This window comes from Enterobacter sp. 168J2, from assembly GCF_034107265.1.
Lineage (GTDB): Bacteria > Pseudomonadota > Gammaproteobacteria > Enterobacterales > Enterobacteriaceae > Enterobacter > Enterobacter nematophilus.
Map to the genome: position 1 here is coordinate 1 of NZ_JAWNEB010000007.1, position 56,391 is coordinate 56,391.

59 protein-coding genes (1 of these 59 only partly in view) are annotated in these 56,391 nt (G+C 56.9%); 19 read left to right on the top strand and 40 right to left on the bottom strand.

Going from position 1 to position 56,391, the window contains the following annotated elements; genetic code table 11:
* From tuf to fkpA, 9 genes are all read right to left on the bottom strand, one after another.
* The coding region (gene tuf / locus USG84_RS17485) for an elongation factor Tu (protein ID WP_320738394.1) at nt 1-789 on the bottom strand (789 nt) is incomplete at its 3' end.
* 69 nt (nt 790-858) lie between these two features.
* The gene (gene fusA, locus USG84_RS17490) at nt 859-2,973 is read right to left on the bottom strand and encodes an elongation factor G (RefSeq protein WP_028014637.1); all 2,115 of its coding nucleotides are present in this window, start codon (nt 2,971-2,973) and stop codon (nt 859-861) included.
* A gap of 96 nt (nt 2,974-3,069) precedes the next feature.
* Entirely contained in the window at nt 3,070-3,540 is a 471-nt protein-coding gene (rpsG, locus tag USG84_RS17495; RefSeq protein WP_003861706.1) for a 30S ribosomal protein S7, read from the bottom strand.
* 96 nt (nt 3,541-3,636) lie between these two features.
* Nucleotides 3,637-4,011 carry a 30S ribosomal protein S12 gene (rpsL, locus tag USG84_RS17500; protein WP_000246815.1) on the bottom strand — a complete coding sequence of 125 codons (375 nt, stop codon included), beginning with the start codon at nt 4,009-4,011 and terminating at the stop codon, nt 3,637-3,639.
* 124 nt (nt 4,012-4,135) lie between these two features.
* Complete coding sequence (tusB, locus tag USG84_RS17505) at nt 4,136-4,423, bottom strand: sulfurtransferase complex subunit TusB (protein WP_041911943.1); 288 nt, start codon at nt 4,421-4,423, stop codon at nt 4,136-4,138.
* Nucleotides 4,424-4,430: 7 nt separating this feature from the next.
* On the bottom strand, nt 4,431-4,790 hold the full coding sequence (tusC, locus tag USG84_RS17510) for a sulfurtransferase complex subunit TusC (protein WP_151412449.1): 360 nt from the start codon (nt 4,788-4,790) through the stop codon (nt 4,431-4,433).
* The gene (tusD, locus tag USG84_RS17515) at nt 4,790-5,176 is read right to left on the bottom strand and encodes a sulfurtransferase complex subunit TusD (protein WP_028014640.1); all 387 of its coding nucleotides are present in this window, start codon (nt 5,174-5,176) and stop codon (nt 4,790-4,792) included. The genes tusC and tusD overlap by 1 nt, the downstream gene beginning before the upstream one ends.
* Nucleotides 5,176-5,898 (bottom strand): transcriptional regulator, encoded by a 723-nt coding sequence (locus USG84_RS17520; protein ID WP_014885489.1) that lies wholly within the window; start codon nt 5,896-5,898, stop codon nt 5,176-5,178. The genes tusD and USG84_RS17520 overlap by 1 nt, the downstream gene beginning before the upstream one ends.
* Nucleotides 5,899-6,064: 166 nt before the next feature.
* Nucleotides 6,065-6,886, bottom strand: coding sequence for an FKBP-type peptidyl-prolyl cis-trans isomerase (gene fkpA / locus USG84_RS17525; protein WP_023331457.1), 822 nt, complete (start codon nt 6,884-6,886; stop codon nt 6,065-6,067).
* Between the two features lie 238 nt (nt 6,887-7,124).
* Between fkpA and USG84_RS17530 the strand changes: the two genes are divergently transcribed.
* Nucleotides 7,125-7,343: a protein SlyX gene (locus USG84_RS17530; RefSeq protein WP_008503009.1), complete on the top strand. Its 219-nt coding sequence runs from the start codon at nt 7,125-7,127 to the stop codon at nt 7,341-7,343.
* Nucleotides 7,344-7,393: 50 nt separating this feature from the next.
* Here USG84_RS17530 and slyD read toward each other — a convergent pair whose 3' ends face one another.
* The 4 genes from slyD to kefG form a co-directional block, all read right to left on the bottom strand.
* On the bottom strand, nt 7,394-7,984 hold the full coding sequence (gene slyD, locus USG84_RS17535) for a peptidylprolyl isomerase (protein ID WP_003861691.1): 591 nt from the start codon (nt 7,982-7,984) through the stop codon (nt 7,394-7,396).
* Nucleotides 7,985-8,078: 94 nt separating this feature from the next.
* Complete coding sequence (locus tag USG84_RS17540) at nt 8,079-8,279, bottom strand: YheV family putative zinc ribbon protein (RefSeq protein ID WP_003861689.1); 201 nt, start codon at nt 8,277-8,279, stop codon at nt 8,079-8,081.
* Nucleotides 8,280-8,292: 13 nt separating this feature from the next.
* Entirely contained in the window at nt 8,293-10,098 is a 1,806-nt protein-coding gene (gene kefB / locus USG84_RS17545; protein WP_061096899.1) for a glutathione-regulated potassium-efflux system protein KefB, read from the bottom strand.
* Entirely contained in the window at nt 10,098-10,652 is a 555-nt protein-coding gene (kefG, locus tag USG84_RS17550) for a glutathione-regulated potassium-efflux system ancillary protein KefG (RefSeq protein WP_021242220.1), read from the bottom strand. Before kefG ends, kefB begins: the two co-directional genes overlap by 1 nt.
* Nucleotides 10,653-10,787: 135 nt before the next feature.
* Between kefG and USG84_RS17555 the strand changes: the two genes are divergently transcribed.
* Nucleotides 10,788-12,692 (top strand): ABC transporter ATP-binding protein, encoded by a 1,905-nt coding sequence (locus USG84_RS17555; protein WP_320738395.1) that lies wholly within the window; start codon nt 10,788-10,790, stop codon nt 12,690-12,692.
* 15 nt (nt 12,693-12,707) lie between these two features.
* Nucleotides 12,708-13,640 (top strand): LysR substrate-binding domain-containing protein, encoded by a 933-nt coding sequence (locus tag USG84_RS17560; protein ID WP_320738396.1) that lies wholly within the window; start codon nt 12,708-12,710, stop codon nt 13,638-13,640.
* A gap of 23 nt (nt 13,641-13,663) precedes the next feature.
* On the opposite strand, the gene mdcH is transcribed toward USG84_RS17560, so the two are convergent.
* The 8 genes from mdcH to mdcA all read right to left on the bottom strand — a co-directional run bounded on the left by mdcH (nt 13,664) and on the right by mdcA (nt 20,710).
* On the bottom strand, nt 13,664-14,560 hold the full coding sequence (gene mdcH / locus USG84_RS17565) for a malonate decarboxylase subunit epsilon (RefSeq protein WP_151412448.1): 897 nt from the start codon (nt 14,558-14,560) through the stop codon (nt 13,664-13,666).
* Nucleotides 14,560-15,177 (bottom strand): malonate decarboxylase holo-ACP synthase, encoded by a 618-nt coding sequence (locus USG84_RS17570; protein WP_320738397.1) that lies wholly within the window; start codon nt 15,175-15,177, stop codon nt 14,560-14,562. The genes mdcH and USG84_RS17570 overlap by 1 nt, the downstream gene beginning before the upstream one ends.
* 2 nt (nt 15,178-15,179) lie before the next feature.
* Complete coding sequence (locus USG84_RS17575; RefSeq protein WP_230136923.1) at nt 15,180-16,139, bottom strand: AEC family transporter; 960 nt, start codon at nt 16,137-16,139, stop codon at nt 15,180-15,182.
* A 123-nt stretch (nt 16,140-16,262) separates the two neighbouring features.
* Nucleotides 16,263-17,063, bottom strand: a complete 801-nt coding sequence (gene mdcE, locus USG84_RS17580) for a biotin-independent malonate decarboxylase subunit gamma (RefSeq protein WP_151412453.1) — start codon at nt 17,061-17,063, stop codon at nt 16,263-16,265.
* Nucleotides 17,063-17,896 (bottom strand): biotin-independent malonate decarboxylase subunit beta, encoded by an 834-nt coding sequence (locus USG84_RS17585; protein WP_151412447.1) that lies wholly within the window; start codon nt 17,894-17,896, stop codon nt 17,063-17,065. Before USG84_RS17585 ends, mdcE begins: the two co-directional genes overlap by 1 nt.
* The gene (gene mdcC / locus USG84_RS17590; protein WP_029882152.1) at nt 17,889-18,188 is read right to left on the bottom strand and encodes a malonate decarboxylase acyl carrier protein; all 300 of its coding nucleotides are present in this window, start codon (nt 18,186-18,188) and stop codon (nt 17,889-17,891) included. Before mdcC ends, USG84_RS17585 begins: the two co-directional genes overlap by 8 nt.
* A 9-nt stretch (nt 18,189-18,197) precedes the next feature.
* Nucleotides 18,198-19,055: a triphosphoribosyl-dephospho-CoA synthase gene (locus tag USG84_RS17595; protein ID WP_151412446.1), complete on the bottom strand. Its 858-nt coding sequence runs from the start codon at nt 19,053-19,055 to the stop codon at nt 18,198-18,200.
* Nucleotides 19,055-20,710 carry a malonate decarboxylase subunit alpha gene (gene mdcA, locus USG84_RS17600; RefSeq protein ID WP_013099050.1) on the bottom strand — a complete coding sequence of 552 codons (1,656 nt, stop codon included), beginning with the start codon at nt 20,708-20,710 and terminating at the stop codon, nt 19,055-19,057. Before mdcA ends, USG84_RS17595 begins: the two co-directional genes overlap by 1 nt.
* A 228-nt stretch (nt 20,711-20,938) precedes the next feature.
* On the opposite strand from mdcA, the gene USG84_RS17605 reads away from it, so the two are divergent.
* The 3 genes from USG84_RS17605 to USG84_RS17615 are packed head-to-tail and all read left to right on the top strand — an operon-like array spanning nt 20,939 to nt 23,076.
* Nucleotides 20,939-21,961: a hydrolase gene (locus USG84_RS17605; protein ID WP_320738398.1), complete on the top strand. Its 1,023-nt coding sequence runs from the start codon at nt 20,939-20,941 to the stop codon at nt 21,959-21,961.
* Nucleotides 21,958-22,176, top strand: coding sequence for a YheU family protein (locus tag USG84_RS17610; protein WP_008503016.1), 219 nt, complete (start codon nt 21,958-21,960; stop codon nt 22,174-22,176). Before USG84_RS17605 ends, USG84_RS17610 begins: the two co-directional genes overlap by 4 nt.
* A gap of 30 nt (nt 22,177-22,206) precedes the next feature.
* Nucleotides 22,207-23,076, top strand: coding sequence for a phosphoribulokinase (locus USG84_RS17615; protein WP_253543376.1), 870 nt, complete (start codon nt 22,207-22,209; stop codon nt 23,074-23,076).
* 66 nt (nt 23,077-23,142) lie between these two features.
* Here the strand turns inward: USG84_RS17615 and USG84_RS17620 are convergent, their stop codons facing one another.
* On the bottom strand, nt 23,143-23,547 hold the full coding sequence (locus USG84_RS17620) for an OsmC family protein (protein WP_151412452.1): 405 nt from the start codon (nt 23,545-23,547) through the stop codon (nt 23,143-23,145).
* A 311-nt stretch (nt 23,548-23,858) separates the two neighbouring features.
* Between USG84_RS17620 and crp the strand changes: the two genes are divergently transcribed.
* Nucleotides 23,859-24,491, top strand: coding sequence for a cAMP-activated global transcriptional regulator CRP (gene crp / locus USG84_RS17625; RefSeq protein WP_000242758.1), 633 nt, complete (start codon nt 23,859-23,861; stop codon nt 24,489-24,491).
* Between the two features lie 57 nt (nt 24,492-24,548).
* On the top strand, nt 24,549-26,636 hold the full coding sequence (locus USG84_RS17630) for a YccS/YhfK family putative transporter (RefSeq protein WP_151412451.1): 2,088 nt from the start codon (nt 24,549-24,551) through the stop codon (nt 26,634-26,636).
* Here the strand turns inward: USG84_RS17630 and argD are convergent.
* From argD to ppiA, 4 genes are all read right to left on the bottom strand, one after another.
* A complete protein-coding gene (gene argD, locus USG84_RS17635) occupies nt 26,633-27,853 on the bottom strand; it encodes a bifunctional acetylornithine/succinyldiaminopimelate transaminase (protein ID WP_320738399.1) in 1,221 nt (406 codons plus the stop codon). The genes USG84_RS17630 and argD overlap by 4 nt on opposite strands.
* A gap of 86 nt (nt 27,854-27,939) precedes the next feature.
* On the bottom strand, nt 27,940-28,503 hold the full coding sequence (gene pabA / locus USG84_RS17640) for an aminodeoxychorismate synthase component 2 (protein WP_320738400.1): 564 nt from the start codon (nt 28,501-28,503) through the stop codon (nt 27,940-27,942).
* 30 nt (nt 28,504-28,533) lie between these two features.
* On the bottom strand, nt 28,534-29,118 hold the full coding sequence (locus tag USG84_RS17645) for a putative adenosine monophosphate-protein transferase Fic (RefSeq protein ID WP_151412444.1): 585 nt from the start codon (nt 29,116-29,118) through the stop codon (nt 28,534-28,536).
* Between the two features lie 105 nt (nt 29,119-29,223).
* A complete protein-coding gene (gene ppiA, locus USG84_RS17650) occupies nt 29,224-29,796 on the bottom strand; it encodes a peptidylprolyl isomerase A (protein ID WP_014885514.1) in 573 nt (190 codons plus the stop codon).
* Nucleotides 29,797-30,074: 278 nt separating this feature from the next.
* Here ppiA and tsgA point away from each other — a divergent pair, with 278 nt between their 5' ends.
* Nucleotides 30,075-31,259, top strand: coding sequence for an MFS transporter TsgA (gene tsgA, locus USG84_RS17655; protein ID WP_061096882.1), 1,185 nt, complete (start codon nt 30,075-30,077; stop codon nt 31,257-31,259).
* 3 nt (nt 31,260-31,262) lie between these two features.
* On the opposite strand, the gene USG84_RS17660 is transcribed toward tsgA, so the two are convergent.
* On the bottom strand, nt 31,263-32,579 hold the full coding sequence (locus USG84_RS17660) for a cytosine deaminase (protein WP_151412443.1): 1,317 nt from the start codon (nt 32,577-32,579) through the stop codon (nt 31,263-31,265).
* Nucleotides 32,580-32,818: 239 nt separating this feature from the next.
* On the opposite strand from USG84_RS17660, the gene nirB reads away from it, so the two are divergent.
* From nirB to USG84_RS17680, 4 genes are all read left to right on the top strand, one after another.
* On the top strand, nt 32,819-35,362 hold the full coding sequence (gene nirB, locus USG84_RS17665; protein WP_320738401.1) for a nitrite reductase large subunit NirB: 2,544 nt from the start codon (nt 32,819-32,821) through the stop codon (nt 35,360-35,362).
* A complete protein-coding gene (gene nirD, locus USG84_RS17670; protein WP_151412442.1) occupies nt 35,359-35,685 on the top strand; it encodes a nitrite reductase small subunit NirD in 327 nt (108 codons plus the stop codon). The genes nirB and nirD overlap by 4 nt, the downstream gene beginning before the upstream one ends.
* Nucleotides 35,686-35,820: 135 nt before the next feature.
* On the top strand, nt 35,821-37,194 hold the full coding sequence (cysG, locus tag USG84_RS17675) for a siroheme synthase CysG (RefSeq protein ID WP_253543382.1): 1,374 nt from the start codon (nt 35,821-35,823) through the stop codon (nt 37,192-37,194).
* 147 nt (nt 37,195-37,341) lie between these two features.
* Nucleotides 37,342-37,512, top strand: a complete 171-nt coding sequence (locus tag USG84_RS17680) for a YhfL family protein (protein ID WP_008503029.1) — start codon at nt 37,342-37,344, stop codon at nt 37,510-37,512.
* A gap of 144 nt (nt 37,513-37,656) precedes the next feature.
* Here the strand turns inward: USG84_RS17680 and trpS are convergent, their stop codons facing one another.
* The 12 genes from trpS to USG84_RS17740 form a co-directional block, all read right to left on the bottom strand.
* Complete coding sequence (trpS, locus tag USG84_RS17685; protein ID WP_151412441.1) at nt 37,657-38,661, bottom strand: tryptophan--tRNA ligase; 1,005 nt, start codon at nt 38,659-38,661, stop codon at nt 37,657-37,659.
* Nucleotides 38,654-39,415, bottom strand: coding sequence for a phosphoglycolate phosphatase (gene gph, locus USG84_RS17690; RefSeq protein WP_061096876.1), 762 nt, complete (start codon nt 39,413-39,415; stop codon nt 38,654-38,656). Before gph ends, trpS begins: the two co-directional genes overlap by 8 nt.
* Nucleotides 39,408-40,085, bottom strand: coding sequence for a ribulose-phosphate 3-epimerase (rpe, locus tag USG84_RS17695; protein ID WP_023333698.1), 678 nt, complete (start codon nt 40,083-40,085; stop codon nt 39,408-39,410). Before rpe ends, gph begins: the two co-directional genes overlap by 8 nt.
* 41 nt (nt 40,086-40,126) lie before the next feature.
* Nucleotides 40,127-40,939 (bottom strand): adenine-specific DNA-methyltransferase, encoded by an 813-nt coding sequence (gene dam / locus USG84_RS17700; RefSeq protein ID WP_061096875.1) that lies wholly within the window; start codon nt 40,937-40,939, stop codon nt 40,127-40,129.
* 67 nt (nt 40,940-41,006) lie between these two features.
* Nucleotides 41,007-42,299: a cell division protein DamX gene (damX, locus tag USG84_RS17705; protein WP_151412440.1), complete on the bottom strand. Its 1,293-nt coding sequence runs from the start codon at nt 42,297-42,299 to the stop codon at nt 41,007-41,009.
* Nucleotides 42,300-42,391: 92 nt separating this feature from the next.
* On the bottom strand, nt 42,392-43,480 hold the full coding sequence (gene aroB / locus USG84_RS17710) for a 3-dehydroquinate synthase (protein WP_061096873.1): 1,089 nt from the start codon (nt 43,478-43,480) through the stop codon (nt 42,392-42,394).
* A gap of 57 nt (nt 43,481-43,537) precedes the next feature.
* The gene (aroK, locus tag USG84_RS17715; protein WP_003861630.1) at nt 43,538-44,059 is read right to left on the bottom strand and encodes a shikimate kinase AroK; all 522 of its coding nucleotides are present in this window, start codon (nt 44,057-44,059) and stop codon (nt 43,538-43,540) included.
* Between the two features lie 286 nt (nt 44,060-44,345).
* Entirely contained in the window at nt 44,346-45,584 is a 1,239-nt protein-coding gene (gene hofQ / locus USG84_RS17720) for a DNA uptake porin HofQ (RefSeq protein WP_151412439.1), read from the bottom strand.
* Entirely contained in the window at nt 45,496-45,900 is a 405-nt protein-coding gene (locus USG84_RS17725) for a HofP DNA utilization family protein (RefSeq protein WP_253543383.1), read from the bottom strand. Before USG84_RS17725 ends, hofQ begins: the two co-directional genes overlap by 89 nt.
* Entirely contained in the window at nt 45,890-46,345 is a 456-nt protein-coding gene (locus USG84_RS17730; protein ID WP_151412438.1) for a HofO, read from the bottom strand. Before USG84_RS17730 ends, USG84_RS17725 begins: the two co-directional genes overlap by 11 nt.
* Nucleotides 46,346-46,348: 3 nt before the next feature.
* Complete coding sequence (locus tag USG84_RS17735) at nt 46,349-46,843, bottom strand: PilN domain-containing protein (RefSeq protein WP_151412437.1); 495 nt, start codon at nt 46,841-46,843, stop codon at nt 46,349-46,351.
* Nucleotides 46,840-47,616, bottom strand: coding sequence for a DNA utilization protein HofM (locus USG84_RS17740; protein WP_253543385.1), 777 nt, complete (start codon nt 47,614-47,616; stop codon nt 46,840-46,842). Before USG84_RS17740 ends, USG84_RS17735 begins: the two co-directional genes overlap by 4 nt.
* A 120-nt stretch (nt 47,617-47,736) precedes the next feature.
* Here USG84_RS17740 and mrcA point away from each other — a divergent pair, with 120 nt between their 5' ends.
* A complete protein-coding gene (mrcA, locus tag USG84_RS17745; RefSeq protein WP_253543386.1) occupies nt 47,737-50,289 on the top strand; it encodes a peptidoglycan glycosyltransferase/peptidoglycan DD-transpeptidase MrcA in 2,553 nt (850 codons plus the stop codon).
* An 88-nt stretch (nt 50,290-50,377) separates the two neighbouring features.
* On the opposite strand, the gene nudE is transcribed toward mrcA, so the two are convergent.
* Nucleotides 50,378-50,938 carry an ADP compounds hydrolase NudE gene (gene nudE, locus USG84_RS17750; protein ID WP_151412435.1) on the bottom strand — a complete coding sequence of 187 codons (561 nt, stop codon included), beginning with the start codon at nt 50,936-50,938 and terminating at the stop codon, nt 50,378-50,380.
* 322 nt (nt 50,939-51,260) lie between these two features.
* Here nudE and USG84_RS17755 point away from each other — a divergent pair, with 322 nt between their 5' ends.
* From USG84_RS17755 to pckA, 5 genes are all read left to right on the top strand, one after another.
* A complete protein-coding gene (locus USG84_RS17755) occupies nt 51,261-53,396 on the top strand; it encodes an intracellular growth attenuator family protein (RefSeq protein ID WP_320738402.1) in 2,136 nt (711 codons plus the stop codon).
* A gap of 67 nt (nt 53,397-53,463) precedes the next feature.
* On the top strand, nt 53,464-54,147 hold the full coding sequence (gene yrfG / locus USG84_RS17760; protein WP_151412434.1) for a GMP/IMP nucleotidase: 684 nt from the start codon (nt 53,464-53,466) through the stop codon (nt 54,145-54,147).
* Nucleotides 54,144-54,545: a ribosome-associated heat shock protein Hsp15 gene (hslR, locus tag USG84_RS17765; protein WP_028014669.1), complete on the top strand. Its 402-nt coding sequence runs from the start codon at nt 54,144-54,146 to the stop codon at nt 54,543-54,545. Before yrfG ends, hslR begins: the two co-directional genes overlap by 4 nt.
* An 18-nt stretch (nt 54,546-54,563) precedes the next feature.
* Nucleotides 54,564-55,448: an Hsp33 family molecular chaperone HslO gene (gene hslO / locus USG84_RS17770; protein WP_161495995.1), complete on the top strand. Its 885-nt coding sequence runs from the start codon at nt 54,564-54,566 to the stop codon at nt 55,446-55,448.
* Between the two features lie 392 nt (nt 55,449-55,840).
* Nucleotides 55,841-56,391 carry the 5' portion of a phosphoenolpyruvate carboxykinase (ATP) gene (pckA, locus tag USG84_RS17775; RefSeq protein ID WP_045259359.1) on the top strand. The gene runs 1,069 nt beyond the window's last position, so 551 of the gene's 1,620 nt are visible here — the first part of the coding sequence; the start codon lies at nt 55,841-55,843; its stop codon lies off the right edge, out of view.

The following is a 56,391-nucleotide window of genomic DNA, read 5'->3' on the forward strand; positions in this document are numbered from 1 at the left end:
GCGGAACATTTCAACGCCAGTACAGGTAGACTTCGCAGTCTCTTTGATACCAACGATTTCAACTTCTTCACCAACTTTGATGATACCGCGCTCTACACGACCGGTAACAACTGTACCACGACCGGAGATGGAGAATACGTCTTCGATTGGCAGCAGGAATGGCTTGTCAATCGCACGCTCTGGTTCTGGGATGTAAGAATCCAGGTAGCCAGCCAGTTCGATGATTTTCGCTTCCCACTCTGCTTCGCCTTCCAGCGCTTTCAGCGCGGAACCACGAACGATAGGAGTGTCGTCGCCCGGGAAATCGTACTGAGACAGCAGTTCACGAACTTCCATCTCTACCAGTTCCAGCAGCTCTTCGTCATCAACCATGTCGCATTTGTTCAGGAACACGATGATGAAAGGAACGCCTACCTGACGACCCAGCAGGATGTGCTCACGAGTCTGAGGCATTGGGCCGTCAGTCGCAGCAACAACCAGGATCGCGCCGTCCATCTGCGCAGCACCGGTGATCATGTTTTTAACATAGTCGGCGTGGCCTGGGCAGTCTACGTGTGCGTAGTGGCGAGTCGGGGTGTCATATTCAACGTGAGAGGTGTTGATGGTGATACCACGAGCTTTTTCTTCTGGCGCGTTATCGATCTGGTCGAATGCACGAGCAGAACCACCGTAGGTTTTAGCCAGAACGGTAGTGATTGCAGCGGTCAGGGTAGTTTTACCATGGTCAACGTGGCCGATAGTACCAACGTTGACGTGCGGTTTTGTACGTTCAAATTTTTCTTTAGACACGGCTATATTCCTTACTATAGTGCTCTCCCCGCTGGAGAGAGCACGGGACTTAGGTTTTAATCCTGTGGATTACTTACCACGGGCTTCAATAACGGCCTGAGCAACGTTGTTAGGCGCATCATCATACTTCAGGAATTCCATGGTGTATGATGCACGACCTTTGGTCAGAGAACGCAGCTGAGTTGCATATCCGAACATTTCAGACAGCGGAACTTCAGCGTGGATCTTAACGCCAGTTACTTCGGATTCCTGACCACGCAGCATACCGCGACGACGGCTCAAGTCACCGATAACGTCACCGGTGTTCTCTTCAGGAGTTTCTACTTCAACCTTCATGATTGGCTCAAGCAGAACTGGTTTTGCTTTCTTAAAGCCTTCTTTAAAGGCAATAGACGCAGCCAGTTTAAACGCCAGTTCAGAGGAGTCAACGTCGTGGTAAGAACCGAAGTGCAGACGGATACCCATGTCAACAACCGGATAGCCAGCCAGAGGGCCCGCTTTCAGCTGTTCCTGGATGCCTTTATCAACGGCTGGGATGTATTCGCCAGGAATTACACCACCTTTGATGTCGTTGATGAACTCGTAACCTTTCGGGTTAGAGCCCGGCTCCAGTGGGTACATGTCGATCACAACGTGACCGTACTGACCGCGACCACCAGACTGCTTAGCGTGTTTACCTTCAACATCGGTAACTTTCGCGCGAATCGCTTCGCGGTAAGCAACCTGAGGTTTACCCACGTTCGCTTCAACGTTGAATTCACGCTTCATACGGTCAACGATGATGTCCAGGTGCAGTTCACCCATACCAGCGATGATGGTCTGGTTAGATTCTTCATCAGTCCATACGCGGAATGATGGGTCTTCTTTCGCCAGACGGCCCAGAGCCAGACCCATTTTTTCCTGGTCAGCTTTGGTTTTTGGTTCAACCGCGATGGAGATTACCGGCTCAGGGAATTCCATACGCTCCAGAATGATCGGGTGATCCGGGTCACACAGGGTGTCACCAGTGGTCACGTCTTTCAGACCGATAGCTGCAGCGATGTCGCCCGCACGAACTTCTTTGATCTCTTCACGTTTGTTAGCGTGCATCTGTACGATACGGCCAAAACGTTCACGCGCCGCTTTCACGGAGTTCAGGATGGTGTCACCGGAGTTAACCACACCAGAGTAAACGCGGAAGAAGGTCAGGTTACCCACGAATGGGTCGGTAGCAATTTTGAACGCCAGTGCAGAGAACGGCTCGTCATCACTTGCGTGACGCTCAGCCGGAGTATCTTTACCGTCGTCCAGGATGCCGTTGATCGCAGGAACGTCAACCGGGGATGGCAGGTAGTCAACTACCGCATCCAGCATCGCCTGAACACCTTTGTTCTTGAACGCAGAACCACAGGTTACCAGGATGATTTCGTTGTTCAGAACGCGCTGACGCAGAGCTTTTTTGATCTCTTCTTCAGACAGTTCTTCACCACCCAGGTATTTCTCCATCAGCTCTTCAGAAGCTTCAGCAGCGGATTCGATCAGGTTCTGGTGCCATTCGTCAGCCAGGTCCTGCATCTCAGCCGGGATATCTTCGTATTCGAAGGTAACGCCCTGGTCTGCATCGTTCCAGTTGATGGCTTTCATTTTCACCAGGTCGATAACGCCGGTGAAGCCTTCTTCAGCACCAATTGCCAGCTGCAGCGGAACAGGGTTCGCGCCCAGACGGGTTTTGATCTGGCCAACAACTTTCAGGAAGTTAGCACCCATACGGTCCATTTTGTTAACGAACGCGATGCGTGGAACTTTATATTTGTTCGCCTGACGCCATACGGTTTCAGACTGTGGCTGAACACCACCAACTGCGCAATAAACCATTACCGCGCCGTCAAGAACACGCATGGAACGTTCTACTTCGATGGTGAAGTCAACGTGGCCCGGGGTGTCGATGATGTTTACGCGATGCGGTTCGTACTGCTTAGCCATACCTGACCAGAATGCAGTAGTCGCTGCGGAGGTGATGGTAATACCACGCTCCTGCTCCTGTTCCATCCAGTCCATGGTGGCTGCGCCGTCATGAACTTCACCGATTTTATGGTTTACACCGGTGTAGAACAGAATACGTTCGGTAGTAGTGGTCTTACCGGCGTCGATGTGCGCACTGATACCGATGTTACGGTAGCGTGCGATGGGTGTTGTACGAGCCATTTGATTCCTCGTTTGTTTCTTTAGGCGTTCAGTTAAGTTACCCAGAGCGGGCGGCTTCTCTGAAGCGCCCGCCTGGTGACTAATACTCCGAAGGGATTACCAACGGTAGTGTGCGAACGCCTTGTTGGCTTCTGCCATACGGTGAACGTCTTCACGTTTCTTAACTGCAGTACCTTTGTTTTCTGCAGCATCAGAAAGTTCGTTCGCCAGACGCAGAGCCATGGATTTATCACCGCGTTTACGAGCAGCTTCAACGATCCAACGCATTGCCAGGGCATTACGACGAACCGGACGAACTTCAACTGGAACCTGATAAGTAGAACCACCAACGCGGCGGGACTTAACTTCTACAGTTGGGCGAACGTTGTCGAGAGCGACTTCGAAAGCTTCCAGTTCATTTTTACCAGAACGCTGAGCCAGGGTCTCCAGCGCGCTGTATACGATTGCTTCTGCAGTAGATTTTTTACCATCTACCATCAGGATATTTACAAATTTTGCCAGCAGTTCTGATCCGAACTTCGGATCTGGAAGAATTTTACGCTGACCAATGACGCGACGACGTGGCATGGGAATACTCCGTTGTTAATTCAGGATTGTCCAAAACTCTACGAGTTTAGTTTGACATTAAGATAAATCAGTTTGGCCTTACTTAACGGAGAACCATTAAGCCTTAGGACGCTTCACGCCGTACTTGGAGCGAGCCTGCTTACGGTCTTTAACACCTGAGCAGTCCAGCGCACCACGAACGGTGTGGTAACGAACACCCGGAAGGTCTTTAACACGACCGCCACGGATCAGGATCACGGAGTGCTCCTGCAGGTTGTGACCTTCACCACCGATGTAGGAAGTCACTTCGAAACCGTTAGTCAAACGCACACGGCATACTTTACGCAGTGCGGAGTTTGGTTTTTTAGGAGTGGTGGTATATACACGAGTACATACGCCACGTTTCTGCGGGCAGGCTTCCAGCGCAGGCACGTTGCTTTTTGCAACTTTGCGTGCACGTGGTTTGCGTACCAGCTGGTTAACTGTTGCCATTAAATAGCTCCTGGTTTTAGCTTTTGCTTCGTAAACACGTAATAAAACGACCTCATACAATATGAGGACGCGAAATTTTAGGGCTACGTCGAAAAGGTGTCAAGAAATATACAGCGATCTCAAATCACCAGTTCATTTGACTGGCGTGCGTCACAGTAAGATTGACGAAATCAGTATAGCCAACCACGTCAATTTTGGCTGAAATTTGACCAGAAAGACCCCGCGCATCCAGATCGTCCTTCAGCGCAGAGACAGTTATGGGGGCATTCGTGAGAATTTCAACGAAACGGCCGCCTTCAAGCGCCGCGAGCACGCCATCCTGAATCAGCAGCAGATCGTCACCTTCGCGCAGCATGCTCAACAGCGTGTCGATATCACATTGCCATGGTGAATGGCTGAGAATATGGAGCATGGAAGCCTCAGAAAGTCAGAATGGTGTCGTAGTGGGATAGTTGTTCACGCATTGCTGCGGCAGGTAAGGTCGTCACATCCAGCACAAAAGGCGTCTTATCGCTTAAACCGCGGGCCGTTAAAGAGTCGGCACAGACATAGCAGCTTTCAATATCGTAAAGCGGCAGCACTTTGAAGGTGGCGATGTAGTCGCGCGCCAGAATGGCCTGCGGCTGTTGGCCCGCCAGAAGCTGAAGCACGCCGTCCCCCAGAAAGAAGACGCCGATATCTTCTGTTAATGCCGATGTCGCGAGCAGCGCATCCAGTCCTTCGCGGCCAGAGGCACTGCCGTGCGGCGCAGAAGTAAAAATAAATGCCACACGCTTCATCAGAATTGCACCACTCTGTCGCAGGTTAACGCCGCCTGAGCCAATGCGCCCAGACCACTCAATGAAAAACCAGGCTGCAGGTTAGCGCCCGATAACCCCAGGCGTTCGGCTTCGGCTGCATCCGTCACGCCGCGACGCAGTGCCGCCGCCACGCAGATATGCAGCTCTACGCCCTGCTTTTCATTTAACGCCTGCCAGGCGCGGACCAGGTCAAACTCGTCGCTCGCCGGCGACGTAAACTGGTTCGCGTTATACACCCCTTCCCGATAGAAAAAGACGCTCGCCAGTTCGTGTCCGGCCGCCAGCAGCGCATGCGCAAACTGCAGCGCGCTGCTGGCCTGCTGAGTTCCATACGCCGGGCCCGTCACCATTAGCGCAAAACGCATTACTTATCCTGCCCCACGAAATCGCCGCTTTTGAACTGACGGATGTAGAGGTAAACCGTATGCTTGGAGATGTTCAGACGATCGGCCACCTGGTTGATGGCATCTTTAATGTCGAAAATCCCTTTCTCGTAGAGATTAAGTACGATCTGGCGATTCTTGGCGTTGTTCGATACGTTGCGGTCGGCATTGACCTCTTCAATAGTGAACTCAAGCGTCTGCGTGACGAGATCTTCAACGGAGGAGGCAAAGTTAACAGAAGAGCCAACGTCTGGCGTTTCTGGTGGAATAAAGGTGCTCATGATCTGCGAGAATGGCACATCAAGGTTCATGTTGATGCACAGCAGTCCAATCACACGATGCTCGCGGTTTCGAATCGCGATGGTTTCTGATTTCATCAGCACGCCGCTTTTGGCGCGGGTGAAATAACATTTTGAGACGCTGCTGTCCGCGCCGGTCATGTCATGCAACATACGCAATGCAAGGTCGGTAATTGGCGAACCAATTTTACGGCCGGTATGCTCACCATTAGCAATGCGGATGGCGGAACACTTCAGATCTTGCAGGGAGTGCAATACGATTTCGCAGTGGGAACCAATGAGCATCGCTAACCCGTCCACTACCGCTTCATAGGATTTCAGAATATCGAAGTCGGTCTGGTCAAAAGGACGTTGATCCAGCAAATCAAGTTCACTGGTTTCGTTGGTTAAAAGCGACCTGGACATGAAAAAAACACTCCTTTTCAGGAGCCTGTCGTTAGGTTTTCAGGGCAGGCTCATTATCTACACGGACAACTAAATTAATACAGCGTGCCTAACGCTTTCCAGTGTTAATTATATCTGCCCCACAATAAAAAAACCGCCGCCTTAAAAGGCGGCGGTTTGCATCACATTACTTCTTAGCGTCTGTCGCAGCTTTCTGATCTGCCTGCGCTTCCGGTTTCGCATCCGCTTTCGGCGCTGGTTTGATGTCCAGCAGCTCTACGTCGAAGACCAGCGTGGAGTTAGCCGGGATACCCGGAACGCCAGTTTTGCCATAGGCCAGATCCGGTGGGATAACCAGCTTGATTTTGCCGCCTTTCTTGATGTTTTTCAGGCCTTCAGTCCAGCCAGGGATTACACCGTCAAGACGGAAGGAAAGAGGTTCACCACGGGTGTAAGAGTTGTCGAACTCTTTACCGTCGATCAGCGTACCTTTGTAGTTCACTACAACAGTGTCGCTGTCTTTAGGCGCATCACCGGTACCTTCTTTCTCAACTTTGTACACCAGGCCAGTAGAGGAGGTTTTCACACCCTTCTCTTTAGCAAAGGTATCGCGGTAGGCTTTGCCTTTCGCTTCGTTGTCTTTAGCGTCCGCTTCCATCTTGGTCTGAGCGGCACCCTTCACGCGCGCTTCGAACGCCTGCAGAGTCTGTTCGATTTCCTGGTCAGAAAGTTTGCTCTTATCAGCAAAGGCGTCCTGAACACCCGCGATCAGCTGGGCTTTATCCAGTTTGATGCCCAATTTCTCTTGTTCTTTCAGAGAGTTTTCCATGTAGCGGCCCAGAGATGCGCCCAGTGCGTAGGCGGATTTCTGGTCGTCATTTTTGAACGCCGCTTTGCTGTCTGCAGTGGCAGCAGGCTTCGCAGCAGTATCAGCAGCGAATGACAGCGGCGCGTTCAGTGCAACAGCCATCGTCGTCGCCAGCAGCGTTACTTTAAACAGTGATTTCATCCATATCTCCAGGGCCTGGGGACTCTCACCCCAGCGTTAAACGTAAATGAGTGACGTACTATAAAACGTTGCGGAAGAAATCTACAGACAGACACTTCCAATTCTCGCCACTTTTCAGACTATTTTTGTTTAAATAAGTTTCTTGCCAACGGGATAGAGACTGCACTTCAGGATAAACTCAGTTAAACTGCGCCGCCGCTGGGCCAATATGGCGTATCAGATATAAACGAGGTGAATGATGAAGGACACAACGATAGAAGCGAGAATGGCTGAGCTGGAAAGCCGCCTGGCTTTTCAGGACATCACCATCGAAGAGCTTAACCAGACCGTGACCGCGCACGAACTCGAAATGGCGAAACTGCGGGATCATATGCGCCTGCTGACGGAAAAACTGAAGGCGACGCAGCCGTCAAACATTGCCTCACAGTCAGAAGAGACGCCACCACCTCATTATTGAGGCGTAAAAAAGCGGGATTATCCCGCTTTTTTATTTTCCGCATGACGGAATTAGTGGCAACCGCAGCCGCCGTTGCCGCAACCACCTTTACCGTGGCCGTGGTCATGACCATGGTCGTGGCCGTGACCACCGCAGCAGCCGTCGTGGCCGTGATCGTGATCGTGGTCGTGACCGTGCGCACCGTGAACGTGGCCATGAGCCAGCTCTTCTTCGGTCGCTTCGCGGATCGCAACAACTTCTACGTTGAACTTCAGGTTCTGGCCAGCCAGCATGTGGTTGCCGTCAACCACAACGTGGTCGTCTTCAACTTCAGTGATTTCAACAGGAACCGGACCCTGGTCAGTTTCAGCCAGGAAGCGCATGCCAACCTGCAGCTCGTCAACGCCCATGAATACGTCTTTAGGAACACGCTGAACCAGGTTGTCGTCATACTGACCGTAAGCGTCGTTCGCGCCTACAGCAACGTCGAATTTATCGCCAACTTCATGACCTTCCAGCGCAGTTTCCAGGCCGGAAATCAGGGAACCGTGACCATGCAGGTAGTCCAGCGGCGCACTCACCGGAGACTCATCAACCAACACACCGTCTTCTGTACGTACCTGATAGGCCAGGCTGACCACCAGGTCTTTTGCTACTTTCATGATATCTCCTGAGCGTGGGAAAATTGCTGGCGCAGATTGTAGCGGAAATCTGCACCCGTGTACCCTTAAGCTTAAAAAAACTCAGAGCATATCGCTAGTCTGGATGAAAAATGCCGATCACTTGCTCTTCTTTGCGAACGTGATCGCGTGCTTCTTTGTCGGCCTCACGCATCTGGTGACCGCACTTAACACACTCAACTATATCAATATTATTTTCGCGCCACATGGCCAGCGTATCTTGAGCCTGGCAAGACGGGCACTTTGCACCCGCGATAAAGCGTTTACGTACAGCCATCTTTCGTTACCCTTTATTCAAATTCATCCCAGCCGTCGAGCTGGCGTCGTTCCTGTTGCATCTCTCGCTGGAAGATCTCCTCCAGCTCGCGCCGCGCTTCCCGCACGCGGGAGATCTGCGCCGTATCGGTGTGTACCGGCATCAGCTCGCGCAGCATTCGCATATCCAGCCGGCGGAAGTGCATCTGGGCGCGCTGCGCCTGGTGAGGATGCATCCCCAGGGAGATTAACGCCTTACGCCCCAACTCCAGCGCGCTGGAGAACGTTTCGCGGGAGAAGTGTTTCACACCTGCCTGCAACAATTCGTGAGCTTCAACACGTCCCCGGGCACGCGCCAGAATATGCAGGTGCGGGAAGTGCTGCTGACACAGCTCCACCAGCTTCATCGTGTCTTCCGGATCGTTGCAGGTGATGACGATAGACTCCGCGGCTTCCGCCCCGGCCGAGCGCAGAAGCTCAAGCTGGGTGGCATCGCCGTAATAGACCTTGTAGCCATATTTGCGCATCAGGTTGACCGCGCTGATATCGCGCTCCAGCACCGTAATGCGCATTTTGTTCGCCATCAACAGGCGGCCAATCACCTGCCCGAAGCGGCCGAAGCCCACGACAATCACCTGCGGCTTATCATCTTCCACCCACGGCGCTTCATCTTCATCGTCTGCCGGATTCAGGCGGCGCGACAGGAGCTTATCCACCATCTTCATCAGCAGCGGCGTGGTCATCATCGACAGCGTGACCGTCACCAGCAGCAGTGCCATCTGGTCATCTTTAAACAGCTTCTGGGAGGAGGCGGTGGAGAACAGCACAAACGCAAACTCGCCTCCCTGGCTCAACACGCTGGCAAACTGCATGCGTTCCGAACTGCGCAACCCGTAGATACGCGCCATGACGTACAGCACCAGCGTTTTCACCGCCACCAGGATCGCAACACTCACCACAACCCAGAGCAGATGGGTATAAAGCACGCCAAGATTGAGCGCCATTCCCACCGAAATAAAGAACAGGCCTAACAGCAGCCCTTTGAAGGGATCGATAGCAATTTCCAGCTCGTGCCGATATTCACTCTCCGCCAGCAGCACGCCGGCAATAAAGGTGCCCAGTGCCATCGACAGCCCCAGCGCGTCCATAAACAGCGCGGAGCCGAGCACCAGCAGCAGCGTCGCGGCGGTAAACACCTCGCGCACGCCCGAGGCGGCAATAAAGCGAAACACCGGACGTAACAGGAAACGTCCGCCAATCAGCATGCCCGCGAAGGCCAGCACCTTCATGGAAATTTTTGCCCAGTCGAAGTGATCGTCGCCCGAGCCCGCCAGCAGCGGCACCAGCGCCAGCGCCGGGATCACCGCTAAATCCTGGAACAGCAGTACCGAAAAGCCCAGCTGTCCGGCCTCATTGCGGTTCATCCCCTTGTCGCGCATCAGCTGCAGCGCCATCGCCGTCGACGACATTGCGAGACCAATCCCACCAATCACAGCCGCCTGCCAGGAAAAGTTGGTCAGCATTAACAGGCCTGCCAGAATCGCGGCGCTAAACAGCACCTGCGCGGCGCCCACGCCAAAGATAGAGCGTCGAAGCTGCCACAGCTTCGAGGGGTTCAGTTCGAGGCCGATGATGAACATCAGAAACACCACGCCGAGCTCCGAGAAGTGGAGAATTTCATCCACGTCACTGATGAAACCCAGTCCCCATGGGCCAATGGCAATCCCCGCGAGCAAATACCCCAGCACCGCCCCGATGCCGATACGGGCGGCAAGCGGCACCGCGACAACGGCGGCAAATAAAAACAGCACCCCGGCGAGGAGTAAATTCGATCCTTCCATTAACGACCCCCTGCCGGAATCGGTGATGCCAGCCATTCACCGTAGGCTCTGGCGTGGCTTGCCAGCTCTTTCGGATCCTGACGTCGTGCCCAGTAAACGATAATCGGGCTCATCCAGTGCATGCGGCACATGGCCGCCGTCAGCTCGAAAGGCCGCAGGATGTCGCTCATCGGATAGCGGTTCAGCCCGTCGTGACGGTAAGCGCTTTCGGGTTCACCGGTGGTAATCACGCTGCGCCAGTACTTTCCCGCCAGCTGGTTGCCCCCCACCCCGCTGGAGAAGCCCCGGCTCAGCACGCGGTCCAGCCACTCTTTGAGCAGTGCCGGGCAGCTATAGGTATAAAGCGGATGCTGGAACACGATAACGTCATGCTGACGCAGCAGTTCCTGCTCATAAGGAATATCAATAAAGAAATCAGGATAGTGCGCGTAGAGATCGTGCACCGTTACGTTACTGAGCTGTGTGGCCGGCTTAAGCAGCACCCGGTTCGCCACCGAGTCCTGAGATTCCGGATGGGCATACAGCAGCAGCACTTTTGCTGTCTGAGACATCATTCCCCTCCCGGTCTTGTTTCTGTTTTTGTGTATCGTCGTTGTTTTGGGCTACCATGGCGGCCCGGTGCGGAAAATGGCCCACACCTTACATTATCATAATGACAAATTAACATAGTCGGAACATACGGCGCTTCTATGATTGTTTTCTCCTCGTTACAAATTCGTCGCGGCGTGCGCGTCCTGCTGGATAACGCCACTGCTACCATCAACCCGGGCCAGAAAGTGGGTCTGGTCGGCAAAAACGGCTGCGGTAAATCCACCCTGCTGGCGCTGCTGAAAAACGAGATTAGCGCGGATGGCGGTAACTTTACCTTCCCGGGGAACTGGCAGCTTGCGTGGGTAAATCAGGAGACGCCAGCCCTGAGCGAACCGGCGCTCGACTATGTTATCGACGGCGATCGCGAATACCGCAAGCTCGAAGCGGAGCTCAATGCGGCCAACGAGCGCAACGACGGTCACGCCATCGCTACCGTTCACGGTAAGCTGGACGCCATCGACGCGTGGACCATTCGCTCCCGCGCCTCCAGCCTGCTGCACGGCCTGGGCTTCAGTAATGAACAGCTTGAACGCCCGGTCAGCGATTTCTCCGGCGGCTGGCGCATGCGCCTCAACCTGGCGCAGGCGCTGATCTGCCGCTCAGACCTGCTCCTGCTCGATGAACCGACCAACCACCTCGATCTCGATGCGGTTATTTGGCTGGAGAAGTGGCTCAAGAGCTATCAGGGCACTCTGATTCTCATCTCCCACGACCGCGACTTCCTCGACCCGGTGGTGGATAAAATCATTCATATCGAACAGCAAACCATGTTCGAGTACACCGGCAACTACAGCTCCTTCGAGCGCCAGCGCGCGACGCGCCTTGCCCAGCAGCAGTCCATGTACGAAAGCCAGCAGCAGCGCGTGGCGCACCTGCAGAGCTTCGTGGATCGCTTTAAGGCCAAGGCGTCAAAAGCCAAGCAGGCCCAGAGCCGCATCAAGATGCTGGAACGCATGGAGATGATTGCCCCGGCACACGTGGATAACCCGTTCCACTTCAGCTTCCGCGCGCCGGAAAGCCTGCCGAACCCGCTTCTGAAGATGGAAAAGGTCAGCGCTGGCTATGGGGATCGCATCATCCTCGACTCCATCAAGCTTAACCTGGTGCCGGGTTCGCGCATTGGCCTGCTGGGGCGCAACGGCGCCGGTAAATCGACGCTAATCAAGCTGCTTGCGGGCGAGCTTAACCCAATCAGCGGTGAAATCGGCCTGGCGAAGGGCATCAAGCTGGGCTATTTCGCCCAGCATCAGCTGGAATTTTTACGCGCGGATGAATCCCCAATTCAGCACCTCGCGCGTCTTGCACCGCAGGAAATGGAGCAGAAGCTGCGCGACTATCTCGGCGGCTTCGGCTTCCAGGGCGATAAGGTGACTGAAAACACCGAGCGTTTCTCCGGCGGCGAAAAGGCCCGTCTGGTGCTGGCGCTGATCGTCTGGCAGCGCCCTAACCTGCTGCTGCTCGATGAACCGACCAACCACCTGGATCTCGACATGCGCCAGGCGCTGACCGAAGCGCTAATTGAGTTCGAAGGCGCGCTGGTGGTGGTTTCGCACGACCGCCACCTGATCCGCTCCACCACGGACGATCTCTACCTGGTACACGGCGGTAAAGTCGAACCGTTCGACGGCGACCTGGAAGACTACCAGCAGTGGCTGACGGACGTACAGAAACAGGAAAACCAGCCTGAAGAGTCAGCCAAAGACAACGCCAACAGCGCGCAGTCACGTAAAGACCAGAAGCGTCGCGAAGCGGAACTGCGCACCCAGACCCAGCCGCTGCGTAAAGAGATTGCCCGTCTTGAAAAAGAGATGGAAAAGCTCAACGCCACGCTTGCCGCCGTTGAAGAGAAGCTCGGCGATAGCGGTCTGTACGATCAGAGCCGTAAAGCCGAGCTGACGGACTGCCTGCAAACCCAGGCGAAGACCAAATCCAGCCTCGAAGAGTGCGAAATGGCGTGGCTGGACGCCCAGGAACAGCTGGAAGCGATGCTGCAGGCAGACTAACACGCCGGGAGGGTTATGGGTTTCGATATCACGAGCGAAATTACATTCCGCAAGCTCAGCATCTTCATGACGTTTATGGAGAAGGGCAATATCGCGCGTACCGCCGAAACGCTGGGGCTGAGCGGCGTCAGCGTACACCGGGCGTTGCATACCTTGGAAGAGAACGTCCGCTGCCCCCTCTTTACCCACAAAGGGCGTAACCTGGTTGCCCTTCCCTCGGCGTGGACGCTGCTGGAGTATTGCCAGGAAGTTATGCAGGTGATGGAGCGCGGGCTGGAAGAATCCCGCAAAGTCGCCGGTATTGGTCAGGGACGGTTGCGCGTCGGCACGCTCTACTCGCTGACGCTGGAAACCGTGCCGCGCCTGATTATGGGCATGAAGCTGCGTCGTCCGGATCTGGAGATGGATCTAACCATGGGCTCCAACGATACGTTGCTGCACATGCTCGATGACGGTACGCTGGACGCGATCCTCATCTCGATTTCCGAAAGCGACATCGACCGCAACAGCCTTGAAGTCCTGCCCCTGTTTCATGATGACATTTTCCTGGCCGCTCCGGCCTCTGCCACGCTGAATACCGGCGGGCTGGCGGATTTACGCGATTACAAAGATCAGAAATTTGTCTCACTGGCAGAAGGGTTCGCCACCTATGCGGGGTTCCAGGAAGCATTTCATATCGCCGGATTTGAACCGGAAATTGTCACCCGCGTGAATGACATTTTCTCAATGCTAAGCCTGGTTCAGGCTGGCGTGGGCTTTACGCTGATGCCGGGCAGGATGAAGAAGGTATATGAAAATTCCGTGCAGCTGTTAAAGCTGGCACAGCCGTACCAGATGCAGCAGCTGATCGCGATTGTCTTTGCCCGCAACCGCGAGCAGGACCCGAGCCTGCGGGCATTAGCCGCCGAGGGGCGGATGTATGCGCGCAGCCTGCAGGAGGATGCCTGACGTAGCGCCACCGGGCTAAAAATTCACGCACGAAGCCTTTCTGCCAGATGCACCGCCACGTCCACGCCGCTGCGCTCCAGCGAAATTGTCTCCCCTTCCCACGCCGCCTGACGCGTCAGGCAGGTCAGAACGCCGCCGGGCGGCATCTCGATCGCCAGCCGGGCTTCACGTTCGTTCGCGGCTATCACTGCCTCCTGCCAGCGCACGGTGCGCGCCATATTCATTGCCAGATCGTCAGCGATTTTTTCCGGCTGCCAGAGCACGCGGCGGGTACTGCCGCTCAGGTACGCACAGCGTGGACGAGCCAGCGTGACGGACTCAAATGCCGCCGCCAGCTTTTGTGCCGGTTCCGCCAGCAGTTCACAGTGGGATGGTACGCTGACAGCCAGCCTTTGCGCTTTGCTCGCACCTTTTTCCAGGGCGCGTTTTGCCACCAGTGCCATCCCTTCATCGGATCCGGCAATGACGATCTGCGTTTCGGCATTCAGGTTTGCAATATACGTTCCGCTACCCTCGACTAGCTGTTCCACCTGCGACAGGGTTAAGCCCATGATGGCCGTCAGGCCGTAACCGTGCGGCCAGGCCTGTTCCATCAGGTCGCCGCGCAGCGCCACAAGCTTAAGCGCGTCCGTAAATTCCAGCGCCCCTGCCACCACCGCTGCGGGGTAAGCGCCAATCGATAAACCGCTGACGATGTCAGGTGACACGCCACATCGCTCCAGCTCGCGCGCCCAGGCGACACCAGCGATGAGCAGAGAAAGCTGCACCGCACGGGTATGGGTTAACGAGGCGGCACTGTCCAGCGTATCAACTTCGGCGCCCAGCACCTCACGCGCCTGAGCCAGTTCCGTTCCCGGCAGGTTTTGCAGCATACCTTCATGCTGCGTGCCCTGACCCGGAAAGGTAAACAGTATTTTCATCACTCCTCCCTGCGCCATGGGTCTGCCACCAGGCGTGGCCCACGGCGGGTTTTCAGCAGCGTTTTACCGTCGCGCAGCCACTCCGCCAGCGCGAATCCGCCTTCAGGCGTATCCACCTGCGTATCAGCCCGGCACAGCGTACCATTCAACTGCAACTGCCAGGCGGCAAACGCGTCAGGTGATATCGGCTGCGGGGCGCGGATCAGCAGATCGAGATCGCTGTCGGCATGGATCACCGGAATGCCGGTCGCCAGCGCGTAGCCGGTGCTGCCGGTTATGCCCCACGTCCACGGCCACGACTGCTGCGCAAGCTGCAGCGCCACCTGAACCGGTGGCTGGGTGACAAACGGCGAACGCAGCAGTTCGGCGGTGGCGCACAGGTCTTCAGGAGACACCACGCGGCGTACGTTTTCCGTCTTCACCCATCCGGCCGCCCGCTGGTCGCGGCGCAGTCCGCGCACGCCAACGGGGATTCGGCCATCGTTATCAACATCACGCCGCACCACCACCGGCAGGCCGGTATGCCAGGCGGCATCCACCCAGGATTCGGTAATCCCTTCCAGCGCGTCGCGCGAGGTAAGCCAGATGAGGTCGTGGGGGCGTAATGTTGTGGTCATGATTACATTCCTGAAGTCAGCGAAATAAACAGCGGCAGCGACAGGATACACAGTACGGAGCTTAACAGCAGTACCGCTTCTGCATCCGGCGACTGCACGCCAAAGCGGTTACCGAACACCACGCCGAAGAAGCCCGCAGAAAGCGCAATCATCAGGATGGCGGTGATCGCCACGGAGCCGTGCAGACCGAAGATTAAAACGATACCCCAGGCAATGGCTGGCTGGATCAGCAGCTTGGCGATGGTGGAGGTGATCACCATGGTGTTGATCTGCAGCTTACGGGCAGAGAGGATCACCCCGGTCAGGAACAGCGCCGCAGCGGTGGCGGACAGCCCCAACGGTTTAATCGCAGCGAGGACCAGCTCAGGCATTTTGATGCCGATGGCGGATAAAATCACACCCAGCAGCGGCCCCATCACGATCGGTTTTTTAATCGAACGCCACATCAGCACCGGCAGCATAGAGAGGGTTGAGCCGGAGGTATTGCCCTCAGCGCGCGCTTTTTCCCGCTCCAGAATCAGCAGACAGAACGGCGTCATCAGCACGGAACCGCAGGCAATAGAGACCGCTACGGACAGAGACGTGGAAGATCCCTCACCCAGCACGCTGCCCAGAATCGGCAGACCAAGCGCCGCATAGTTTGGCAGCGCGACGGTGAGCGTCAGCACGGCCGCATCCTGCGGGGATTTTTTAAAGACCTTCGTGGCAAGAAAATAGATGGCTGCGTAGGTGATCCACATCGCCAGGGTCAGCACCAGGATCAGCGGCGACTGCGCCACGATGCCGGTCCACGGGGTTTGCACGGTCGCGCTGAACAGCGCGGCAGGCAGCGCAAAATCCATGACGAAGATATTGAGCAGGGAAACATTTTTGTTATCGACCATCTTTGCCTTACCGGCCCAGAATCCCAGCAGCATGATGACGAAAATCGGTGCGAGAGCATGAACAATTACGTAAGTCATAAATCACCTGTGATTAAAAAGAAGTAGCACTGGCGCGATGATTATTATTTTCAGGATGCAGGTTCCCGCACGGGCATAACGGATATGCCCGTGAGGTTGTGCATCTGGCAGGTCTCTTTTTACTTACCAGCTGGCGCGCATACGTTCGCGTACGAGCGCCGAGCTGCGGCGATTGTCAGCACCCAGACGGCTTTTTAGCGTCGGGTCCTGGCGAGCGTCACTGATGGCCTGTTGCAGGGTGGTTTTCACCAGCGTCAGGTCGCTATCGGATGGGGCATCCGGGTTGCTGATATCCAGCAGGCTGGAGAGCAGCCCCAGCGTGGCGTAGTTGTTAATGTCATACGCCATAGGCGGAATAGTGGCAGCCAGTTTTTCCAGCGCCTCCACGCTGCGCAGGGTGATCCGCGCGGCAGACTCTTTCCCCATGGCGTGGATGAGCACGCCTTTATCGTTAAAGGCAATCAGACGGTTGGCCTGGTAGCCATGCGCCAGAAACGCGCCGGACATGGCTTTACCAACAATCAGGCCAATCACCGGATGACCCGCCAGGCGCGCGTTGGCGTAGGCGGCCGCGGCTCCCGCCAGCGCCTGGTGGATACCAAACGCCTCTTCGCGACGGCCATAGGCCTGGCTTGGGACGTCGATCACCGCCACAATCGGGCGCTTAACGGTTTTATCAGCATCTGCCGCGACGGTTTCGCTGACCACTTTCGCCAGCGTCCAGCCTTCCAGCAGGCCGACTTCCCCTTTCGCCGCGCGCGGGAAGTGGTTGTTGGCATCCGGCACCACGGCGACAAAACGCACCGTTTCACCGTTCAGCTCACCGTCTGCCGCCTGCACGGACGGGCAAAGCCCCTCAATACGTTTGGCGTTCGGCGCGAAGGTTTCCAGCCAGCGTTCGCCACGGCTCATTGCGTTACTCATCATTTCACCTCCCGGGCAAAAAGCGCGTTAATCTGTTCGGCATCGGCCTGTTTGCGGGTGTCGAAATTGGTCAGACGGTTCAGGTAATCGTCATAGTTATCGGTGCGATGCTTCGCCGGTACGCCTTTGGCGATGGCCTCGTTCATCGCGGCTTTCACCGCATTCACGCCGTCGCCGACCAGCGCGTCCACCAGCCCGCTCTGATAACGCACCTCGCCGCCGGTCATGCTCCAGATAAACGGACGGTCGCGGGAGTCGTACTCGTCAATGCCCGCTTCCTGCTCAATTACCTGAGGGCCGTTTAGCCCCAGACGCGCTTCGCGGGTCACAATCAGGTAGCTGCACAGCGCTGCCGCAATGGACATCCCGCCGAAGCAGCCCACGGTTCCGGCCACGATCCCGATAACGGGCGTGTAGCGACGCAGGTCAACGATCGCCGCGTGGATATCGGCAATCGCCGCCAGGCCGAGGTTGGCTTCCTGCAAGCGCACGCCGCCGGTTTCGAGACACAGCACCGCCTGAGTCGGAATGCCGTTGCGGTTATCTTCCGCCGCCAGCTCAAGCGCCGCCGCCATTTTCGCGCCGGAAACCTCGCCCATGCTGCCGCCCTGGAACGCGCCTTCAATTGCCACGACTACCGCAGGCTGGCCGTTGATGGTCCCTTTCGCGACCACCATGCCGTCATCGGCCTGAGGAACAATGCCCTGTGGCCCCAACCACGGAGAGATAATGCCTTCAAACGGATCCAGCAGTTCGCGGTAGCTGCCCTCGTCGAGCAGCGCCTGCGCACGCTGGCGCGCTTTTAATTCGATAAAGCTGCTGTCATCACGCATGGCTCACCCCTTCAAAAACCTGTTCGATACGAATGCGCGCCACGCCCGGCGTCGCGCCAAAGTCGTGGATGGTCAGTTTGCCTGCGGGCAGGCTGCTGACGGTCTCCAGGCGGCTGAACAACGCCTCCCAGCGCCCACGGCTGTTATCGACTGAAGTAGTGATATCAATGGTTAGCGTCTGTCCCGGTTCGGCGGTGAAGAGCACCTCCATATCCCCGGATCCAACTACCCCTGCCAGCGCCCGGCCGCTTAACGTGCGGCTGGCTGGCATGGTCAATGTGATTTTTTCCATAACATCCTCTTAATGCTTTGAATAGGGCGTTTCGACACGGTCAAGAAACAGCGTAGCGGCAAGCAGGTCGGCGGCGCCGCCCGGTGAGGCATTGAGCGTCAGCATCTGGCGATCTAACCGCGCCAGCGCCTGCTGCCCCGCGAGCGTTGCGCATCCTCCGGCGTTCAGTACCGCCCGGGCGCCGTTCTGCATGGCGTCCAGCCCCTCCATTCCGGCGCGCGACAGCACGCAGGTATCGGTGAGCGAGGTCATGATTGCCATCAGCGCGTCGAGTCTGGCGTTCGTTTCGCTGCTGCCGTTGAGACGGCTGAGGCGAAGCTGCGGCAGCGCGCGCTGCATAACGTGCGGAAACGCCTGCTGAGCCTCTTCCCGTGCGCCCGGCACGCGGTAGCGGTGCGTGGCGCGTAACCCCTTACTGAACACCTTCGGCGCCGCGTCGTCCGGGAGTTTCGCCAGCTGCGCGGCGGTGTTAGCGACGGTTTGCGCGCGGGCGTCGCCGCCCAGCATCGCCACCGCGCTCACCAGCAGCCCCAGCGCCCAGATTGCGCCACGGTGCGTATTCACGCCGTCGGTAGCGATCATCATCTGCCGTTCGCCTTCGCGGCCAAGGCGGCCAACGGTTTGCCTGAGGGCAATATCCGCCGGACGCCGCCAGCTCTGCTGCGCCAGCGCCTGAAAGGTGGGGGTCAGGCTGTGCGCGGAGCGCTCCATCAACGCAAGGGATAAATCGTGGTGCGCGCCGTTCCCCCGGCTGTCCACCAGACCGGGTTTCGGGCTTAAACGCGCTTCGTCAATCAGACACTGCGTGGCGGTTCGCGCCAGCCATTCGGCACCGCCTTCAACCTGAATCTGGGGCAGAAGTGTCATTACCAGCTCCGGAATTTCGCAGGTGGGTTGTATAGACCACCGGACCACTCAACGAGGTCAGCCACGCTGCCCGCCGCCAGCAGAGAGCGGGTGGCATCGGTACGGCGAATACCCATGTCTTCCGGGTACACGACCTTGCCGCTCTGGCGCAGTTCCGCCACGCGTCTGGCGTCCACGCCCAGACCGATATCGGTAATACCCGCCACGGCCGCGACCATGGCACGACGCTCTTCCAGATCTTTTGCCCGGTAAAGGTAGGCAATCCCCTCTTCCGTCAGCACGTGGGTGACGTCATCGCCGTAAATCATCACCGGTGCCAGCGGCATGCCGGAGGCTTTCGCCACGTCTACGGCATCGAGTTTTTCCACGAAGGTCGGCTTCACGCCTGCCTGGAAGGTTTCCACCATCTGCACGACCAGCTTTTTACCGCGCTGCATCGGATCTGGTTCGGTGATCATATTCAGCCAGGCCGGGGTGGCGTGGCGACGACCGTGCGGATCGTGGCCCATGTTCGGCGCGCCGCCGAAGCCGGAGAGGCGACCGCGAGTCACCGTTGAGGAGTTGGCGTAACCATCCACCTGCAGGGTTGAGCCGATAAACATATCCACGGCGTACTGGCCCGCCAGCTGGCAGAAGGCGCGATTGGAGCGCATGGAGCCGTCAGCACCGGTGAAGAACACGTCCGGACGGGCGCGGATGTACTCTTCCATCCCCAGCTCGCCGCCGAAGCAGTGCACGCTCTCCACCCAGCCGCTTTCAATTGCCGGGATCAGCGTCGGGTGCGGGTTCAGCGTCCAGTGTTTACAGATTTTGCCCTTCAGGCCGAGCTGTTCGCCGTAGGTGGGCAGCAGCAGCTCGATTGCCGCGGTGTTAAAACCAATGCCGTGGTTCAGGGACTGCACCTGATGTTCAGCGTAGATGCCTTTGATGGCCATCATCGCCATCAGGATGTGTTCCTGTTTGATCAGGCGCGGGTCGCGGGTAAACAGCGGTTCGATAAAGAACGGCTTGTCGGCCACCACCACGTAGTCAATCCAGGAGCCTGGGATATCGACGCGCGGCAGGTCGCACTCGTCGTCCACCAGCTCGTTTACCTGTGCGATGACGATCCCATCGTGGAACGCGGCGGCCTCCACCAGCGCCGGGGTATCTTCGGTGCTCGCCCCGGTGTAGAGATTGCCTTTACGGTCTGCTTTAAACCCGGCAATCAGCGCCACGTTTGGTGAAAGGTCGACGTAGAGACGTGAATACAGTTCGATATAGGTATGAATGGCGCCGATTTCGAGTTGACCATCCTCCAGCAGCTGGGAGATTCGCAGGCTCTGCGTGCCGGAGAAGGAGAAGTCCAGCTTACGGGCAATGCCCTTCTCAAAGATATCCAGATGTTCACTGCGGCCAACGCTTGGCATGATCATGTGCAGGTCATGCACGATTTGCGGGTTCACTTCGGCCAGCGAGCGGGAAAGAAAATCCGCCTGCTTCTGGTTGTTGCCTTCCAGAACGACCTTATCGCCTGGTGCGATCAGTTTTTCCAGCATGGCGACAAGGTCGCCGGTTGGCAGAACCTTGCCCTGCACCGGTACGGAGGCCAGACGACGCGCTTTTTCGCTGCGTCGGGTGTTCCATTGCCGGGTGGGTATTTGCCCAGATAACATTATTAACCTCCTGATTCAGCACATCATTTTGATTTGCTTAACGCTGAATAAAGTCTGCACCCTGGCGGAAAAGGCATCAATTAAGCGTAGAGAGGAATCATTAGCCTGAGAGTAATAATCAAGGTAAATATTTGTGATCGGGATCAGTTCATGGTTCGGAAAACCAGGCTAAACGGGGTACAATTCGGAAGGTATAGTAAATTTCTGACAAGAATCAGCATCGCCCTTATGACCCAAATCATTCCCTCAGACTTCGACCTCACCGCCGAAGACAGCACTGATTTCGTGCCCATGCGCGGCGTGGCCAATTGCCACCTGCAGACCATGCTGCCGCGCCTGATCCGCCGTAAGGTGCAGTTCACTCCGCACTGGCAGCGGCTGGATTTGCCGGACGGTGATTTTCTGGATCTCGCCTGGAGCGAAGATCCCGAACAGGCGCGCCATAAGCCCCGCCTGGTGGTGTTTCACGGTCTGGAAGGCAGTCTGCACAGCCCGTATGCACATGGGTTAATCCAGGCGGCAAAAGCGCGCGGCTGGCTTGGCGTGGTGATGCACTTTCGAGGATGCAGCGGCGAGCCGAATCGCCAGAAACGCATTTATCACTCGGGTGAAACCGAAGATGGCACCTGGTTCTTGCACTGGCTGCGGGATAATTTCGGCACCGTGCCGACGGCGGCGGTGGGCTATTCGCTCGGCGGAAATATGCTGGCCTGCCTGCTGGCCAAAGAGAGCGAAAGCGTACCGCTGAATGCCGCCGTCATTGTCTCCGCACCGTTTATGCTGGAGCAGTGCAGCTACCACATGGAAAAAGGCTTTTCTCGCGTCTATCAGCGCTATCTGCTCAACCTGCTGAAAGCCAACGCGGCGCGCAAGCTGAAGGCCTATCCGGATACCCTTCCGGTAAGCCTGGGCCAGCTGAAAAAGGTGCGCCGCATCCGCGAGTTTGACGATCTGATCACCGCCAAAATTCACGGCTTCGCCGATGCTATCGACTATTACCGACAGTGCAGCGCCATGCCGCTGCTCAGCAAAATCACGCAGCCGACGCTGATTATTCACGCTAAAGATGACCCGTTTATGGATCACCACTCTATTCCCGCGCAGGAATTCCTGCCTGACAACGTTCACTACCAGCTGACCGAACATGGCGGCCACGTGGGGTTTATCGGCGGCACGCTGCGCAGGCCGAAAATGTGGCTGGAAGCGCGAATTCCTGACTGGCTTACTCCTTATCTGGACGGTGCAAAATGATCATTCCCTGGCAGGATCTGGCTCCCGAAACGCTCGATAATCTGATTGAAAGCTTTGTATTACGCGAAGGCACCGATTATGGTGAACAAGAGCGTTCGCTTGAGCAAAAGGTCAACGATGTAAAACGCCAGCTGAAAAGCGGCGACGTGGTGCTGGTGTGGTCAGAACTGCATGAGACGGTCAATATCATGCCCCGCAACGCGTTTCACGGCTGATCTTCCAACCTTTTCAGTCAGGGAGTTGCTATGTCTGCCAGACATCCCATTATTGCCGTTACGGGCTCGAGTGGTGCGGGAACCACCACCACCAGCCTCGCTTTTCGCAAGATTTTCGCCCAGCTGAATCTCCGTTCGGCGGAGGTCGAAGGCGACAGCTTTCACCGCTATACGCGGCCTGAGATGGACATGGCGATCCGCAAGGCGCGCGATCTGGGTAAACACATCAGCTACTTCGGCCCGGAAGCCAATGATTTCGGCCTGCTGGAGCAAACCTTCCGCGAATACGGGCAGAGCGGTACCGGGCAGTCCCGTAAGTATCTGCACACCTACGACGAAGCCGTACCCTGGAACCAGGTGCCGGGCACCTTTACCCCCTGGCAACCGCTGCCGGAACCCACCGACGTGCTGTTTTATGAAGGACTGCACGGCGGCGTGGTCACGCCTCAGCACGACGTGGCACGCCATGTGGATCTGCTGGTCGGTGTGGTGCCGATCGTAAACCTGGAGTGGATCCAGAAGCTGACGCGTGACATGAGCGAGCGCGGCCATTCGCGCGAGGCGGTGATGGACTCGGTGGTGCGCTCCATGGAAGACTACATCAACTACCTCACGCCGCAGTTTTCCCGAACCCACATTAACTTCCAGCGCGTGCCGACGGTGGACACCTCCAATCCGTTCGCGGCGAAAAGCATCCCGTCGCTGGATGAGAGCTTTGTGGTGATCCACTTCCGCAATCTTGACGGCATTGATTACCCCTGGCTGCTGGCGATGCTGCAGGGCTCGTTTATTTCGCACATGAATACGTTAGTGGTGCCGGGCGGAAAAATGGGGCTGGCGATGGAGCTCATCATGACGCCGCTGGTTCAGCGGTTGATGGAAGGGAAGCAGATTCCGTAAACATGTTCCCTCTCCCCGTGGGAGAGGGTTAGGGTGAGGGCATCAACACGCACGATGCCCCATGAATCACGCCTCGATCACTTCATACGAATGGGTGATTTTTACCGCTTTCTCCAGCATTAACGCCACAGAGCAGTACTTCTCCGCAGACAGGTCCACCGCGCGTGAAACCGCCGCGTCTTTCAGCGCTTTCCCGGAAACAACAAAGTGCAGATTAATGTGGGTGAACAGGCGCGGCGCCTCTTCGCGACGTTCTGAGGTGAGTTTAACCTCGCAATCCGTCACGTCATGACGACCTTTTTGCAGAATCGACACCACGTCGATCGCGCTGCATCCACCTGCCGCCATCAGCACCATTTCCATTGGGCTCGGCGCTTTATCGCCGGAATTACCATCCATCAAAATCTGGTGTCCTGACGCGGACTCGCCCAGGAACGTTAAACCTTCAACCCACTTCACGCGCGCTTGCATATTCATTAACTCCAACGTTGCATTTTTGGTGACAGATTACGCGTGCGTTACATTTCTCGCAATGGAAGGCGACCTGCATCATGCTGAAGCGAGACACCAGGAGACACGCGGCGAAAGCTATGCTAAAACACTCAGGATGCTACAGTAATACATTGACGTTACACATGTATGCAGAGGACATCAAACTTTACTGGCTGCGAAACGTTACGACAGCCGACTTCCCAGGGTATGGGTAAGAATTCGATTGCAACCCCAGAGTCCGGATGCATCTGATGACTCTGGTGACAGCTTATAACAGAGGATAACAGCGCATGGTGCTTGGCAAACCGCAAACAGACCCGACTCTCGAATGGTTCTTGTCTCATTGCCACATTCATAAGTACCCATCGAAGAGCACGCTGATTCACCAGGGTGAAAAAGCGGAAACGTTGTATTACATCGTCAAAGGCTCGGTGGCAGTGCTGATCAAAGATGAGGAAGGCAAAGAGATGATCCTTTCTTATCTGAACCAGGGCGATTTTATCGGTGAACTGGGCCTGTTTGAAGAAGGCCAGGAACGTAGCGCCTGGGTTCGTGCAAAGACAGCATGTGAAGTGGCTGAAATTTCTTATAAGAAATTCCGTCAGCTGATTCAGGTAAACCCTGACATCCTGATGCGTCTTTCTTCCCAGATGGCGCGCCGTCTGCAGGTGACGTCAGAGAAAGTGGGTAACCTCGCCTTCCTGGACGTGACCGGCCGCATCGCGCAGACCCTGCTGAACCTGGCGAAACAGCCAGACGCGATGACCCACCCGGACGGCATGCAAATTAAAATTACCCGTCAGGAAATTGGTCAGATCGTCGGTTGCTCCCGCGAAACCGTGGGCCGTATCCTGAAAATGCTGGAAGATCAAAACCTGATCTCCGCCCACGGTAAAACCATCGTGGTTTACGGAACCCGTTAATCCTGCTCAAACGGCGTGCCATCGCGAGGTGTCACGCCGTTTTTGTCTCTTTTCCCCATGTGGCGCAGGCTGATCTATCACCCGGAAGTTAACTACGCACTGCGACAAACGCTGGTGTTGTGTCTTCCCGTGGCCGTGGGCCTGATCCTGGGACATCTTCAGCAGGGCCTGCTGTTTTCCCTCGTCCCCGCCTGCTGCAACATTGCCGGTCTGGACACGCCCCATAAACGCTTTTTCAAACGTCTGATAATTGGCGGTTCGCTGTTTGCAGGCTGTAGCCTCGCGGTGCAGCTTCTGCTGGCTCGCGATATTCCCCTGCCGCTGATCCTGACCGTGCTGGCGATGACCCTCGGCGTCACGGCCGAAATCAGTTCGCTCCATGCCCGCCTGCTCCCCGCGTCACTCATTGCGGCCATCTTCACCCTGAGCCTCGCCGGGAATATGCCCGTGTGGGAGCCGCTGCTGATCTACGCCCTCGGCACGCTGTGGTACGGGCTGTTTAACTGGTTCTGGTTCTGGCTGTGGCGGGAGCAGCCGCTGCGCGAATCGCTGAGCCTGCTCTACGTGCAGCTTGCGGATTACTGCGAAGCCAAATACACCCTGCTCACCCAGCATACCGATCCGGAAAAATCCTTACCGCCGCTGCTGACGCGCCAGCAAAAGGTGGTGGATCTGATAAGCCAGTGCTATCAGCAGCTGCATATGCTCGCCGCCAACAAGAACCACGAATATAAACGGCTGCTGCGCACCTTCCAGGTGGGGCTGGATCTTCAGGAGCATATCTCCGTAAGCCTTCACCACCCGCAGGAGGTGCAAAAGCTGGTTGAGCGAAGCCATGCCGAAGCGGTGATCCGCTGGAACGCGCAGACCGTCTCCGGGCGCCTGCGGGTGCTGGCCGATGATATTCTCTACCACCGCTATCCCACGCGCTTTAACATGGACAAACAGCTCGGCGCGCTGGAGAAAATTGCCCGCCAGCACCCGGATAATCCGGTCGGCCAGTTCGCCGCCTGGCACTTCAGCCGCATCGCCCGCGTGCTGCGCACCCAGCGCCCGCTTTATCCCCGTGACCTGATGGCGGATAAACAAAAACGTCTGCCGCTGCTGCCGGCGCTGAGAAGCTATCTGTCTCTGAAATCTTCCGCCCTGCGCAACGCCGCAAGGATTAGCGTCATGCTCAGTATCGCCAGCCTGATGGGCATGGCGCTCCACCTGCCGAAACCGTACTGGATCTTAATGACCGTGCTGTTTGTTACCCAGAACGGCTATGGCGCCACCCGGGTGCGCATTCTGCACCGGGCAGGCGGCACAATGGCGGGGCTGATCATTGCGGGCGTGACGCTGCACTTCCACGTGCCCGAGGGCTATACCCTGGCGGGCATGCTGGCGATCACCCTGGTAAGCTATCTCATCATTCGCAAAAACTACGGCTGGGCAATGGTGGGCTTTACGGTGACGGCGGTATACACCCTGCAGCTGCTTACGCTTAACGGCGAACAGTTCATCGTTGCCCGCCTGATCGACACGCTGATTGGCTGCCTGATCGCCTTTGGCGGGATGGTCTGGCTGTGGCCGCAGTGGCAGAGCGGGCTGCTGAGGCAGAACGCCCACGACGCGCTGGAAGCCGATCAGCAGGCCATTCGTCTGATCCTGAGCGACGATCCGCAGCCTTCCCCGCTTGCTTACGAACGTATGAAGGTCAACCAGGCGCATAACGCCCTGTTCAACTCGCTGAATCAGGCGATGCAGGAGCCGGGCTTTAATTCACACTATCTTGCAGACATGAAGCTGTGGGTGACGCACAGCCAGTTTATCGTCGAGCACATTAACGCAATGACGACGCTGGCGCGCGAGCACACGATGCTGACGCCGGATCTGGCGCAGCGCTATTTACAGTCCTGTGAAATTGCCCTGCAGAGGTGTCAGCAGCGTCTGGAGTATGACGCGCCGGGCGAGTCGGGCGACTCGAACATTCTGGAAGCACCGGAGACGCTGACCCACGGGCCGATGAGCACCCTGGAGCAGCATTTGCAGCGCGTGCTGGGGCATCTGAACACCATGCACACCATTTCGTCGGTGGCATGGCGTCAGCGCCCGCATCACGGCATCTGGTTAACGCGGCGGTTAAAGCGCACCGAGTATTAGCCTTTTACGATCTTCTCGACCGCTGCGGCAAAGCGGGCTAACCCGTCTTCAATATCTTTCTCTTCCACCACCAGCGACGGCGCGAAGCGCATCACGTCCGGCCCCGCGTTGAGCACCATGACGCCTTCATGCGCGGCAGCGTGCAGGAAATCGCGCGCGCGGCCTTTGTACTGCGGCTTCAGCTCGGCACCAATCAGCAGCCCCATGCCGCGGATCTCGCTGAAGACGTCGTACTTATCGTTAATCTGCTGGAGATGCTTCACAAACAGCTCGCGCTTCGCGCTAACGCCGTTTAGCACCTCAGGGGTGTTGATAATGTCGAACGCAGCACCTGCCACGGCGCTCGCCAGCGGGTTACCGCCGTAGGTGGAGCCGTGAGACCCGACGTGGAACGCGGAGGCAATCTCCTGCGTCGTCAGTACCGCACTCACCGGGAAACCGCCGCCGAGCGCTTTGGCGCTGGTCAGAATATCCGGCGTCACGCCGTAGTGCATGTAGGCAAACAGCTCTCCGGTACGCCCCATCCCGCACTGCACTTCATCAAACACCAGCAGCGCCTGATGCTCGTCGCACAGTTCGCGCAGCCCTTTCAGGAATTCCGGGGTCGCTGCGGTCACGCCGCCTTCACCCTGGATCGGCTCCACCACGACCGCGCAGGTGTGGTCGTCCATCACCGCTTTCACCGCGTGCAGATCGTTAAACGGCACGTGGACGATATCGGCCGGTTTCGGACCGAAGCCGTCGGAATACTTCGGCTGGCCGCCAACGGAGACGGTAAAGAAGGAGCGTCCGTGGAAGGCGTTGTGGAAGGCGATGATTTTAGTTTTGTACGGGCTATGGCGCGTGGTGGCGTAGTAGCGCGCCAGCTTGAAGGCGGTTTCGTTCGCCTCGGTGCCGGAGTTCATAAACAGCACGCGCTCGGCAAAGGTAGCATCAATGATCTTACGGCCCAGGCGCAGCGCCGGTTCGTTGGTGAATACGTTGCTGGTGTGCCACAGGGTTTCGCCCTGGGTTTTCAGCGCCTCCACCAGCGCAGGATGGCAGTGACCCAGCGCCGTGACCGCAATACCGCCCGCGAAATCCACGTACTCTTTGCCCTGCTGATCCCAGACGCGGCTGCCTTTCCCCTTCACCGGGATAAACTCAGCCGGTGCATAAATCGGCAGAATTACTTCATCGAATGTCGCGCGGGTAATTGCTGGTTGTTCAGTTGCCATGTCATGCCCATCCATTTTATGTCACATTGATTGTGAAAATATAATCACAAAATATGCATAAAAAATCACAGCAAGGCAACAGATATTCAGCGATTGAGGAAATTTGCCAGCAGGGCGTGCCCCTGCTCGCTGAGGATACTTTCAGGGTGGAACTGCACCCCTTCGAGATCCCACTCGCGGTGGCGAATCCCCATGATCTCCTGCGTATCGCTCCAGGCGGTCACCTCAAAGCAGTCGGGCAGCGTCGGCGGGTCAATCACCAGCGAATGGTAGCGCGTCACGATTAACGGATTATTAAGCCCCGTAAATACCCCGGTGCCGGTGTGGGTGACCGGCGAGGTTTTACCGTGCATCACTTTCGCGGCACGCACGATGGTGGCCCCAAACGCCTGGGCAATGGCCTGATGGCCGAGACAGACGCCCAGGATCGGCAGCCTGCCGGCATAGTGGTGAATAACGTCCAGAGAAATGCCCGATTCCGACGGCGTACACGGCCCCGGCGAAATGACGATTTTCTGCGGAGCCAGCGTCTCGATATCGGCCAGGCTGAGTTCGTCGTTGCGGCGGACAACCACCTCTGCACCCAGTTCACAAAAGTACTGGTAAAGGTTCCAGGTGAAGGAATCGTAGTTATCAATCAGCAGAATCATGGCGGCTCCCGAAAAAAATGCCGCCCTATTCTACTCAGATTCCCGCGCTTCGCTCACTACTTTGGCAAAGATAGCGCTCAGCGCGCTCAAATCCCCCATGGCGCCGCTTCGGTTCGCCGCCACCCACTGCTCGGGATCGATATCCCGCCAGTCCAGCGCGTAATTCGCGTGGATGGCCAGTTGCTCAAAGAAGACGCGCTGAGCAATGCCGTTACCGCGCATAAAGGGATGCAGCATGTTGATTTCACAGTAGTAATGGCTCACTTTTTCAACAAACGCCGCCTTCTCCAGTCCCACAAGATACTTATCGCTTTCCAGCGCCGCCATCAGTTCGTTACCCATCGTCTCGATGTACTCAAAATGGCAGAAGGGAATGTCACCCTTAAAAATATCGTCGGTACGGAATTCGCCTGCCTGCTTCATCTCTCTGTGATACAGATGGCGGTGAATGAGGCACAGATGCGGCAGCCCGGGTGCTGAAGGCCCAAGCTCCAGCGTCTCAATGCCGGGCTCTGAAGGACCATTACCTTTTTCAAGGAGACAACTGGCCTGAAAATTGACGTTACGCTGCTGCTCCCAGAGACGGGATTTTTGCTTATCGGTGAGTTTTTTCACTTAACGCCTCCCTGAATAGTCCGTTTGCCACAAGTATAAGCAGCAAAACGCGCTTTCGCAGGGAGGGGTCACAACACGGGCGAGGATCGCCCGTGTCAAAGAGGCTTATGGCAGAACTTTCGCGGAGAGGATCACGACAGGTTTAGACGGTACATTCTGGTACGGGCCGACGTCATGGGTCGGTACCTGGGAAATCTTGTCCGCCACGTCCATCCCTTTCACGATTTTACCGAAGACCGCATAGCCGAAGTCGCGCTGGCCGTGGTCGAGGAAGGCGTTATCCGCCACGTTGAGGAAGAACTGGCTGGTAGCGCTGTCTTTATCCGCCGTGCGCGCCATGGAGATGGTGCCGCGCTTGTTCAGCAGGCCATTGTCCGCTTCGTTTTTGATTGGCGGGTTAGGCTGTTTCTGCTGCATCTGCTCGTTGAAGCCGCCGCCCTGAATCATGAAGCCTGGGATCACGCGGTGGAAGGTGGTGTTGTTATAGAAACCACTGTTCACATAGTCGAGGAAGTTTTTCACAGAAACCGGAGCTTTCTGGCTATTCAGTTCCAGCTCAATGTTCCCGGCAGAGGTGGTCAGCAGAACGTGAGGGTCCCCTTTGGCTGCCAGCGCAGCAGGGGAAACGGCAGAAAGAGCAAACACAGCTGCGACAGCCGCCAGTGTTGATTTGAGCATGAGAATTCCTTAACAAAGCGCAGTATAAAAAGCGAATGGCTTGATTCTAAAGAGCAGTATGAACCGAGACCAGCCTTTTACCTAATTTTACGAAATTGAAACAATTATTACTGCGCAAACGATTGGTTATACGACCATTTAATGTGATTTAGATCACACTAAAGCCTGCAATGCCATAATCATTTCCCTTAAAAGATAGGAATAGATCACTTTAGCGACTAAAATCTGCCCGCTCTCAGCGCCCCCTCGGCGCTTTTCTTTTTCTGAACAGGCCAGACATGACTAACAGCAATCGCATCAAGCTCACATGGATCAGCTTTTTCTCCTACGCCCTGACCGGCGCGTTGGTGATCGTCACCGGGATGGTGATGGGAAATATCGCAGACTACTTCCAGCTGCCCGTTTCCAGCATGAGCAATACCTTCACCTTCCTCAACGCGGGGATCCTGATCTCTATCTTCCTGAATGCCTGGCTGATGGAAATCGTCCCGCTGAAAACCCAGCTGCGCTTTGGCTTTGTGCTGATGGTTGCCGCCGTGGCAGGCCTGATGCTGAGCCACAGCATCGCGCTATTCTCCGCCGCCATGTTCGTGCTTGGTCTGGTCAGCGGGATCACGATGTCGATCGGTACGTTCCTGATTACCCATATGTATGAAGGCCGCCAGCGCGGCGCGCGCCTGCTGTTTACCGACTCCTTCTTCAGCATGGCCGGGATGATTTTCCCGATGGTCGCCGCCGTTCTGCTGGCGCGCAGCATTGAGTGGTACTGGGTATACGCCTGCATCGGCCTCGTCTACGTGGCGATCTTTATCCTGACCTTCGGCTGTGAGTTCCCGGTGCTGGGCAAAAAAGCACAGGCTACCGCAGAGCCCGTCGCGAAAGAGAAATGGGGCATCGGCGTGCTGTTCCTCTCCATTGCCGCCCTGTGCTACATCCTCGGCCAGCTGGGCTTTATCTCCTGGGTTCCGGAATACGCCAAAGGTCTGGGCATGAGCCTGAACGACGCGGGTAAGCTGGTGAGCGATTTCTGGATGTCTTACATGTTCGGCATGTGGGCGTTTAGCTTCATCCTGCGCTTCTTCGACCTGCAGCGTATTCTGACCGTGCTCGCAGGCCTGGCGACCGTGCTGATGTACCTGTTCATCAACGGTTCACCGGAGCATATGCCGTGGTTCATTCTGACCCTGGGCTTCTTCTCCAGCGCGATTTACACCTCGATCATCACCCTGGGCTCCCTGCAGACCAAAGTGGCTTCGCCGAAGCTGGTTAACTTCGTGCTGACCTGCGGCACCATCGGCACCATGCTCACCTTCGTGGTGACGGGCCCGATCGTTGCCCACAGCGGCCCGCTGGCGGCGCTGCACACCGCTAACGGTCTGTATGCCGTGGTGTTCATCATGTGCTTCATCCTGGGCTTTGTGACCCGCCACCGCCAGCACAACGCGGCAGCAGCGTCTCACTAACTCCTACGCCCCTTTGCGCTCGCCAGAGGGGCTGTTTCTGGCAAAGCTCACCTCTTCTCCCCCAACGTCCGTCTGGATCCACGTCTGCGCCAGCTGCGTGGTAGCAATCACCCGCCCCTGACGAATCGACCAGCGCACCGGTACCTGACAGCGCACCGCTTCAAACCCGCTCTCCGCAGGCAGAATAATCAGATTCGCCGGATTTCCCGTCTCAATACCGTAATCGCTCAGGCCAAAGGTTCGGGCGCTGTTATGGGTGATCAGATTCAGGCCGCTGTCGATTTGCGGATAGCCCATCATCTGGCACACGTGCAGCCCCATGTGCAGCACCTGCAGCATGTTGCCGGTGCCGAGCGGGTACCACGGGTCGAAAACGTCGTCATGGCCGAAGCAGACGTTAATGCCTGCCTCCTGCAGCTCTTTCACCCGGGTGATGCCGCGGCGCTTCGGATAGTCGTCAAAACGCCCCTGCAGGTGGATATTCACCAGCGGGTTAGCCACGAAGTTAATCCCGGACATCTTCAGCAGGCGGAAGAGCCGCGAGGTGTAAGCGCCGTTGTACGAGTGCATGGCGGTGGTGTGGCTGGCGGTCACGCGCGGGCCGATGCCGGCCTCATAGGCCAGCGCTGCCACCGTCTCGACAAAGCGCGACTGCTCGTCGTCAATTTCATCGCAGTGGATATCCAGCGGGCGGTCATATTTCTTCGCCAGATCGAAAGCGATATGCAGCGACTGCACGCCATACTCGCGGGTGAATTCGAAGTGCGGGATCGCCCCCACCACGTCAGCCCCCAGTCTTAACGCCTCTTCCAGCAGCGCCGCGCCGTTCGGGTAAGAGAGAATGCCCTCCTGCGGGAACGCGACGATTTGCAGCGTCACCCACGGGGCAACCTCCTGCTTCACCTCCAGCATCGCCTTGAGGGCGGTGAGCGTCGGGTCGGAGACATCAACGTGGGTGCGGACAAACTGAATGCCGTTGGCAATTTGCCACTTTAGCGTTTTCCAGGCACGCGCTTTCACATCTTCATGGCTGAGCAACGCTTTACGCTCGGCCCAGCGCTCAATGCCCTCAAACAGCGTGCCGGACTGGTTCCAGTTAGGCTCGCCCGCCGTCTGGGTGGTATCAAGATGGATATGCGGCTCGATAAACGGCGGAATAGCCAGTCCGCCGTGCGCATTTAACACTTCATAACTCTCGGTGTGGATGTCGTTCATCGGGGTGATATCACCAAATCGCCCGTTCTCAATGGCGACTTGCCACAGTCCTTCCCGGCCCGGTAAGCGAACGTTCTGAACAAGCCAAAGCGGTGTTGTAGACATTTCATTTCCCCTGATAAACGCAACTGTTGTTTATGCGTATTTTTGTTTAAAAATACGCCTTTGTTTGTACACAAAATCGACGACACCGAAAAGCCTGAGATTTCCATAACTTATAAAAATCCTGACAAATCAGCCGCATACCCCCTAAGGAGTAGGCGAAGACGTATTTGATTTACATCAATAAGCGCCCCTGCTGAATCGTTAAGGTAGGCAGTAATAGAAAAGAAATCGAGGCAATAATGAGCAAAGTCAGACTCGCTATCATCGGTAACGGCATGGTCGGCCACCGCTTTATTGAGGATCTTCTCGATAAGGCCGACGCTGAGCAGTTCGATATTACCGTGTTCTGTGAAGAACCCCGCAAGGCGTACGACCGTGTGCACTTGTCTTCCTACTTCTCCCATCATACCGCCGAAGAGCTCTCTCTGGTGCGTGAAGGTTTCTACGAGAAGCATGGCGTAAAAGTGCTGGTGGGCGAACGCGCCATCACCATTAACCGTCAGGAAAAAGTGATCCACTCCAGCGCCGGGCGTACGGTTTTTTACGACAAGCTGATCATGGCGACGGGCTCATATCCGTGGATCCCGCCCATTAAAGGCTCGGAGACGCAGGATTGCTTCGTTTATCGCACGATTGAAGACCTCAACGCCATCGAATCCTGCGCGCGCCGAAGCAAACGCGGCGCGGTGGTCGGCGGCGGCCTGCTGGGTCTGGAAGCGGCTGGCGCGCTCAAAAACCTCGGGGTTGAAACCCACGTCATCGAATTTGCGCCGATGCTGATGGCCGAACAGCTGGACCACATGGGTGGCGACCAGTTGCGCCGTAAAATCGAAAGCATGGGCGTGAAGGTTCACACCAGCAAGAACACCAAAGAGATCGTGCAGGAAGGCACCGAAGCGCGCAAAACCATGCGCTTTGCCGACGGCAGCGAGCTGGAAGTGGACTTCATCGTCTTCTCCACCGGGATCCGCCCGCGCGACAAGCTGGCGACCCAGTGCGGTCTGGCGGTAGCGCAGCGCGGCGGGATCATGATTAACGACTCTTGCCAGACCTCCGACCCGGATATCTACGCCATCGGCGAATGCGCCAGCTGGAATAACCGCGTATACGGTCTGGTCGCGCCGGGTTACAAAATGGCGCAGGTCGCCGTGGACCATATCCTCGGCAGCGAAAACGCCTTCACCGGCGCAGACATGAGCGCCAAGCTGAAGCTGCTGGGCGTGGACGTGGGCGGTATCGGCGATGCGCACGGCCGCACCCCGAATTCCCGCAGCTACGTTTACCTCGACGAAAGCAAAGAGGTCTACAAACGCCTCATCGTCAGCCAGGACAACAAAACCCTGCTGGGTGCGGTGCTGGTGGGCGACACCAGCGACTTCGGTAACCTGCTCCAGCTGGTGCTGAACGCCATTGAGCTGCCGGAAAACCCGGACGCGCTGATCCTCCCGGCTCACGCCTCCAGCGGCAAGCCGTCTATCGGCGTGGATAAACTGCCGGACAGCGCGCAGATTTGCTCCTGCTTCGACGTCACCAAAGGCATGCTGATCTCCGCCATCAACAAAGGCTGCCACACCGTTGCGGCGCTGAAAGCGGAAACCAAAGCCGGTACCGGCTGCGGCGGCTGTATTCCGCTGGTGACGCAGGTACTGAACGCCGAGCTGGCGAAACAGGGCATCGAAGTGAACAACAACCTGTGCGAGCATTTCGCGTATTCTCGCCAGGAGCTGTACCACCTGATCCGCGTGGAGGGCATTAAGTCCTTCGACGAACTGCTGGCGAAGCACGGCCAGGGCTACGGCTGCGAAGTCTGTAAACCGACCGTCGGCTCCCTGCTGGCCTCCTGCTGGAACGAGTACGTGCTCAAACCAGAACACACGCCGCTGCAGGACACCAACGATAACTTCCTGGCGAACATCCAGAAAGACGGTACATACTCCGTCATTCCGCGTTCCGCCGGGGGCGAAATCACCCCGGAAGGGCTGGTCGCCGTGGGCCGTATCGCCCGTGAATTTAACCTGTACACCAAAATCACCGGCTCCCAGCGTATCGGCCTGTTTGGCGCGCAGAAGGATGACCTGCCGGAAATCTGGCGTCAGCTGATTGAAGCGGGCTTCGAAACCGGCCACGCGTATGCCAAAGCGCTGCGCATGGCGAAAACCTGCGTGGGCAGCACCTGGTGCCGCTACGGCGTGGGCGACAGCGTGGGCTTCGGCGTGGAGCTGGAAAACCGCTACAAGGGCATCCGAACCCCGCACAAAATGAAGTTCGGCGTCTCCGGCTGTACCCGCGAATGTGCAGAAGCGCAGGGTAAAGACGTGGGGATCATCGCTACCGAGAAAGGCTGGAACCTGTACGTGTGCGGCAACGGCGGGATGAAACCACGCCACGCGGACCTGCTGGCGGCGGATCTCGATCGCGACACGCTGATCCAGTATCTCGACCGCTTTATGATGTTCTACATCCGTACCGCCGATAAGCTGACCCGTACCGCCTCCTGGCTCGATAACCTGGAAGGCGGCATCGACTACCTGAAAGCGGTGATCATCGACGACAAGCTGGGCCTGAACGAGCATCTGGAAGCCGAGATGGCTCGCCTGCGCGAGGCGGTGATCTGCGAGTGGACTGAAACCGTCAACACCCCTGCGGCGCAGACGCGCTTCAAACACTTTATCAACAGCACCCAGCGCGACCCGAACGTGCAGGTAGTGCCAGAACGCGAGCAGCATCGCCCGGCAACACCGTATGAACGCATTCCAGTGACGCTGGTGGAGGAAAACGCATGAGCCAGTGGGTAAACATCTGCGAGATTAACGACATTCTGCCCGCCACCGGCGTCTGTGCGCTGCTGGGCAACGAGCAGGTCGCCATTTTCCGCCCTCGCCACGATGAACAGGTCTTTGCCATCAGCAATATCGACCCGTTCTTCGAGGCCAGCGTGCTCTCCCGCGGACTGATCGCCGAGCACCAGGGCGAGCTGTGGGTCGCCAGCCCGCTGAAAAAACAGCGTTTCCGTTTAAGCGACGGGCGCTGCATGGAAGATGAAAGCTTCTCCGTGAAGCACTACGACGTCCGCGTGAAGGACGGCAAGGTGCAGCTCAAAGCGTAACCCCCCGCCTTTTCAATAGGAAAGGCTTATGACCCCTTATGGGTAACGGCAGGAAAAACCGTATGTTCTGTACGATTCCTGCTGTTATCCTGACGTCAATTCTTACCCCCTCCTTGAATGCTGTGAGGTAACGTCGTGGACCACCTGCCGATTTTCTGTCAATTACGCCATCGCGACTGCCTGCTTGTGGGCGGCGGCGATGTGGCTGAACGCAAAGCGCGCCTGCTGCTGGAAGCCGGAGCCCGACTGACCGTCAACGCCCTCGCCTTCGCTCCGCAGTTTGAGGTCTGGGCTCAGGAAGGGATGCTCACGCTGGTGCAGGGGGCGTTTGATGAGTCCCTGCTGGATACCTGTTGGCTGACGATTGCCGCTACGGATGACGATGAAGTGAACCAGCGCGTCAGCGACGCCTGTGAAGCGCGCCGGATCTTCTGCAACGTGGTGGATGCGCCGAAAGAGGCCAGCTTTATCATGCCGTCGATTATCGACCGTTCACCGCTGATGATTGCGGTGTCGTCCGGCGGCCGCTCGCCCGTGCTTGCCCGCCTGCTGCGGGAAAAACTGGAAGCTATTTTGCCGCAGCACCTTGGTCAGATAGCGCATTACGCCGGGCAGCTCCGCTCCCGCGTGAAGCAAACCTTCTCAACCGTGGGCGAGCGGCGTCGCTTCTGGGAGAAATTCTTCGTTAACGACAGGCTGGCGCAGTCGCTGGCGAATCAGGACGCGAAAGCGGTGGAAGAGACGACCGAGCAGTTGCTGAACGAGCCGCTGGATCACCGTGGTGAAGTGGTGCTGGTCGGGGCCGGGCCGGGAGATGCGGGTTTACTAACCCTGAAAGGGCTTCAGCAGATCCAGCAGGCGGATATCGTGGTTTACGACCGTCTGGTCTCCGATGACATCATGAATCTGGTGCGCCGCGACGCCGACCGCGTATTCGTGGGCAAACGTGCGGGCTACCACTGCGTGCCGCAGGAGGAGATTAACCAGATCCTGCTGCGCGAAGCGCAAAAGGGAAAACGCGTGGTGCGCCTTAAGGGTGGCGATCCGTTTATCTTTGGCCGCGGCGGCGAGGAGCTGGAAACCCTGTGCAATGCCGGCATTCCGTTCTCCGTGGTGCCGGGCATTACGGCGGCGTCCGGCTGTTCGGCCTACTCTGGCATTCCGTTGACCCATCGCGACTACGCCCAGAGCGTGCGTCTGGTCACGGGCCACCTGAAAACCGGCAGCGAGCTGGACTGGCATAACCTGGCCGCTGAAAAGCAGACGCTGGTGTTCTACATGGGGCTGAACCAGGCCGCCACCATCCAGGCGAAATTGCTGGAGCACGGCATGGAGGCGGATATGCCCGTTGCGCTGGTGGAAAACGGTACGTCAATCAAGCAGCGCGTGGTGAATGGCGCGCTGACGCAGCTCGGTGAGCTGGCGCAGCAGGTTGAAAGTCCGGCGCTGATTATTGTTGGTCGCGTGGTTGAACTGCGCGATAAGCTGAACTGGTTCTCGAATCACTAACGCATATTCTCCCTTCTTCGAGTAGTCCTTAAGCGGACTACTCCCCTCTTATTACTATCGATAACATACCGCCCGCATAGTGGAACTTTTCCATTTATTCCCTCGTGTTACACCTAATTTTTGTTTTTTTTTAGACAAGGAATGCGTATGTTCAAACTGGCAAAAGCCGCCGTTCTGGTTGGCCTGTTATCGACTCTGACCGCCTGCACCGGTCACGTTCAAAATACTAAAAATAACTGCAGCTACGATTACCTGCTGCATCCGGCGATCTCCATTTCGAAGATCATCGGCGGTTGCGGCCCGGCGGCGCAGCAGTAAGCGTTTTTCAGGCGTAAAAAAACCGGGGATTCCCCGGTTTTTTTGTTTAGAAAAGTGCGGCGTGATGCCCTCACCCTGGCCCTCTCCCACGGGGAGAGGGTACAAACCCTAAAAACGGTAACGTCGTTACCGTTTTGCTTTTACCTACGGTTTACCCACAAACCCAATCGCTTCGTACACCGCTTTCAGGGTTTCGCGCGCGCGCGCGCTGGCTTTTTCCGCGCCGTCTTTCATCACCTTCTGCAGGAAGGCTTCGTCGTTACGGTAGCGGTTGTAGCGCTCCTGCAGCTCGGTCAGCATGCCGGAAACGGCCTCTGCCACTTCACCTTTCAGGTGGCCGTACATCTTGCCTTCGAAGTGTTTTTCCAGCTCGGGAATGCTCTGGCCGGTTACGCCGGAGAGAATATCCAGCAGGTTGGAGACGCCCGCTTTATTCTGCACGTCGTAGCGCACCACTGGCGGCTCGTCGGAGTCGGTGACCGCGCGCTTGAGCTTTTTCACCACCGATTTCGGATCTTCCAGCAGGCCGATAACGTTGTTGCGGTTATCGTCAGACTTGGACATCTTCTTGGTCGGCTCCAGCAGCGACATGACGCGCGCGCCGGATTTCGGAATAAACGGCTCTGGCACTTTGAATACGTCGCCGTAAAGCGCGTTAAAGCGCTGGGCGATATCGCGGCTCAGCTCGAGGTGCTGCTTCTGGTCTTCACCCACCGGCACCTGGTTGGTCTGGTACAGCAGGATGTCGGCCGCCATCAGCACCGGATAGTCGAACAGACCGGCGTTGATGTTTTCAGAGTAGCGGGCAGACTTATCCTTGAACTGGGTCATGCGGCTCAGCTCGCCGAAATAGGTATAGCAGTTCAGCGCCCAGCCCAGCTGCGCGTGCTCCGGCACATGGGACTGAACGAAAATGGTGCTCTTCTCTGGATCGATACCGCAGGCCAGATACAGCGCCAGCGTATCGAGGGTGGCTTTGCGCAGCTTCTCAGGATCCTGACGCGCGGTGATAGCATGCAAATCTACGATGCAGTAAATGCAATGGTAATCATCCTGCATGCTGACCCACTGACGCAACGCACCCATGTAGTTACCAATGGTCAATTCACCTGAAGGCTGTGCGCCACTAAAAACGATGGGCTTAGTCATTATTCAATTCCTGATGTTCACTGTGCGAAAGCCCGAGTGCGGGCAACAAATCTTTGAAGTGGTCGAACACAACATCCGGCTCACTCAGCGTAATGGCCTCACCGTAGTTGTAGCCATAGGTTAAACCGACGGAAGGACACCCAGCCGCTCGGGCAGCCAGAATATCATTACGCGAATCCCCGACAAAGAGCAGCTCCGCAGGCGTTAAGGATAATTTTCCTGCCACCAGCAACAGCGGCTCCGGATGCGGCTTTTTGTTCTGCACGTCATCCCCGCCTACGATCACGGAGAAATATTTCGCGATATCCAGCGCCTCCAGCAGCGGCGCAACAAACGGCGTCGGCTTGTTGGTCACCAGCCCCAGCGGGATGCCTTTCGCGTGCAGCGCGCTCAGGGTTTCCTGGACGTCCGGGAAAAGGAAGCTCCCCTCCTCGACGGTCTCTTCGTAGAAACGATCGAACAGCTTGCGCAGAATACGCAGCTGCTCATCCTGCGGGATATCGGCGTGATCGACGCTCGGTTTACCCTGCGCGGAACGCTGCGACGCGCGTTCCTGACGAGCCCACGTCAACGCGCGCTCCATCAGGACATCGGCACCGTTGCCAATCCACGTAATAACACGATCTTCGCCCGCAACGGGCAGTTCCAGTGCATACAGCGCCTGATCGACGGCGCTCGTTAAGCCCGGCGCGCTGTCCACCAGCGTGCCGTCGAGGTCGAATGCCACACCCCGAATTGCCTGCAATTTATCCATGACTTACCTTCGCCAGCTCTCGGCGCATTTCATCAATGACTTTTTTGTAATCCGGTTGGTCGAAAATTGCCGAACCTGCAACGAACATATCCGCGCCCGCTGCCGCAATTTCGCCAATGTTATTCACTTTCACACCGCCGTCCACTTCCAGACGAATATCGTAGCCAGACTCGTCAATGCGACGGCGCACTTCGCGCAGCTTATCCAGCGTGTGAGGGATGAACGACTGCCCGCCAAAGCCCGGGTTAACGGACATCAGCAAAATCACGTCCAGCTTGTCCATCACGTAATCGAGATAGCTCAGCGGGGTAGCCGGGTTAAATACCAGCCCCGCTTTACAGCCGTTCTCTTTGATCAGCTGCAGCGTGCGGTCAACGTGCTCGGAGGCTTCCGGATGGAAGGTGATGATGCTGGCACCCGCTGCGGCGAAGTCTGGCACGATGCGGTCGACAGGCTTCACCATCAGATGAACGTCGATCGGTGCGGTAATGCCGTAGTTACGCAGCGCCTTGAGCACCATCGGACCGATGGTCAGATTGGGAACGTAGTGGTTATCCATAACGTCGAAATGGACGACATCTGCGCCAGCTGCGAGAGCTTCCGCCGTGTCTTCACCCAGGCGGGCAAAATCGGCCGACAGAATTGAGGGGGCAATCAAAAACTGTTTCATCCGCATCTCCTTGAAATGTGTTTACCGGCGGGCAAAACGGCTCAGGGGCGATAAAGAGCCAGGAGTTCGTCCACCTTTTTACGTGTGCCGCCGTTGCTGCTAATGCTACGCCGCACCTTAACCTGAAAATGCTTCGCGGCTTTGTACCATTCGCGCGTATCAGGGGTATCGTGATTTGAAATTAACACCGGAATTCTTTTGCTGACCAGCTTTTCCGCCATCTCCGCCAGACGGGCCTGTTCGGCCGGGCTGAAGCTGTTGGTGTGGTAGGCGGTGAAGTTCGCCGTCGCAGACAGCGGCGCGTAAGGCGGATCGCAGTAAACCACCGAGTTTACGCCTGCCAGCTCCATGCACTCTTCATAGGAGAGACAGTGGAATTCTGCATTCTGCGCTTTTTCAGCAAAGTGATACAGCTCGTCCTGCGGGAAGTACGGGCGCTTATAACGACCAAACGGCACGTTAAATTCGCCGCGCAGATTATACCGGCACAGGCCGTTGTAGCCATGACGGTTGAGATAAAGGAACAGCAGCGCGCGGCGGAACGGATCCTGGCTCTGATTAAACTCCGCGCGGAACTGATAGTAGACGTCAGGGCTGTTGTTCTCAGGCGTAAACAGCTTGCGCGCCTCTTCCACATACTCATCGGTACGTAGCTTAACGATGTTATAGAGGCTGATAAGGTCGCTGTTGATATCCGCCAGGATATAACGAGAAAAATCGGTGTTCAGGAACACCGATCCCGCGCCCACGAAGGGCTCGATAAGACACTCGCCTTTTGGCAGGTGCTTTTTAATATCATCGAGCAGGGGGTATTTCCCCCCTGCCCATTTCAGAAAAGCGCGATTTTTTTTCATGCTGACTAACTGATTACACCTTCTCCGGCTGTGGAGAAAGCTCCGACAGCATCCTGCGCTTTAAACATTACTTCAGATCGGCCTGCACCTGATGAATCGGCTTCGCCCAAGGGTTTTTCGCCTGAACGTCTGCTGGCAGTGTCGCCACGGCGCGCTTCGCTTCATCTTTAGAAGCATACACACCGCTCACCAGCACGTACCACGGCTGACCGTTACGGGTCGTCTGATACACCACGTAGTTTTTCAGATTCGATTTCTTCGCCCAGCCGTTGAGGTTGTCATAGTTAGACGAACTGCTCAACTGCAGCGTGTAGTTGCTGGACGGCGCAGATTTCAGCGAACCGACGTTGCCAGCAGTTTTACCTGCGGCAGCACTGGAAGCCGTCGCCGTTGCGGCAGGCGCAGCGGTGGCAGCAGGTGCCGTTGTGGTTGCCGTCGCTTTTGGCGCAGTCTGCGTGACCGGCGCTTTGGCAGGCTCGCTCACGGCAGTCGTTTCAGTGCGTTTCGGCTGTGCTTTCACTTCAGGCGCTTTGACTACGGCCTGAGGTTTAGTTTCACGCTTAGGCTCAATGACCGCCTGCTTACGTTCAGGACGCGTCGCAGTTTGCGCCTGGCGCGGCTTGGTTTCCGTTGCTGCAGTCTGCGGCTGCGCGGTAGCACCGTGGATCGGCGCGACGGTTGCAGGTTCAGTTGGCAGCGTAGAGTTAACCAGGACGTTATCAACCTGCTGCTGGTTTTGCGGCTGCATCAGCGCATTGTTCAGGTCTCCCTGAACTTCAACACGCTGCTGGCCTTCAGGCGTGACAGGGGCCTGGCCCTGAGCAGGCGTTGACGAAACGGGCGGCAGAGAAACGTCCTGCGGCGTCGTTGTGTTGCTGGCAGTCTGCTCAGCGGAAGTGGTACCCGGCGCTGGCTGTGCACCATTCGCCTGATCCGTCGCATCATTACCGGAGAGGTTGATGCTCTTCTCTGCGGAGGCGGTTTGTTCGGTTGAGTTGGTGGACGGTGCTTTCAGCGCGGAGCCAATGCCGACAATCAGCAGCACAAGCACCAGAACGCCAAGCCCCATCATGATGTACTGGCGGGAGGCCGGTTTCTGCGCAGCGGCTTTTTTACGTTTACGCGGGCGACGCTCTACAGGCTGTTCGTCCATTGAATCTTCTTCGGACTCATAATCCTCTTCTTCTCGCTCATCACGCGCGTTGCGGCTGCGCGAAGGGCGACGATCGTCTGCATCCAGATCAACATCGTCAAAGTTGATCTGCGGCTCGTTATCACGTTCTGAAGATTGACGAGAACGACCAGTACGACGATCGCTGGGATCGGGTTTCAGCTCGTCTTCTGGTTTGAATTCATCCATTTAACACCCCACTCAAAGGCTTATGCCTACGTCTTTGCATTTCGCCTGAAGCTAAACGACCACCGGTAACAGTGGCCTGACCTTTCTAGTTGTTACGCCTGCTGGCAATCAGCAATAGCGCCAAGAACCACATCATGCGACACTCCGCCGCGCACTTCACTCTTCCCTATTGCAAGCGGGAGTACAAGACGCATCTCACCTGCCAATACTTTTTTATCGCGCATCATGTGGGGTAAATACGCCTGCGCCGACATCTCCTGCGGCCCGGTTACCGGCAAACCTGCACGTTCAAGTAGCGCAATGATACGTGCCGTCTCTTCCGGTTTAAACTGCCCAAGACGTTCAGAGGTGCGGGCTGCCATGACCATTCCAGCCGCGACGGCTTCACCGTGCAGCCAGTTGCCATAACCCATTTCGGCTTCAATGGCGTGGCCAAACGTATGCCCAAGATTCAGTAAAGCACGTAAGCCCGTTTCACGCTCGTCTGCCGCGACAACTTCTGCTTTCAGTTCACAACAACGACGAATGCAGTATGCCAGTTTCGCCTCATCCAGGCTCAGCAACGCATCCATATTCTCTTCAAGCCAGTTAAAGAACTCGCCATCCAGAATAATGCCGTATTTGATCACTTCAGCCAGGCCAGAGGCCAGCTCGCGCTTCGGCAGGGTTTTCAGACAGTCGAGATCCACCACCACCGACGCAGGCTGGTAGAACGCGCCAATCATGTTTTTGCCGAGGGGATGGTTGACTGCCGTTTTGCCGCCGACAGAGGAGTCGACCTGAGACAGCAACGTGGTCGGGATTTGAATAAAACGAACGCCACGCTGATAGCTTGCGGCCGCAAAGCCGGTCAGATCGCCCACAACACCGCCGCCCAGGGCAAGCAGTGTTGTATCGCGACCGTGCGGTTTTTGCAGCAATGCGGTAAAGACGGTATCGAGTACCGTCAGGCTTTTATACTGCTCGCCATCGGGCAGAATCACACTGTCGACTTTTACGCCTGCCTGCTCAAGCAGGTGACGCACGCGGTCGAGATAAAGCGGAGCCAGCGTCTCATTGGTGACCAGCATCGCCTGATCACCCGCTTTTAGTGGTAAAAAGGAAGCTGGGTCGTTAAACAAACCAGCCGCGATGGTGATAGGGTAACTACGATCCCCGAGAGTAACTGTAATCCTCTCCATGACGCGACATCCACCTTTAATGCTTTTACCCGCAGGCGAGTGTATATAAAGCCAGAATCAGTTGCTTTCCAGCATATGAATAATCTGGTTTGCAACCACTTTAGCGCTCTGATCGTCAGTACGAATGGTCACATCGGCAATCTCTTCATACAGCGGATTGCGTTCGTCGGCCAACGCTTCCAGAACTTCGCGTGGTGGCGTTTCAACCTGCAGCAGCGGGCGCTTTTTATCGCGCTGCGTACGTGCCAGCTGTTTCTCAATGGTCGTCTCAAGATAGACCACTACGCCACGGGCGGAGAGACGGTTGCGGGTTTCGCGAGATTTCACAGAGCCGCCGCCTGTCGCCAGTACGATGCCCTGTTTTTCCGTGAGTTCGTTGATCACTTTTTCTTCTCGGTCACGGAAACCTTCTTCGCCTTCTACATCGAAAACCCAGCCCACATCAGCTCCGGTTCGTTTCTCAATCTCTTGATCAGAATCGTAAAATTCCATATTGAGTTGTTGAGCTAACTGACGCCCAATAGTGCTTTTGCCGGCACCCATAGGCCCAACCAGAAAGATATTGCGTTTCTCTGCCATTTTATCGGTACTACTAAGACTATTCGTTAATGGTAATCCCCGCTTCGCAGACACCCGGCGTAGCAGGACATGAACTGAAACCTCATATGCAATAGAGCGAGAGTCAGACTAAAAATTATCTCAATACTCCGGCTTGTTTGGCAACTGATTAAATCACCGCGCCGGACGCATAAGGTAATAAGACGTAAGTCCAACTCAAATCGGTACTCCTTGTATGCTAATTCATGCCCCACGTCAAACATCTGCAACAAACTGAATGCAAAATCATTGCGGGGATCGTTACCCGTTAGTGAATACCGACCAGACGTGGCGTAATAAACACCACTAACTCACGCCGTTCATTATCCTTTCCATCGTGGCGAAACAGCTGCCCAAGCCAGGGGATGCTCCCAAGCCCCGGCACGCTATCACTGCCGGTTTTGTTCTTTTGCGAGAAAATTCCGCCCAGCGCCAGCGTTTCTCCACTTTTTACCTCCACCTGGGTTTCTATCTCCTGCTTGTCGATGGCAAGCGTTTCGCCATCGGCCTGCTGCAGCACCTGTCCCGGCATGTTTTCACTAATGTGAAGCTTCAGGCGCACGCGCCCACCGGGCAATACTACCGGCGTGACCTCCATTCCGAGTACCGCCTCTTTGAACTCCACCGAGGTCGCCCCGCTTTCACCGCTTGAAACCTGATACGGGATCTCGCTTCCCTGCTTAATGCTGGCCGGTTGCATGTGCGAGGCCAGCAGCCGCGGGCTGGCGATAATATCGACCTGCTGTTTTTGCTCCAGCGCAGATAGTTCCAGATCCAGCAGCCTGCCGTTAATTCGCCCGATATTAAACCCCACATGCGTGGTAGCACTGGCCACGGAAAGATCGCTGCCAAGCGTCGTGAGCTCTCCAACCTTGCCCGCCTCAGCGGCCTCGGCAAGATTCCACTTCACCCCCAGCTCACGCAGGCTTTTTTCATTAATGGTGACAATGTGCGCCGCCAGCTCAACCTGCTCGACGGGAATATCCATCTGAGCCGCCCACTGCTGCAGCGTCTCCAGCACCGCCTGGCTATCCCTGACCAGCAGACGGTTAGTGCGTTTGTCGAGAGATAAACTCCCTTTTGGGCTCAGGAGTTTTTCAGCCGCTTTTTGCAGTTCTCCGGCATCCGCATAAGAAAATGGGATGCTGTGCGAGACCAGCGGTGCATCAAGCTGTCGACGCGCTCGCTCCTGCTCTAAACGTTCCCGCTGTTCACGCTGCCAGGCCGCGGTATGAACATAATAAATACCGCCCTCCTCGCGTAAAACGAGCCCAGCGCTGGTAACAACCGTCTGTAACGCCTGCCGCCAGGGGACGCGCGTCAGGTTAAGCGAGAGCGTGCCGCTGACATCCGGCGATACCACCAGATTACGGTTCTCCTGCGCAGCCAGCGCCTGTAGCACATGAACCACCGGCACGTCATCCACCACCAGCGTGACCGGCTTTGGCGCGGCGGCCCACAGCGGGCTGCTGAACGCCAGCAGCAACAGCACTATCCTTAACCTCATTTTTATCCTTTCCTTCTCGTTGCCACACCCATTCTTCGGGATCGCATGCGTCACCCACATCAACAACCAGTTCCGTTTCATTGATAGCCGTTATTCGCCAGCCCGCCGGGAAACGATCCTGCGCTTTCAGGCGATGCCAGCGCCGTTGCCCATCCTGCAAAATGCCAACGCGCTGCTGCCCTCCCACCATTCCGCGGTAGTGCCACTGTGCCAGCTCGGCTGTGGCGCAGGGGTCGTCCGGCGGGCGAAACGGATCGCGCATGCCTGTCAACAACAGCGCCGAGCAAACCAGCAGGTATTTCGCGCTATTTCGCATGTTCCAGCTCCAGCCGCAGGCGTAACGCCGTACTTTGTGGCGAAAGCGTAAAAGCAGCGACCCGCACATCCCGCTGCGCCAGCCGGGAAAACAGAGGCGGGATCGCCTGCCACTGCGCCTCCAGCGCCAGTTCACCGCCGTTTTGCAACGGCTTCCAGTGAAGAAGCCTTGTGCCCTCCCCCTGAAAATCGAGCGGTGAAAAGGGCTTTAGCTCCAGTGCCGTCCGGGTTTGCGGGCTAAACGGCGCCTGGCTGGCGGTGGGCCACAGCGACGCGTTAGTCCGCGCCGCCTGGCTCAACTGCTGATGCCGCTCCGCGCACTGCTGCTCTACTGGCCGGAGCAATACACCCCATGCTGCCAGCACCATCAGGAGAATACCCAGCCCCCCGCAGACCAGCCGACACCAGGGACGACTTTCACACCAGCGTTCTAACAAGGTCTCCACGCATTACCCCTCGCTTTTCAAGTGCAGAGTGAACATCCAGCGCCCCTGGCTATCCTGCCGGAGTTCCCCCTCAGACCCGGGCGTAAAGCCGTCTATGTGCTTTAGCCCATTACGCAAGGCTGAAAGCGCCGGCAGGGTGGTGGCATATCCGATTAACATCAGAGCAGGAGGCTGATAACGCAGCTCTGTGAGCCATACCTGCGCAGGCATGGCGCCAGCAAGCGACTCCAGCACCGGTTGCCATGCGCGGCGCGGCGGCGTGCCCGCGGGGTTCTGCGCCTCTGCGGTGGGTCGCTGGCGAGACACAAGGCCACGCTGTACGGACTGCGTACCCGCCAGTTGCGTTTGCAGCGCGCGCAGCGTTATCAGATGGTTCATCCTCATGCTAAAAACGGCCACCAGCACGAGCAGCGATATGCCGACAAACGCGCCGCCCCAGAAACGCAGGCATCGCGCGCGCCGCTGCTGACGCCAGGGCAAGAAGTTGGTCATGTTCATTCAGGCACCTCGCTCATGGCCAGCGCCAGCGCAACGGTATAGTCGGCCCCGAATTCGGGAAGAGGCGCATGCCAGCGCTGCAGCGTTTCCCATGGGGTCCGTTCGTCATTAAAGAGCGTGATGTCGTTCTGGTTGAGGGCCAGCAGCGCCGCCAGCTCGGTGACGTTTTCTGCTTCAGCGGTATAACGACGCCCCCACTGATGGCGCATGGCCCACAGCCATTGATGCGCATCCCGCCAGGCGACGCACTGCGTCGGCGCTACCGCAGCCAGCAGGTTCGCCAGCGCGCTGGCATCCGGGGTGATGGTCGCCAGCCGCAAGCGTAGCGTTTTCGCCAGGGCCAGAAGCGTTTCAACCTCTTTGTTTTGTGCGGCCGTCACGTGAAACGCATTGCTGAAGGTGTCCTGGGTGTAGTCGAAACAGAGGGACTCTGCAGACATCTCCAGTTCGCGCGAAAGCGCGGCCCCCATCCACGAGAGCTGCTCGCTGTCGCGCAATGCAAGTGCCGGGCGGGGCAACGTTTTTTGCAGAGTCCGTGCAGCAGGAAAGGAGAGGAATACCCGGTGGTAGTGCGGTAGCGCTTTTCGCCAGCCGCGTAAGGCATCGGCCAGCGCTTCTGGCTGACAAATTTTGCCGTCACGAATGATGCCTTCGGCCAGAGAAATGGCCCACCAGCGGCGTAAGTACCAACCGCCTCTCTCCCGGACCAGTGCCGTAATCAGCACCTTATCCTGTTGAATATGAACGCCCGTTTGCCATGTTTTGAAAGCCATGCTTCACGATCTCCTTATCGCCCGTCGCCTTGACGGCTATATCAATGAATCAGGCTTGCCTTTATACTACCGCGCGATTGTTTAGAAACTGCCCAAGTGAAACCAAATGGGAAATCTCCGGTGAAGTTCGTAAAGTATTTATTCATCCTTGCAGTCTGTTGCATTCTGCTGGGAGCAGGCTCGATTTACGGTTTGTACAAATATATTGAGCCACAGCTACCTGATGTCGCCACGCTCCGCGATGTGCGTCTCCAGATCCCGATGCAGGTCTATAGCGCCGATGGCGAGCTGATGGCGCAGTATGGCGAGAAGCGTCGTATCCCGCTGACCTTAAACCAAATTCCCCCCGTGATGGTGAAAGCTTTTATCGCCACGGAGGACAGCCGTTTCTACGAGCACCACGGTGTCGATCCGGTGGGGATTTTCCGTGCCGCAAGCATTGCGCTGTTCTCCGGTCATGCCTCCCAGGGGGCGAGCACCATTACGCAGCAGCTGGCGCGTAACTTCTTCCTCAGCCCTGAAAAGACGCTGACGCGTAAGATCAAAGAGGTGTTCCTGGCGATCCGCATTGAGCAGCTGCTGAGCAAGGACGAGATCCTTGAGCTGTACCTCAATAAAATTTACCTGGGCTACCGTGCCTATGGCGTGGGGGCAGCCGCGCAGGTGTACTTCGGTAAGCCTGTTGAGCAGCTCACCTTAAGCGAAATGGCAACCATTGCCGGTCTGCCAAAAGCGCCGTCCACGTTTAACCCGCTTTATTCGCTCGATCGCGCCACTTCACGTCGTAACGTCGTCCTGTCACGTATGCTGAGCGAAGGCTATATCAGCCAGAGCGAGTACGACCAGGCGCGTAACGACGTTATTGACGCCAATTATCATGCCCCTGAGATTGCCTTCTCTGCCCCTTATCTGACCGAAATGGTGCGCCAGGAGATGGTGAGCCGTTATGGCGACAAGGCCTATGAAGATGGCTATCGCGTGTACACCACCGTTACCCGCAAAGTGCAGCAGGCGGCTCAGGACGCGGTGCGCAATAACGTGATGGACTACGATATGCGTCACGGCTATCGCGGACCGTCGAACGTGCTCTGGAAAGTGGGCGAAAGCGCGTGGGATAGCAAAAAAATCACCAGCACGCTGAAGGCGCTGCCAACCTATGGTCCACTCCTTCCTGCCGTGGTGACGCAGGCCGATCCTCAGGAAGCCGTTGCGACGCTGGCGGACGGCACGTCCGTCTCCCTGCACATGGACGGTATTCGCTGGGCGCGTCCATACCGTTCGGACACCCTGCAGGGGCCAACGCCGCGCAAAGTGACCGACGTGGTTCAGACCGGGCAGCAGATTTGGGTGCGCAAGGTGGGCGATGCCTGGTGGCTGGCGCAGGTACCGGATGTGAACTCGGCTCTGGTGTCCATCAACCCGCAGAACGGGGCGGTAATGGCGCTGGTCGGCGGGTTCGATTTCAACCAGAGCAAATTCAACCGCGCCACGCAGGCGCTGCGTCAGGTCGGTTCCAACATCAAACCGTTCCTCTACACGGCAGCGATGGATAAGGGACTGACCCTTGCCAGCATCCTTAACGACGTGCCGATCTCCCGCTGGGATGCCGGTGCCGGTTCCGACTGGCAGCCGAAGAACTCTCCTGCGGAGTATGCCGGTCCTATTCGTCTTCGTCAGGGTCTTGGGCAGTCGAAAAACGTGGTGATGGTGCGTGCCATGCGCGCGATGGGCGTCGACTATGCGGCAGAGTACCTGCAGCGCTTCGGCTTCCCGGCGCAGAACATCGTTCGCACCGAGTCGCTGGCGTTAGGTTCAGCCTCCTTTACGCCGCTTCAGGTCGCGCGCGGGTACTCGGTGATGGCTAACGGCGGCTTCCTGGTTGACCCGTACTTCATCAGTAAAATCGAGAACGACCAGGGCGGCGTGCTGTTTGAAGCGAAGCCGAAAATTGCCTGCCCAGAGTGTGATATTCCGGTCATTTACGGCAATACGCCGAAATCCGAGGTGCTCGAAAACAAGGACATGGAAGACCCTGCCGTTTCTCAGGAGCAGCCAAATATCGTCTTGCCGCAGCCGCAGCTGGAGCAGGCCAACCAGTCGCTGGTGGCGCAAACCGGCGCGCAGGAGTACGCCCCGCACGTGATCAACACGCCGCTGGCGTTCCTGATCAAGAGCGCGCTGAACACCAACATCTTCGGTGAACCGGGCTGGCAGGGTACCGGCTGGCGAGCAGGGCGCGACCTGCAGCGCCACGATATCGGCGGTAAAACCGGGACAACCAACAGCTCGAAGGATGCATGGTTCTCCGGCTACGGGCCGGGCGTGGTGACGTCAGTCTGGATCGGTTTCGACGATCATCGCCGTGATTTAGGCCGTACCACGGCATCCGGCGCGATTAAAGATCAGATTTCCGGCTATGAAGGCGGTGCCAAAAGCGCGCAGCCGGCCTGGGATGCCTACATGAAATCCGTTCTTGAAGGCGTACCGGAGCAGCCGCTGACGCCGCCACCGGGCGTGGTGACGGTCAATATTGACCGCAGCACCGGCCAGCTTGCTAACGGCGGTAATAGCCGTGCCGAGTATTTCATCGAAGGTACACAGCCAACCACACAGGCGGTGCACGAGGTGGGTACAGAGATTATTGATAACGGCGAGACGCACGAGCTGTTCTGACAACAAAGCAAAACGGCAACCTCGGGTTGCCGTTTTTGTGTTTGCTCCCTCTCCCGTGGGAGAGGGTTGGGGTGAGGGCATCAGGCCACTACAATCTCCCCTGCCCCTTCAACCACTCGCGAACCAGGAACAGCGCGCTCACGTTGCGAGCCTCGTTAAAGTCAGGGTCTTCCAGCAGATCCATGAGATGCGCCAGCGGCCAGCGAACCTGCGGCAGCGGCTCTGGTTCATCTCCCTCCAGCGATTCAGGATAGAGACCTTCCGCCACCACGATGTTCATTTTGCTGGAAAAATAGGACGGCGCCATGCTCAGCTTTTTCAGGAACGACAGCTCGTTCGCGCCAAAACCCACCTCTTCTTTCAGCTCGCGGTTTGCCGCTTCAAAGACCGTTTCACCCGGGTCGATGAGCCCTTTCGAGAACCCAAGCTCGTAAGATTCCGTCCCCACGGCGTATTCGCGGATCAAAATCAGATGATCGTCGACGATAGGAACAATCATCACCGCTTCGCGCGAAGAGGGGCGCATACGCTCATAAACACGACGCACACCGTTGCTGAACTCCAGATCCACACTCTCGACATTAAACAGGCGCGATTTGGCGACAGTTTCAACGTTCAGAATGGTGGGTTTTTGTAGTGGTTTGCTCATCTTGATGGGGTCTTAGCAGTGTGAACTGGCGTTATTGTGCGATATGCCGCACGGTTTCGGCAATGTCAATTGTTCTTTATTTACATTTATGCAACGTAGCAGGGATCAATCCTCAATTCAAAACAAATGTCAAGAGGTTGAAATGTTTCCAGGAATTTGCTGATATCGCGCCATGACAGGCTTTGCTATCATCACCGGTCACTGGGATGCGCTTTAGAATGCTCAAGTTCGACTCCATACTTGCCGATAGCCAGCCACAGACTCTCATTCAATGTAAAGGTGCTACTGACTACACCTGTAAGATAAGTAAGATGGGGAAAGCATGAGCACCATTTTGATTGTTCTCGCTGCTATGCTGGTCAGCGCATTGATTGCAGGGTGGCTATACAGGCGACGCATACAGCGCCGTTACCGGCTGCCCTTTTTAAATGCCTTCGCGGGTGCGACAACCCGTAAACTCTCGCAAGACGAGCGTGATGCAGTTGAAAACTATCTCGAAACGCTTAACCGTTCTCAGTTAACGCCTGGGCCGACGGGAGCCACCGCTGCGCCTGTGGCGCTTAAGCTGAACGCGCAAAGTGACACCGTGCTCTGCGTGACGCGCTCCATCACGCGCTACGGCATTACAACTGACGACCCCAACAAGTGGCGCTACTACCTGGATTCCGTTGAGGTGCATCTGCCCCCGTCCTGGGAGCAGTACATTAACGACGAGAACAGCGTTGAGCTGATTCACACCGATTCGCTGCCGCTGGTAATCTCGCTCAACGGCCATACCCTGAATGACTATCTTCACGAAGCCCCGCGCTTTGCGCTGGAACGTGCCAGTTCAACGCAGGCCTCTATTCGTGGTGAAGAGACCGAGCAGATTGAGCTGCTGAATATTCGTCAGGAGACGCATGAGGAGTACGCCCTGAGCCGTCCGGACGGTATTCGTGAAGCCATCCTTATCGTTGCCGCTTTCCTGCTCTTTTTTGTCTGCCTGCTGACGCCGGACGTCTTTGTCCCGTGGCTGGCGGGTGGCGCAGTGCTGCTTCTTGCGGCCGGGCTGTGGGGGCTATTTGCCCCACCTGCCAAAACCTCGCTGCGGGAGATCCACTGCCTGCGCGGCACGCCAAAGCGCTGGGGCCTGTTCGGTGAGAACGATCAGGAGCATCTCAACAATATTTCACTCGGTATTATAGACCTGATCTACCCGCGCCACTGGCAGCCGTGGATTGCGCAGGATTTAGGGCAGAAAACCGATATTGATATCTACCTTGACCGCCACGTTGTGCGCCAGGGGCGCTTCCTGTCTCTGCATGATGAAGTGAAAAATTTCCCGCTTCAGCACTGGCTCCGCAGCACGGTCATCGCCGGCGGCGCCGCGCTGGTGTTTATCATGCTGCTGCTTTTCGTGCCGCTGGATATGCCCATCAAATTTACCCTGTCGTGGATCAAAGGCGCGCAGACCATCGAGGCGACCAGCGTCAACCAGCTCGATGAAGCGGGTGTACGGGTGGGCGATACGCTGCGCCTGAAAGGCACCGGGATGTGTAATATCCATACCCCGGGGGCGTGGAACACGCGCCAGAATTCACCGTTCACGCCGTTCGACTGTTCGCAAATTATCTGGAACGACGCCCCGCCGCTGCCGCTGCCGGAATCCGAAGTGGTGAATAAAGCCACGGCGCTGACCCAGACGGTCAACCGCCAGCTGCACCCGAAACCGGACGATGATTCACGCGTCAGCCCCGCGCTGCGTTCCGCCATTCAGAAATCAGGCATGATTCTGCTGGATGATTTTGGCGACATTGTCCTGAAAACCCAGGACCTATGCTCCTCGCAGGATGAATGCGTACGCCTCAAAAACGCGCTGGTTAACCTCGGGAACAGTAAAGACTGGGACTCGCTGGTGAAACGCGCCGAAGCGGGACGACTGGATGGCGTCAACGTGCTGCTGCGTCCGGTCAGCGCGGAATCGCTTGATAACCTGGTCGCCACCTCGACATCGCCGTTTATGATGCGCGAAACCACCCGGGCGGCTCAGGCGCTCAACAGTCCGGCGCCGGGCGGCTTTGTGATTGCCAGCGATGAAGGCAGCGACCTGGTCGATCAGCCTTACCCGCAGGTCGCGCTTTATGACTACCCGGCCCAGGAGCAGTGGAGCCAGTTCCAGCGTCTGGCGCAGATGCTGATGCAAACGCCGTTCAGCGCCGAAGGGATTGTCACAAGCATCTACACCGACGCCAACGGCACGCGCCATATCGGCCTGCACCGGATGCCGGACAGCGCAGGATTGTGGCGTTACATTGGCACCTCTCTGCTGATGATCGCCATGCTGATCGCCATTTTCTGGAACGGTTTTATGGCCCTGCGCCGCTATCAGCGCTCCCGCACCCGTCTGGCGGAGATCCAGCAATACTACGAGAATTGCCTCAATCCTAAGCTGATCCCCTCCTCTGAGAGCCTGATCTGATAACGTCGTTGCGCGACAAGATGTGCTACCCTGTCGCGCACGTTTCTTCTGGCTGGAGTTCCCCCCTATGCATCTTGATATCGACTGGCAGCAGGTCGACACCGTTCTGCTGGATATGGACGGCACGCTGCTCGATCTCGCCTTTGACAACTATTTCTGGCAAAAGCTGGTGCCGGAAACCTATGGTGAACAGCAGGGTATCTCCCCGGCAGAAGCGCAGGCGTTCATTCGTTCGCAATATAGCGCGGTGCAACATACGCTAAACTGGTACTGTCTGGACTACTGGAGCGAGCGCCTCGGTTTGGATATTTGTGCCATGACCACAGCCCAGGGACCACGCGCCGTGCTGCGCGAAGATACGGTTCCCTTCCTGGACGCGCTGAAAGCAAGCGGCAAGCGCCGTATTTTGCTGACCAACGCGCATCCACATAACCTGGCCGTGAAGCTGGAGCATACGGGGCTGGCATCGCACCTTGATTTATTACTTTCCACCCACACATTTGGTTATCCGAAAGAGGATCAGCGGCTGTGGCATGCGGTGAAGGAAGAGACCGGCCTGCAGCCGGAGCGCACGCTATTCATTGACGACAGCGAGCCCATTCTGGGTTCTGCGGCAACGTTTGGCATTCGCTATTGTCTGGGCGTCACTAATCCTGACTCTGGCCTGGCAGAGAAAAGCTATCTGCGCCATCCGGGACTGAACGACTACCGCCAGATGATCCCCTCACTGACCGTGAAGGAGACGCCATGAAAGAAAAGCCCTCAGACGGGGTAAGACTGGATAAATGGCTGTGGGCAGCCCGTTTTTATAAAACGCGCGCCCTTGCCCGCGAAATGGTTGACGGCGGTAAAGTGCATTACAACGGCCAACGCAGCAAACCGAGCAAGCTGGTTGAGCTGAACGCCACCTTAACGCTGCGCCAGGGCAACGACGAACGTACGGTAGTGATTAAAGCCATTACCGAACAGCGGCGGCCCGCATCGGAAGCCGTACTGCTTTACGAAGAGACGGCAGAAAGCGTTGAAAAGCGCGAGAAGACCGCGCTGGCGCGCAAAATGAATGCGCTGACCATGCCCCACCCGGACCGGCGACCGGATAAAAAAGAGCGCCGCGATCTGATGAAATTTAAACACGGTGAGAGCGAGTAACCCTCACCCGCACGAGAGATGAAAATGGCCCAACACGACCAATTACACCGCTATCTGTTTGAACAATTCGCCGTGCGCGGCGAGCTGGTCACCGTATCCGAAACCTGGAAACAGATTCTGGAAAACCACAACTACCCGCTGCCGGTGAAGACCCTGTTGGGCGAACTGCTGGTTGCCACCAGCCTGCTGACCGCAACGCTGAAGTTTGCCGGTGATATCACCGTGCAGCTGCAGGGTGACGGCCCAATGACGCTGGCGGTGATCAACGGCAATAACCAGCAGCAGATGCGCGGCGTGGCGCGCGTTCAGGGCGACGTGCCTGAAAATGCAGACCTCAAAACGCTGGTGGGCAATGGCTACCTGGTGATCACCATCTCCCCGGAGGAAGGTGAGCGCTATCAGGGCGTGGTCGGTCTGGAAGGCGATACCCTGGCAGCCTGCCTGGAAGATTACTTCATGCGCTCCGAACAGCTGCCAACGCGTCTGTTCATCCGTACCGGTGAAGTGGACGGCCAGCCTGCTGCGGGCGGCATGCTGCTGCAGGTTCTGCCAGCGCAGGACGCGCAGACCAATGACTTTGAGCATCTGGCGACGCTGACCGAAACCATCAAGGCGGAAGAGCTGTTCAACCTGTCGGCGACCGACGTGCTGTGGCGTCTGTATCACGAAGAAGAAGTGACCGTGTACGATCCGCAGTCCGTAGAGTTCAAATGCACCTGCTCGCGCGAGCGCTGCGCTGGCGCACTGAAAACCCTGCCGGATGAAGAGATCGACAGCATCATGGCTGAAGACGGCGAAATTGATATGCACTGTGACTACTGCGGTACGCACTACGTGTTCAATTCAATGGATATCGCTGAGATCCGCAATAACGCCTCCCCGGCGGATCCGCAGGTTCATTAATACGCTACCCCCTCACCCTGCCCTCTCCCCAAAGGGGAGAGGGTGTTTTAGTTCCCTCTCCCCTTTGGGGAGAGGGTTAGGGTGAGGGGAAAAAAATCCACCCAAAAGCTGAATCGTTTTCATAATGTAACCCTTACGTAGTTTTCTTACATGTATGCGATTACATTCACATTCTCTCCGATAAAATCACCAGCCCTTAACCTTTTCGGAACATTTTCCCCAACCAAAAAGCGATTCCTGCGATAATCCGCCTGCACTGTGACTGGAGTCGCAGCGTTTTCCGTTAGTAAGGGTTTTATCCAGATGCACAAATCTATGAGCCCCGTCGCGGTTAACATCCCCAGAAAAACCCTACAATTTCAGGCAGTACATATTGGCTAAGGAGCAGTGATATGCGTGTTACTGGTTTAACCCCGCAAGATCTCAAGGCTTATGGTATTCACGACGTCCAGGAAGTCGTCTACAACCCCGATTACGATACGCTGTATCAGGAAGAGCTCAATCCAGCACTGGAAGGATACGAGCGCGGTGTGTTGACGAACCTTGGTGCTATCGCCGTCGATACCGGTATCTTTACCGGTCGTTCGCCGAAAGATAAGTATATCGTCCGAGACGAAACCACCCGCGATACGCTGTGGTGGGCTGACAAGGGCAAAGGGAAGAACGACAACAAACCGCTCTCCCCGGAAACCTGGCAGCATCTGAAAGGGCTCGTCACCCATCAACTTTCCGGCAAGCGTCTGTTCATTGTCGACGCTTTCTGCGGCGCTAACGCCGACACCCGCCTTTCCGTGCGTTTCATTACCGAAGTGGCCTGGCAGGCGCATTTCGTTAAGAATATGTTTATTCGTCCGACCGACGAAGAGCTGCAGGACTTCACACCTGACTTCATCGTGATGAACGGTGCGAAATGCACTAACCCACAGTGGAAAGAGCAGGGTCT

Bases quoted from the DNA above. Each gene is read 5' to 3' on its own strand.
- fusA (WP_028014637.1), bottom strand. From the start codon at position 2,973: ATGGCTCGTACAACACCCATCGCACGCTACCGTAACATCGGTATCAGT.
- rpsG (WP_003861706.1), bottom strand. From the start codon at position 3,540: ATGCCACGTCGTCGCGTCATTGGTCAGCGTAAAATTCTTCCAGATCCG.
- rpsL (WP_000246815.1), bottom strand. From the start codon at position 4,011: ATGGCAACAGTTAACCAGCTGGTACGCAAACCACGTGCACGCAAAGTT.
- tusB (WP_041911943.1), bottom strand. From the start codon at position 4,423: ATGCTCCATATTCTCAGCCATTCACCATGGCAATGTGATATCGACACG.
- tusC (WP_151412449.1), bottom strand. From the start codon at position 4,790: ATGAAGCGTGTGGCATTTATTTTTACTTCTGCGCCGCACGGCAGTGCC.
- tusD (WP_028014640.1), bottom strand. From the start codon at position 5,176: ATGCGTTTTGCGCTAATGGTGACGGGCCCGGCGTATGGAACTCAGCAG.
- USG84_RS17520 (WP_014885489.1), bottom strand. From the start codon at position 5,898: ATGTCCAGGTCGCTTTTAACCAACGAAACCAGTGAACTTGATTTGCTG.
- fkpA (WP_023331457.1), bottom strand. From the start codon at position 6,886: ATGAAATCACTGTTTAAAGTAACGCTGCTGGCGACGACGATGGCTGTT.
- USG84_RS17530 (WP_008503009.1), top strand. From the start codon at position 7,125: ATGAAGGACACAACGATAGAAGCGAGAATGGCTGAGCTGGAAAGCCGC.
- slyD (WP_003861691.1), bottom strand. From the start codon at position 7,984: ATGAAAGTAGCAAAAGACCTGGTGGTCAGCCTGGCCTATCAGGTACGT.
- USG84_RS17540 (WP_003861689.1), bottom strand. From the start codon at position 8,279: ATGGCTGTACGTAAACGCTTTATCGCGGGTGCAAAGTGCCCGTCTTGC.
- kefB (WP_061096899.1), bottom strand. From the start codon at position 10,098: ATGGAAGGATCGAATTTACTCCTCGCCGGGGTGCTGTTTTTATTTGCC.
- kefG (WP_021242220.1), bottom strand. From the start codon at position 10,652: ATGATGTCTCAGACAGCAAAAGTGCTGCTGCTGTATGCCCATCCGGAA.
- USG84_RS17555 (WP_320738395.1), top strand. From the start codon at position 10,788: ATGATTGTTTTCTCCTCGTTACAAATTCGTCGCGGCGTGCGCGTCCTG.
- USG84_RS17560 (WP_320738396.1), top strand. From the start codon at position 12,708: ATGGGTTTCGATATCACGAGCGAAATTACATTCCGCAAGCTCAGCATC.
- mdcH (WP_151412448.1), bottom strand. From the start codon at position 14,560: ATGAAAATACTGTTTACCTTTCCGGGTCAGGGCACGCAGCATGAAGGT.
- USG84_RS17570 (WP_320738397.1), bottom strand. From the start codon at position 15,177: ATGACCACAACATTACGCCCCCACGACCTCATCTGGCTTACCTCGCGC.
- USG84_RS17575 (WP_230136923.1), bottom strand. From the start codon at position 16,139: ATGACTTACGTAATTGTTCATGCTCTCGCACCGATTTTCGTCATCATG.
- mdcE (WP_151412453.1), bottom strand. From the start codon at position 17,063: ATGAGTAACGCAATGAGCCGTGGCGAACGCTGGCTGGAAACCTTCGCG.
- USG84_RS17585 (WP_151412447.1), bottom strand. From the start codon at position 17,896: ATGCGTGATGACAGCAGCTTTATCGAATTAAAAGCGCGCCAGCGTGCG.
- mdcC (WP_029882152.1), bottom strand. From the start codon at position 18,188: ATGGAAAAAATCACATTGACCATGCCAGCCAGCCGCACGTTAAGCGGC.
- USG84_RS17595 (WP_151412446.1), bottom strand. From the start codon at position 19,055: ATGACACTTCTGCCCCAGATTCAGGTTGAAGGCGGTGCCGAATGGCTG.
- mdcA (WP_013099050.1), bottom strand. From the start codon at position 20,710: ATGTTATCTGGGCAAATACCCACCCGGCAATGGAACACCCGACGCAGC.
- USG84_RS17605 (WP_320738398.1), top strand. From the start codon at position 20,939: ATGACCCAAATCATTCCCTCAGACTTCGACCTCACCGCCGAAGACAGC.
- USG84_RS17610 (WP_008503016.1), top strand. From the start codon at position 21,958: ATGATCATTCCCTGGCAGGATCTGGCTCCCGAAACGCTCGATAATCTG.
- USG84_RS17615 (WP_253543376.1), top strand. From the start codon at position 22,207: ATGTCTGCCAGACATCCCATTATTGCCGTTACGGGCTCGAGTGGTGCG.
- USG84_RS17620 (WP_151412452.1), bottom strand. From the start codon at position 23,547: ATGCAAGCGCGCGTGAAGTGGGTTGAAGGTTTAACGTTCCTGGGCGAG.
- crp (WP_000242758.1), top strand. From the start codon at position 23,859: ATGGTGCTTGGCAAACCGCAAACAGACCCGACTCTCGAATGGTTCTTG.
- USG84_RS17630 (WP_151412451.1), top strand. From the start codon at position 24,549: ATGTGGCGCAGGCTGATCTATCACCCGGAAGTTAACTACGCACTGCGA.
- argD (WP_320738399.1), bottom strand. From the start codon at position 27,853: ATGGCAACTGAACAACCAGCAATTACCCGCGCGACATTCGATGAAGTA.
- pabA (WP_320738400.1), bottom strand. From the start codon at position 28,503: ATGATTCTGCTGATTGATAACTACGATTCCTTCACCTGGAACCTTTAC.
- ppiA (WP_014885514.1), bottom strand. From the start codon at position 29,796: ATGCTCAAATCAACACTGGCGGCTGTCGCAGCTGTGTTTGCTCTTTCT.
- tsgA (WP_061096882.1), top strand. From the start codon at position 30,075: ATGACTAACAGCAATCGCATCAAGCTCACATGGATCAGCTTTTTCTCC.
- USG84_RS17660 (WP_151412443.1), bottom strand. From the start codon at position 32,579: ATGTCTACAACACCGCTTTGGCTTGTTCAGAACGTTCGCTTACCGGGC.
- nirB (WP_320738401.1), top strand. From the start codon at position 32,819: ATGAGCAAAGTCAGACTCGCTATCATCGGTAACGGCATGGTCGGCCAC.
- nirD (WP_151412442.1), top strand. From the start codon at position 35,359: ATGAGCCAGTGGGTAAACATCTGCGAGATTAACGACATTCTGCCCGCC.
- USG84_RS17680 (WP_008503029.1), top strand. From the start codon at position 37,342: ATGTTCAAACTGGCAAAAGCCGCCGTTCTGGTTGGCCTGTTATCGACT.
- trpS (WP_151412441.1), bottom strand. From the start codon at position 38,661: ATGACTAAGCCCATCGTTTTTAGTGGCGCACAGCCTTCAGGTGAATTG.
- gph (WP_061096876.1), bottom strand. From the start codon at position 39,415: ATGGATAAATTGCAGGCAATTCGGGGTGTGGCATTCGACCTCGACGGC.
- rpe (WP_023333698.1), bottom strand. From the start codon at position 40,085: ATGAAACAGTTTTTGATTGCCCCCTCAATTCTGTCGGCCGATTTTGCC.
- dam (WP_061096875.1), bottom strand. From the start codon at position 40,939: ATGAAAAAAAATCGCGCTTTTCTGAAATGGGCAGGGGGGAAATACCCC.
- damX (WP_151412440.1), bottom strand. From the start codon at position 42,299: ATGGATGAATTCAAACCAGAAGACGAGCTGAAACCCGATCCCAGCGAT.
- aroB (WP_061096873.1), bottom strand. From the start codon at position 43,480: ATGGAGAGGATTACAGTTACTCTCGGGGATCGTAGTTACCCTATCACC.
- aroK (WP_003861630.1), bottom strand. From the start codon at position 44,059: ATGGCAGAGAAACGCAATATCTTTCTGGTTGGGCCTATGGGTGCCGGC.
- hofQ (WP_151412439.1), bottom strand. From the start codon at position 45,584: ATGAGGTTAAGGATAGTGCTGTTGCTGCTGGCGTTCAGCAGCCCGCTG.
- USG84_RS17725 (WP_253543383.1), bottom strand. From the start codon at position 45,900: ATGCGAAATAGCGCGAAATACCTGCTGGTTTGCTCGGCGCTGTTGTTG.
- USG84_RS17735 (WP_151412437.1), bottom strand. From the start codon at position 46,843: ATGAACATGACCAACTTCTTGCCCTGGCGTCAGCAGCGGCGCGCGCGA.
- USG84_RS17740 (WP_253543385.1), bottom strand. From the start codon at position 47,616: ATGGCTTTCAAAACATGGCAAACGGGCGTTCATATTCAACAGGATAAG.
- nudE (WP_151412435.1), bottom strand. From the start codon at position 50,938: ATGAGCAAACCACTACAAAAACCCACCATTCTGAACGTTGAAACTGTC.
- USG84_RS17755 (WP_320738402.1), top strand. From the start codon at position 51,261: ATGAGCACCATTTTGATTGTTCTCGCTGCTATGCTGGTCAGCGCATTG.
- yrfG (WP_151412434.1), top strand. From the start codon at position 53,464: ATGCATCTTGATATCGACTGGCAGCAGGTCGACACCGTTCTGCTGGAT.
- hslR (WP_028014669.1), top strand. From the start codon at position 54,144: ATGAAAGAAAAGCCCTCAGACGGGGTAAGACTGGATAAATGGCTGTGG.
- hslO (WP_161495995.1), top strand. From the start codon at position 54,564: ATGAAAATGGCCCAACACGACCAATTACACCGCTATCTGTTTGAACAA.